Below are 44,644 nucleotides of genomic sequence, written 5' to 3' on the forward strand. Positions count from 1 at the left end.
CATGATGGAAACCGCAGTTTCTTCAGAGCTCATCGAAGAAGTCTGCCTGATTATCTGTTTTGATACCCTGAAAGATCATATCAATAGCACCTTCGATATATCGAACAAAAATATCGATGTGCTAATTTCGTTGCTTTTAAGCAATGGTGGAACGTTATCTAAAAGCAAACAGAGCTATGTACAGCAGTTTATTGAGCTTAAGCACTTACCTGGAATTGAGACTGCAGCAAAAGGTATCATTGAGAAAATTTTCTCCCAATTCTCTGTAAACATACCCGAGCTGATGAATCGAAAGTAAAATTCAGCGGTATGTGTTTTGCGGACTTTCTTTGTTGACATTATTCACCTCTTTAAGCGATTGTATTTACTTAGCAAGGTGTCCAAAAGTGCTGGTACGGATCAGTGCTCGTTGATTTTTTAATGACTATTTTTCAATTTCATAAAATAGCTAAACGACCCTTGATCACCCAGTTTTTGGGATAGTGACAAACCAAGGTCAATCAGACTGGCATCTTTCTGATAAGACAGACCTTTTTTTAGCGCTTCAATACTTTGCGGTATCTGGCCAGTATTGTCTAATGCCAAAGCGTAAATATACCAATTCTGCACATTAGATGGGTTTAGCTCGGTTGCTTTTTTGAAATGAAAAACTGCCTTGGTTTTATTGGATTTGCGAATGTTGAACATACCAATTGAATAATGGATCAGGTCGCTTTTTGGCATCGAGCTAAGTGCTTTTTCTAACACGGACTCCTCCTTGGCCATTAAATTCTGCGAGCGATAAAGTTCTGCAAGGTTGATGTAATTCGCTTCAAAGTAAGGATCTACTATAGTTCCTTGTTTAAGAAGTGTCTCAGCCTGTTCAATATTGCCCTGCTCATATTCAATTAAACTCTGATTAAGGTTACCTTCTCCGCGCCACTGACTAATTGCATTCGACGCAGTAAGTTCACTGAGTGCATTTTTATAAGATGAAGACGAAATGCCCAAACCAACAAGGTTGTTTGCGGCAGCAACACGGATTGCTTTGTATTCATCTTCTAATAAACGTGGATAGGTTTTTAACCTTTCTCGTGGAGGAAGTGCCCGTCCGGCCTGTGCTACAGCCAAGCGTAAAAGAGGCTCTTCGCTTAAGATAAACGGACGTAATTCGCTGTCTGTTAACGCTTCAATACGGCTTGGTAATATAGCTAATAAAGTGGCTCTTTTTATGATTGGCAATGATTTTGCCTGCAATAGTTTAAGGATAGCCGCCTTGGTGAACTTTTCACCATGAATGAAGGCGATGTATTGTTCTTCTTCAATAATTAAAGTTGAGTCTCGCCCGTACCATTTTGATAACTGCTCGGCAACCCACGCGTTGCTTTTCTCATGGCAATTGATACATGCATTAGGCGCATCGGTTTTTTCAGAAACACGTGGGGAAGGGATGCTAAAACTGTGGTCTCGCCTTGCATCTACGCCCATATAAGTGCGCGTTGGCATATGACAGTTCACACACTGACTAGCTTCGCTGTTGCTGGGGTGCTTAGTGTGTTTTATACCATCGTAGGTGTTCGCTGCATGACATTGCAAACATAAGCCATTCCCCTCAACCTTAACTTTCATGGTATGGGGGTTATGGCAGTCGATACAGTTAACTCCGGCTTCATACATACGACTTTGCAAGAAAGAACCATAAACAAATACCTCTTCGTGAATTTGTCCATCAGCAAAATAGAGTGGAGGCATTAAAAATGACGGTGTGAATTGATCTAAAAACGTCTGTTCAGGATTTATTCCATTGGTAAGTGGCGAGCGCAAAGAGTGACAACCAAAGCAGCTCTCCATAAAACTATTATCGCGTTTTGCTGGTTGGTACTTTCCGTCAATTTCCTCATGCCAGCTTGCTATTTTGTCACCTTTTTTGAATAGCCACTTGCCCACTGCTTTTATGTCGTTTGAAGATAAACCACTAAGCAAATTTGGCGTTTTTAATAAGATTTCAGGTCTTTGAGTTTTATTTGCTATGTAATGGTTGGTCATATCGCCATGGCAAGAGGCGCAAGACACATTGATATTGTCGAATTGGCTGTTGAAGCTAAGGCTTTCGTTATCGAAATTGCGTTTTAAACCGGTTGAGTGGCAGTCAGCACACATTCCATTCCAGTTTTGCATGGGCTGTTTCCAATGAAGCCTGTCATTGATGCCGATGTCTTCTGCTGGGTGATTTGGATACCAACGCTGCCCCCCCTCATTCTGTTCTCGACTATCCCAGGCAAAAGGAAAAACCTGATATTTGCCATTTGGTGCTGGCACCAAATACTGCTGTAGTGGATAATGCCCAAAGGTATATATGACTTCATAAGTGTTGGTGGTTCCTGCCTCTGTTAAATCAATCAGGAACTTGTCTTTACTTCTATAAAATTTAGCTTTTTGCGAATAATGAGTTATTTCAACATCGTTAAAGTTAGCCAGAACGTTATCAGGATCCGCAGTAGCCATTGATTTTGCATGGTCAGACTGCAGCCATTGTTTAACTTGTTCTGTATGACATGAAACACAGTTTTCTTGGTTAGCTTCGCAGTGAGAGCTGACCAGATACAAAATGAACGCGAGTGCGAAGAATATGGGCTTCAATTGCTTAACTTCTTTTGTTGTATGAACACGGGTCTCTCAAGTTTTTTAGCTATACTTAACGTCGATTGAAAATTTGAAGTATTAATTGTCATTAAATGCGCCTTAATTGCTAACAATACTTTCAGTGAGCGTGCGTTAGTTTTTTCCTTCGATAAAGCTCGCTTTAAAAGCCCCGCGACATGCCAAAATCGACAAGCAGTAATTTTCGTTTTAATGACAGTCATTTTAAGAAAATCTGTTAATCATAATGCATCATAGTAAATCAAAAGCAATCTCATTTACATAATGTTGAAGTAAGATGCTTTATGTTGATAGGCAGCTTTAATACAATCAATTAATTCAGAGATCTTTTTCGGAACTTTCTTTACATAGGGATGAATAGCATAAACGCCTATATTCCTGGTTATAGGAGCGCCAAACAGAGTGATTAAGCTGCCATTCTGAATATCATCATGTACTAAACATTTTGGGACATAAACAACTCCATGCCCACACAACGCCGCCTTTCTTAATGCAGCAGCATTGTCGGAAGAAAATGATCCTGACACTTTTACCGTAATTTGTTCTTTTTCATTTTTGAATTGCCAGTTGTTACCCATCGATGCTGGATGTGTGTAGGTTAAGCAATTATGTTGGTTTAAAGCTTGCGGTTGTGATGGTTTTCCAAATCTAAGTAAATAATTATGTGACGCGCAAACAACCCATTGTGAATCTATAATATGTCTGGCTTTTAGGCTAGAATCCTCTAGTTGGCCCGTTCTTATCACTAGATCTACGCCTTCTTCAACAGGGTTTACAAATCGATTCTCCATTGACATATCAATCGTTAACTTCGGATGTTGAGCACAAAAGCCGACGATAGTCTCTGCTAGCAACAGGTCACCAGATATAGTAGGGACCGACATTTTTATATGCCCTGTTAAACTTCCATTTTTATCAGAAACTTCGTTTAACGCCTCTTGAGTGGTATCCCTAATTATTATGGCCCGACCTAAAAGTGTTTTACCTGCTTCTGTTAGTGAGAGGGTGCGAGTGGTTCGATAAAGTAACTGTGTATTGAGTGATTCCTCTAGACGAGTAATACGTTTGCTCACCACTGAATTAGTTAAGTTATTCTGCTCTGCCGCTTTGCTGAAACTGCCTAATTCAACGACCTGAGCAAATAAAATCAGATCATTTGCTTGCATTCAGTTTATTCAAAAATGGAATTAAAGTTTTTCATTAATTACATAAATGAAATAAAAAGGAAAGTGTAAGATGGATGAACATTCATTTTAAATGGTTTTCAAATATGATCATTTCTTCACCTTCAGACTATCGACTAGCAGCGAAATCTAAATTACCGCCGTTCTTATTTCACTATATTGATGGTGGTTCTTACAGTGAGACAACATTAAGTAAAAATGTGTCTGATTTGCAGAATATCGCTTTAAAGCAAAGAGTACTGAAAAACATGTCGGAACTGGACTTGAGTACTGAAATATTTGGAGAATCTTTCTCTATGCCGATTGCCTTGTCACCAGTTGGATTAACGGGGATGTATGCCAAAAGGGGGGAGGTGCAGGCTGCGATGGCTGCTGAACAGAATGGTATTCCATTTACGATGTCTACGGTATCTGTGTGCCCAATAGAGGAAGTCGCACCGGCTATCTCCCGGCCTATGTGGTTCCAGCTCTATGTCCTTAAAGACAGAGGATTCATGAAAAATGTACTCGAAAGAGCTAAAGCAGCAGGTGTAACCACTTTAGTATTTACCGTTGATATGCCTGTGCCAGGAGCAAGATATAGAGATATGCATTCTGGAATGAGCGGTTCAATGGCATCTATACGCAGATTTTTGCAGGCCGTAACACATCCTAGTTGGGCATTAGATGTTGGATTGTTGGGTAAACCACACGATTTAGGCAATATTTCAACCTATCGAGGTAAGCCCACTGCATTGGGGGATTATATTGGCTGGCTGGGTGAGAACTTTGACCCTTCTATTTCTTGGCAAGATATTGAGTGGATTAGAGCATTTTGGGATGGCCCTATTGTGATCAAAGGTATATTAGATGTAGAGGATGCAAAAGATGCGGTTAGGTTTGGTGCTGATGGAATTGTTGTATCTAACCATGGTGGCAGACAATTAGACGGCGTCTTATCTTCAGTTAAAGCGCTGCCAGCAATCGCTGATGCAGTAAAAAGCGACATTAAAATATTTGTTGATTCAGGTATTCGCAGCGGTCTGGATGTTGTTCGTATGCTTGCATTAGGTGCGGATTGCGCAATGTTGGGAAGGTCGTATATTTATGCCTTAGCGGCTGAAGGCAAAGAAGGTGTTCATAACTTGCTGTCGCTCTATCAGAAAGAAATGCGAGTTGCTATGACATTATGCGGTGCAAAAAAGGTTTCTGATCTAAGCCGTGAATCCTTGATAAGTAGCGGCTTAGTCTAAAAGTGTGCGCTTTGTTTCAAGCTTTTAAGCTAGTTCCCGGATAAATAAACCACTATACGTGATTGAAAGTGATTAAATTTGCTTGACTGTGGAGTGTCAGCCTGTAGTATTACGATTAATTTTGATTTAATTCGCCTAATCCTTACATCTAGGAGTTTCATATCCAATGGCAAGCAAAAAAATACAATTTAATCACGTTAACTATCTATGGAATGACGAGGTTGCAAAATCTTTAAACCCCGTTGACGGCTTAGTATATCGCTCAAATATTTTGGGAGCGGATCAGCGTATTACAAACACTGGTGGTGGAAATACATCGGCAAAGATTTTAGAAGTAGATCCGCTTACCGGAAATCAAGTCGAAGTGCTTTGGGTGAAAGGTTCTGGTGGCGATCTACGTACTTCCAAATCAGATAACTTTTCATCCTTGTATATCGATAAACTTCAGGCATTAAAAGACATTTATTACAAATCTGATGAGGTAGGAGTAAAAACACAGATTGAAGACGATATGGTCGATATGTATAGACATGCAACCTTTAACTTGAATCCTCGAGCAACGTCAATTGATACTCCACTGCATGCATATATTCCTTTCAAACATGTTGATCACATGCATCCCAATTCAGTTATTGCTGTCGCTGCCAGTAAAAACTCCAAGAAATTAACGGAAGAAATTTGGGGGGGCGAGCTTATTTGGACTGAATGGCAAAGACCAGGATTCGATTTAGGCATGAAATTACAGCAAATCTGCAATGATAATCCAAATGCCAAAGGTGTTATTCTTGCCGGCCATGGCGTTATCAATTGGGCAAATGACAATAAAGAATGTTATGACCTTAGTCTTGATATTATTGAAAAAGCCGCTGAGTACATTGAAAAACACGACAAAGGTGAAATGACATTTGGCGGTCAAAAGTACATTACGTTGGAAGAAGATGCTCGCAAAAAAGTACTGGTAGAAATTGTTCCTTTCCTGAGAGGATTAGTGTCTTCTGAGAAAAAACTAATAGGTACTATTCAGCAAGATGACAATTTATTACGGTTTGTCAATTCTGTTGATGCCGCTAGATTAGCTGACTTGGGTACATCATGTCCTGACCATTTCCTACGTACAAAGATCAAACCTTTATATGTTGCTTGGAATCCACAAACCGACTCTGTAGAAAAATTGAAGACTTTATTGAAGGACGGGATAGAGGCCTATCAGCAACAATATACTGACTATTATGAAAACTGTAAGCACGATAACTCACCCGCACAGCGTGCTTCTTCTCCATCAATATGTCTAATTCCCGGCGTGGGCATGATTGCCTGGGGTAAGAACAAAAGTGAATCCAGAGTTACAGCAGAATTTTATAATTGTGCTATTGAAGTCATGCGCGGTGCGGAAGCAATCGATGAATATATTGCTTTGCCACAACAAGAAGCATTTGATATTGAGTATTGGCTGCTTGAAGAAGCGAAGCTGCAACGTATGCCGAAAGAGAAGTCCTTAGCTCGAGATGTGGTTGTTGTGATAGGTGCCGGCGACGGAATTGGTAAAGAAACGGCATTCAGAGTAGCACAAGAGGGGGCACATGTAGTTTGTGCTGATTTGAGATTAGATGCAGCTAAAATAACTGCTGATGAACTTGCTTTGAAGTATGGGCAAGGAATAGGTGTTGCTGGTTCGGGCATTTCAGGTTGTGGAACTGCTATTGCACAAAGTGTAGATATTACCAATCGTCAAAGCGTAAGAGAGATGTTTGAAAATGTTATTCTTGCTTACGGTGGCATTGATAAAGTGATTGTTACTGCAGGAGTTTTCCTCGCTCCAGGTCAAGCTGGAATGAGCAATGATGAGATGTTTGATATTAGTTTTGCTGTTAATGTCAAGGGTGGATATATCGTGGGTACGGAAGCCAACTCTATTTGGCAGGCGCAAGGTTTACCCGGTGCGTTGGTGCTCACGACAAGTGTTAACGGTGTGGTCTCGAAGAAAGGCTCACTTGCTTACGATACTAGTAAGTCTGCAGCTAACCATTTAGTTAGAGAGTTAGCGGTATCATTATCACCTCTAGTGAATGTAAATGGACTCGCCCCAGCAACAGTGGTTAAAGGCAGCACTATGTTTCCAAGAGACAGGGTAATCGCATCGCTTAAAAAGTATGATGTTGTTTACAGTGAGTCAGATTCTGACGATGAGTTGCGTGATAAATTAGCTATGTTTTACGCCCAGCGAACTTTAACTAAACAGCCTATTACACCTGCTGATCAGGCAGAGGCAGCATATCTTCTGATCTCTGGTCAGTTAAGTAAAACCACAGGACAGATTATCAGTGTGGATGGCGGGTTAAGTGAAGCGTTTTTACGCTAAAAACAACGGTTTAGGAAAAAATCATGACTCAAAGAATTAATAAAGAGCTGATTGCTCAGGAAAACGTTAAATTAGAAAGCTTTTTGAAAGAAGATTACGAAGCGCTGGGAAACAAACTTGCACGAACAGGTATTAACATTGAAGATATTACTGCAAAAGCAGCCGCGTTTCAAATAGCTGTACCTTCTTGGGGTACGGGTACTGGTGGAACACGTTTCGCTAGATTTCCGGGTATTGGAGAACCGCGCAACATTTTCGAAAAGTTAGAAGACAGTGCTGTTATCAATGACTTGTCTCAATGTACAGAGAGAGTATCACCACATTTCCCTTGGGATAAAGTGGATGATTTTACCGAATTGAAAGGTGTATCAGACAGCTTAAATTTGAAATGGGATTCAATCAACTCTAATACTTTTCAGGACCAGCCTGGACAAGAGCATAGTTTCAAATATGGCAGTCTGGCAAACACTTCCGCTGCGAGCAGAGAATTGGCTATTCAGCATAATTTGGATTGCATAAAGTGGGGCAAAATATTGGGATCCAAAACACTCACCGTTTGGGTCGGTGATGGATCTAATCATCCCGGGCAACAGCATTTTCAACATGCTTTTGAACGCTACCTTGAGAGTATGAAAACAATTTATGCTGGTTTGCCTAGCGATTGGGAGCTACATATTGAGCATAAAATGTTTGAGCCCGCATTTTACTCAACTGTAATTCAGGACTGGGGTAGCAGTATCTTAGCTGCGATGGAGTTAGGCCCGCAAGCGAAGTCTCTGGTCGATTTAGGACATCATGCACCCAATGTAAACATTGAGATGATTGTCTCTCGATTAATTCAATTCAAGAAGCTAGGTGGTTTCCATTTCAACGATAGTAAGTACGGCGATGATGATTTAGACAGTGGTAGTTTACACCCCTATCAGCAATTCCTGATCTTCAATGAATTGGTTGATGCGCAGTATCGTAATCAAGAAGGGTTTAGTCCTAACTACATGCTTGATCAATCGCATAATGTTACCGATCCGATTGAAAGTTTGATGAACTCGGCTGCAAGTGTACAGCGCTCATATGTTGCAGCATTGCTGGTTGATCGTCAGGCATTGAGTGAGTATCAAACTCATAACGATGCCATTATGGCGAGTAATACGCTTAAACAAGCCTTTAATACTGATGTTTCGCCTATTCTGGCAATGGCAAGGGCCAGAAAAGGTGGTGCAATTGATCCAATCGCAACTTACCGAGCATCTTGCTATCGCAAGGCGGTCGCACAAAAGCGCCCGTCTTCAGGGCGAAGTGGCTCCGGAATAGTGTAATCGCGCACTTAGGTAAAAAATCAAAACAATAACAAAAGAGGCTCTGAGACAGATTCTTCTCAGAGCTGTTTACCCGGAGAATAAGATGTCTACCGCAAGTGAATTTGAAACTCAACCTGTTAGTCCCGATAAACTTCAAGGTCCAAAAACTTTTGCAGCTAGTTACTCTGGAGAACATGTCGCCGGTACTGAGTTTGTAATCGGTGCTTTATTTGTTTCTTGGGGGGTGGGCGCCTCTGATATTTTAGTTGGATTACTATTGGGGAACTTATTGGCAGTGCTTACTTGGGGGCTTATTACTGCTCCTATTTCAACTGACACACGCCTGACCCTTTATGCTTATTTAGAAAAGATTGCCGGGCCAGGCACTATAAAGCTCTACAGTGTAATTAATGGCATACTTTTCTGTGTCCTAGCTGGTGCAATGATTACGGTTTCAGCATCTGCTGTTCAAGTGCTTTTTAACATTCCACCCCAGACTGACTGGTATCCAACCAATCCTGGCTTCGTTGCGGTAGTATTAGGTGTAGGTGCCATTGTTGTTTATATGGCGGTAAAAGGTTTTAAGAAACTATCTGCTTTTGCAGCAGTATGTGCTCCATGGATGATCCTGATGTTTCTGGTTGGTGCGCTTGTCCTTTTACCGGCAATTGTTTCTGCTACAGATGGTGTTTCAGGTATAAGTAGCTTTGAGGATTTTCTGACTATCGCGAATAACTCAATTTGGGTCCAAAAATCTGATGCAGGAGTTGGATTTTGGCATGTTGCGGCTTTTGCTTGGGTGGCTAATTTAGCTATGCACGGCAGTTTGGGTGATATGACCTTATTACGTTTTGCTAAGCACTCTCGATACGGCTATTTTTCTGCATTAGGAATGTTTATTGGTCATTATTTAGCATGGATATGCGCAGGTATAATGGGAGCGGGGGCAGCAATAATGCTGGGTACAGTTATAACGCAGTTAGATCCTGGATCTGTTGCCTATCAGGCGTTGGGAGCATCAGGGATTATTGCCGTTATCATTGCTGGATGGACTACATCTAATCCTACGATTTATCGTGCGGGTCTTGCTTTTAACTCGCTTAACCCATCTTGGGGGCGAACTAGAGTGACCATTGTCGTGGGGATTGTAACAACCATTGTGGCTTGTTTCCCGTTTGTGTTTTCTCAGTTGTTGGGTTTTGTTGGAATAATGGGATTAATGTTAGCGCCTGTGGGGGCAGTGATTGTTGCAGAACATTGGATATTTCCCAAAATTGGTTTTACTCGTTATTGGTCTAAATACAAAGGTAACATAACAAACATCCCAGCATTTGCGACTTGGATCATTTCATTGCTAGCGGCTTACTTTTTAGAATCAAGTGGCACTCTACACTTGTTTTTCATTCTTATCCCAATATGGATATTTGCCACAGTGCTTTACATTGGCTTAGCGGCTTTAATGGGTGCTAAATCACATTATCCAGCTGCAGAGGTGTCTGAGAAAATTGAACAAGAGCGTAAATTAGCTGAGAAGAGTTTTCTGGCTGAACAAGACAAAACATCATCTGATACATCTATCAAAATGCCTTTTTTGGCGGTTTCAGCGAATTATATAGCTTATATTGCATTACTAACCTGTGTTGGCTTGGGTATTGCTGCTTATTCAAACAACAACATTAATATTGTTCACAATTGGATAATTGTGCCCACATTGATTTATTTTGTTACTGCAACTTACGCACATTTCGTAAGAACTGGGCTTTTGGAAAAAGAGTAATTGGCGCAAGAGCAGATGATGGTTTACATATTAATTATCGATATTGGAAAAACGCATATAAAACTGCATGTTTTAGATTGTAATTTCCAATCAGTATATTCGAAACAAATGACTAACATTGTTGATCATAGTCAGATATATGATTGCACCGATGTGAACAAAATTTGGCAGTGGCTTGTAAGCAATATCAGAACATTTGCTCAGCAGTACCCAATTGGCAAAATTACCATAACTACTCATGGAGCAACTGCAGCATTAATCGATCGAGAGGCTGACTCTAACGATGGATTGGTTTTGCCTGTGCTTGACTATGAAAGTGCCGTTACATATGAACAAAGCTCCCAATATGACGCGCTACGGGATGATTTTACGAATACCTATTCGCCCAATTTACCGGCAGGCCTGAACTTAGGGCGGCAACTATATTGGTTAAAGCAAACTTTTCCTCAACAATTCAATCAGGTAACTGACATTTTAATGTACCCCCAATATTGGGTTTGGCGTTTTACAGGTCAGTGTTTTAGTGAAATTACCTCTTTGGGTTGCCATACTGATTTGTGGTCAATTAAAGATAACGATTATTCAAGTCTTGTAGACAAGTTGGATTGTCGAAATAAATTTCCACCAATCCAGCCAGCTTGGCATGATTGTGGTGCTATAACGTCAAAGGTTGCACACGAACTCGGCTTAACTGCTAAGTGCAAAATCTACAATGGTATTCATGACAGTAATGCCAGTTTTCTTCGGTATCGCCTTGCAAATCAAGAAAGTCCTTTTACCGTTATATCAACCGGTACTTGGACCATTCTAATGGCAACTCAAGTTCCATTAGAAAATCTGAACCCTCAGAAAGATATGCTCGCTAACATCGATGCTTTTGGTTCGCCTGTAGCCTGCGCTCGTTTTATGGGCGGTCGGGAATTTGAAGCCATTTGTGTACAGGCGGGTTCTTGGTTAGGTGAGCAGTTCAACGATAATGACTTACAAACAGTTATCGATAGATTTGTCTTTGCGATACCCGATTTTGGTGACGGAAGTGGTCCTTTTGGGAATAGGCAATCAGGGTTTGTTGGACCAGTTGATAAAGTAAGTGGTATTGCATTAGCAACATTGTATTGTGCGTTGATGATCGACTATCAACTTTCACAATTAGCGTCTAAAGGTAAAATTTATATTGAAGGTGCTTTTTTAAAGAACCCACTGTTATGTGCTGTTATTAATCAACTACGGAAAGATCAAAAGGTTTATATGTCGATGGACTCTACGGGTACAGTGTTGGGGGCGGCTTGCTTGACAAACTTGGGGCAGCACACTAATTCGATAGCATTAAAGGAAACGCCTAATATTAATCTAATAGGTTTAGAAACTTATAAGGAAAAGTGGTTGACGTTAGTTGATGAAGGCCACTAGCGCCTACAACTTTATTTGAGACTATCATAGACTTGAAGTAGTAATTACCTGTTTTGTTATTGTACTTTTTACATTGCATTACATTACATTCAAGTTAAATTCTTTTATGTTCAAACCTGTTACCTATCAATCTAGGATTCAACTGTTGTTTTTTTCATGCATATTTGGTCAGGTGAGTTTGTTCATTGTTGAATTTAAACACTCGCTCACTTAGTACTTTTTATTTTTCGCTGCACGGAGTACTGCTTCTTCCTGAGTTAGTCTAAAAGCTCGTCAACTGCATCGTGTAAAGATTAAAAAGTAAAACGGGATGAAAACGTAGCAATTGGTTTATAGGTTCTGGAAACGTTGCACAATATAGCTCCTAACTGAGTAAACCATTCTATGTCAGATCATTTATCTTTATTATGAAGAGTTACTTTATGGTTTAGAATAAGAATGCCCTAGTCCAAATCAAAACCGTTAACTTTCATTTTTTGAAACGATGCGTCAGAGCGAATCGAGAGTAATTCAATGGTTAATCATCAACTGCTTCAACAATAATTACTTCTACTCCAGTTGTTTTAAAATACTCAATTAATTCTGGGTCAGCTTTGGAATCGGTAATTACAATATCAACTTCGTTTAATGGGCATAGAATGAAGTTGCTGCGTTTACCTAACTTTGAGCTGTCAGCTAAAATTACTAGTTTTTCGGCTTGCTTCTTCAGTTTTTGTTCAGAACGGATTAGTAAAGGGTCCGACTCCATTACTCCAAATTTGCCTATACCAGGCGTTCCCATAAACATCATTGATGCATGATAATTTTCAGTACTATCATGTTCATAAGAACTAAGGATAATTCCTTGTTCTCTATATATTTCACCACCTGGTAGTGACACTTGGCTATCACTGTTTTCGGTTATGTAGTTTGCTAGCACAAATGAGTTGGTGAGTATGTTTAAATAAAGATTACTGAGAAATTCCCCCATCATGAATGTGGAACTGCCGCCGTTGATTATGATTGAGTCACCCTCTTCACAAAGCTGTACGGCGCGTTCAGCAATTCGTCGTTTTGTATTGACCCGTTTGGCTTTATCTACAATGAAAGCAGAGCTTGACAAGTGCTTTTTCTTTGGCTCGACGTTGATTGATTCAGCACCACCACGGATCTTGTTAATTTCACCGCGTTTTGACATCTTGGTGATATCGCGTCTGATGGTTGCTTCTGACGCGTTAAGCTTTTCAGTCAAGTCACGCACACTGGCAAATTGCTGTTGGTCCAAAATGTCCTTTATCAATTGTTGCCTATGTTTTTCTAGCATTGGTAAGCCCTTTGTGTATTCTTTGCTGATACTCATATCTTATTCCATATTCTATAGGCAAAAATTGTTATGTACAGATTTCTGTGAAACATTGACATTATTTGACTTTGCAACATTTTCTGTCTTGTCTGACCATCTGTGCTAATAGTTAAGCATGATAACATTTTCTGTTGGCAACTGACCGACCAATGTTTGAAAGAGGTTTTTTGTCGGCAAAAGTAAGACCTCATGGTTTGGCTCTATTTCGCCAATTATACAAAGTGTATAACTTAAATTATTCGTTTCTTAATACTTCAGATGGGAACATATTCTGAGGAAGCAGTCACCCACCTAAAATTTCTGGATACGCTATTCACGTAACTCAAAACAATTAAACCTTAACACCCTAACTGGTTAAAGAACAAATAGCGGCAATGATCATACGAAAGCGTAAAAGCGTTGGGTTAATTTTGTCTGTGTTTCGTCACGGGTGATTATAATTACATTCAGAATTATCTAACACACCTGCTTTTTGGTCAAAATAAATCTATAGCGCTCATTTACAGTCACGAATATTGAGTTTAGAATGCTTTTTTGTGAATTAATGTTGCGTTCAGCACAGATATTGAGCAGGTGAAAGTAGAATGTCGATTGCAATATTGGGAGAGTGCATGATTGAGTGTACCCAGCTAAACAACGGGCAATATAAAGCCGGATTTGGTGGCGACACTTTAAATACAGCAGTTTATTTATCACGATGTGGTGGACACGGAGACTATTTCACGGCTTTAGGTGATGACACTTTTAGTTTGAATATGATGGAAAGTTGGAAACAAGAGGGAGTCGGCATATCAAACGTAAAAATTATCCCAGGGCAATTACCAGGTATTTATCTGATTGAAAATGATTGTTTTGGTGAGAGACATTTTTATCACTGGCGGCAAAATGCACCTGCAAGACAATTGCTGTCAGCATTTCCTGAGATATTCGATGATTTACGTAAATACTCAATTATTTTCCTTACTGGAATATCTCTTTCTATTTATCCGCAACAAGATCGTATTCAGCTTTTTAGTTTTTTAAGTGAATTTCGCAGAAAAGGCGGCACCGTCGCTTTCGATAATAATTTTAGACCAAAGAATTGGCCAGATGTGGACACAGCAAAGGCTTGTTATGAAAAAATGATGTCACTTACTGATATTGCATTATTGAGTTTTGATGATGAGATTGAGATGCATGGTGAGCATACAATAGAGGAGTGCCTGGAGCGCTGGAGCAGTCGCTTTGTTAGTGAAATCATTATTAAACAAGGAAGCAAGGAAAGTTTGATTTACAAGGATGGCGAAGTTGTAACTGTGCCCGTTGATCATATTGTTGTTCCTGTAGATACGACAGCTGCTGGCGATTCCTTCAATGGCGCTTATTTTGCAGCGAGGCAAAGAGGGGAAAGTATCAAGCAGTGTGTAAAAGAGGCCCAGCTCTGTGCAAGTATTGTTATACAGCACAAAGGCGCAATTATTGACCACAGCATTAATCTAAGAGGTGCTAAATTATGATTCGCGTACCTCCGACCTTTTGGCTTGCAGTACTTTGTCTAATCTTCACTGTCTCTTGTGCTGAAAGAGATCCAAGTGTGAATTATATCAGGCTTGCTCACACTCTTGATACAGAACACCCAGTTCACAAAAGCCTAGAATACATGGGCCAAGAGTTGATTCGTTTGTCAGGCGGCAAGATGGAACTCGTTATCTACTCTTCAGGTCAGCTGGGTTCCGAAAGGGAGATTCTTGAGTTGTTGCAGATTGGTGCAATCGGTATGACAAAAGTTTCGGCTAGTTCGCTTGAGGCCTTTGTACCAGACATGAAAGTGTTTAGTTTACCTTACTTATTTAATGACAGAGACCACTATTGGAATGTTCTTGAAAGTGAAGTGGGAGAGCGATTACTCGATTCAGGGACCGAATTCAGAATTAAGGGCTTAGGTTACTTCGATGCCGGAAGCAGAAGTTTCTACACTTCTAAAAAAAGAGTCGAAAAGCCTGAAGATCTCAATGGCTTGAAAATTCGTGTCATGAGCAGCCAATCGGCTGTTGATATGGTCAATACGATTGGTGGTGCCGCCACACCTGTCAGCTTTGGTGAGCTTTATACAGGCCTGCAGCAGGGGGTTGTAGATGGTGCCGAAAACAATCCGCCTAGTTTTTATTTCTCTAAACACTTTGAAGTTAGTAAGTATTATTTACTAGATGAGCATACTTCTATTCCCGATATTATTGTAATTGGCACTCACGAATGGAATAGCTTAGCAGCAAAACAGCAAGGCTGGCTAAAAGAGGCTATGCATTTAGCCACCCAGTATCAAAAACAATTGTGGGCTGAATCTACGGCAGAATCTTTGGCAAAAGTGAAAGAGGCTGGAGTTGAAGTTGTTCAAGCTGACAAACTTCTGTTTCAGCAAAGTGTGCAGCCTTTATATAAGAGGCTAGAGGGCCAGCCACTCTATGATTTAGTTCTTGAAATTAAAGCAATGGGGGCTAACTAATGCCACGCTTCGTCACTTTAATAAATGGTATAGATGGCACACTTCGTGTGTTTCTAGTGGTTATGATGGCACTGCTGGTTATTGATGTTAGCTGGCAAATTCTTACGCGCTTTGTTTTGCCCAAACCTAGCTCATTTACTGAAGAGTTAGCACGGTTTTTACTTATATGGATTAGCTTGATAGGCGGAGCTTATACCTATCGATTACATAGTCATTTAGGTTTTGATTTGCTTGTTAGAAAAATGAGTAAAGTAAGAGCTGTTCTTGTATTTCGTTTGAGCTGCTTGTTGGTTGCTGTATTTGCTATTGCAGTTCTGTTGATTGGCGGGAGTAACCTTGTTTACCTCACTTGGTTATTAGGTCAATCTTCACCAGTTTTAGAGTTGCCAATGGCATTTATCTATTTAGCTATTCCGTTAAGCGGCATCTTATTCTTAATTTATAGCAGTTACTTTTTTGTTGATGCCAATAATCAAACCCTAGGAGAAACTAGCGAATGATTACAATTGTCTTGTTTGGGGTTTTCTCACTTCTACTTCTTATAAATCTTCCCATTGCGCTGGCTATTATATTTGCCACTTTAGTTACCATGCTAATGACAATAGATACTTTGCCAGCACTGACAGCTATTGCACAAAGATTAGCAGCTGGCATTGATAGCTTTGCTTTGTTGGCTATTCCATTTTTCATTTTGTCTGGTTATTTAATGGGACAAGGAGGCATTGCTCATCGATTAATCGCATTTGCAAAAGTTCTCGTGGGCAGATTGCCGGGAGGTTTGGCATTTGTGAATGTTATATCATGCGCATTATTTGGTGCTATATCGGGTTCTGCGGTCGCCTCTACTTCTGCAATTGGTGGATTTATGATCCCAGCCATGGAGAAGGAAGGTTATTCTCGTCCATTTAGTAGTGCTGTAACTGTCACTGCAGCGACTACAGGAATGCTAATACCTCCCAGTAATATCTTGATAATTTATTCGCTTGCTAGTGGTGGTGTTTCAATAGCGGCTTTGTTTATCGCAGGATATTTACCTGGTCTATTGCTCACACTTTTGCTAATCGTTGCTGCGAGTCTGTATGTCAAAAAGCATGGAATTGCTCCTGCTCAGGCCGCTTCCATCGAGCCGTTCTTTCCATCGCTAATAGGAGCGGTGCCAAGCTTATTGCTCATCGTGTTAATTATAGGTGGGATAATTGGTGGCTGGTTTACGCCAACAGAAGCAGGGGCAATTGCGGTACTCTATTCATTGGCACTTTCACTTTGTATATACAAAGAAATTAAGTTCAAAGATTTGTATCCCATACTGCTTAAATCAGTTAACACAACTGCAATAGTAATGTTGTTGATAGGTGCATCTTCTGCCATGTCGTGGTTAATGTCATACGAGGAAATACCTCAGACCATTAGTGCTAGTTTATTAGCATTGTCTGAAAACCCCTTATTGATTTTATTGATAATAAATTTAACTCTGTTACTGGTTGGTACTTTCATGGATATGACACCTGCCGTACTTATCTTTACCCCTATTTTCTTACCTGTCGCAGAGTCCTTGGGCATTTCTCCATTGCACTTCGGGATTATGATGATATTGAATCTGTCAATTGGCTTGTGTACCCCACCAGTTGGTAGCGTGCTGTTTGTTGGATGCTCGATTGGTAAGGTGTCTATAGGCCAAATTATCAAGCCAATATTACCACTTTACGCGGCAATGGTAGTGGCTTTAATTCTGGTTACAGCCTTTCCTGCAATTAGCGAATATTTGCCAACATTATTGGGCCTAATCTAACAAAAAATATGGAATTACTATGCAAGAATATTTACAGAAACAATTTGGATTAAAAGATAAAGTTGCCATTGTGACTGGTGCAAGCCGCGGTCTGGGACAGGCAATGGCTATTGCATTAGGCGAAGCTGGCGCAATTGTTGTCGCCGTTGGTTCTAAACCAGAGAATGTTGCAGGAACAATCGCCAAATTAGATGAAAAAAATATTCAAAGTTTGGCTTTGGGCTGCGATCAAAGTGACGGTAAACAGATTTCTTCAGTTATTGCCAAGACTATCGAAGTCTTTGGTCGTATCGATATCTTGGTAAATAACGCTGGTACTATCAAACGTGCCCCAGCACATGAGTTCTCCGACGAGGACTGGAATGAAGTTATTAACGTCAACTTAAATGGTGTATTTAAATTTTGCAGGGAGGCGGGCAAGCATATGCTCAAACAAGGCTCCGGTAAAATTATCAACATAGCTTCTCTTTTAAGTTTTTCTGGCGGTATTACCGTTCCCGCTTATGCAGCCAGTAAAGGTGGTGTTGCTCAAATTACTAAAGCTTTGGCAAACGAGTGGGCTGCTTCGGGCATACAGGTTAATGCAATCGCACCTGGTTATTTCGAAACCGATAATACTTATAACTTGCGCCAAGACGCGGATCGTTTTGCCAGCATTTCAGCACGCATACCAGCGGGTGAATGGGGTAAACCTGAGGACTTGGCTGGGGCAACTGTGTTTTTAGCTAGCAATGCATCTAATTACATGAATGGCCACATAATGTTAGTTGATGGCGGTTGGATGGCGCGTTAAGTCGCCTAAATATTATAAATTTAAATTGAGGGCTCGCTATGGAATTCATGTTTTCCGCTGACAAGAGAAGCTACAAAACCATGCGTAATGACGAATTGCGTGAAGCTTTTGTTACTAAACGTTTGTTCGAGGTAGGTAAAATAAACCTCACTTACACCGATGTTGATCGTTGTGTGATTGGTGGTATTACGCCATCTTCCACCTCAATTGACTTGCCTACACACAAAGAGCTTGCTGCAGATTATTTTTGCCAGCGGCGTGAAGTGGGGATAATAAATATAGGTGGTAGTGGCTGTATTATTGTGGATGGTGAAACCTATCCGATGGCTAACAAAGACAGTCTTTACATTGCTAGAGGCAGTGAAAGGGTGTCGTTTAGTTCTGATGATTCGTCTCAACCTGCCAAATTTTACCTAGCATCTTATCCTGCTCATAGAATTACAAAAACTGTGCATGTTCCTAAAGATAAGGCCCAGCGCATTGAGTTGGGTAGCCAACAAACATCTAACGAGAGGACCATTTTTCAATCTATTCGTCCAGGTATAGTTGATACTTGCCAGCTGGTAATGGGTATTACCGAGCTCAAACCTGGTAGTGTGTGGAATACCAAACCGCCTCATACCCATTTTAGGCGCACAGAAGTTTACATGTATTTCGATTTGCCTGAAGAAGAAAGGGTTTTCCATTTAATGGGCGAGCCTTCAGAAATTAAAACACTTTCTCTATCACCAGAAGTCGCAATAGCTTCACCAAGTTGGTCGATTCACAGCGGTGTTGGCACAACAAACTACACGTTTATTTGGGCTATGGGCGGTGAAAACCAAGAGTTCGATGATATGGACCATTTAACTGTTGCTGATTTGGGCTAGCACAACAAACGTAATTGTAGCCTTTTGTGCTAGTCGATAAACATGAGCAGAACACGTATGTGATTTAGTCGGCATTGGTGTGTTTTTTGTTTTAATTTTAGGATATTGAAATGGCTACAATCGCATTTCTAAAAGAGACATTGTCAGGCGAGAAACGTTGCGCGCTGTTGCCAGAAAATGTGCAGTCGTACACGCGCCTCGGGGTTCAAGTGGTTTTTGAAAAAGGTTTAGGTGCAGGGCTATATATTTCAGATGAGTGTTATGTAGAAGCTGGAGCAAAAGTCGCAGAGAACCGTGAATCGATTTCTAAAGTTGCGGATATAATTTTGTCGATTCATCCAGTTGAACTTATTGAGGTACCTCTGTTTACGGGAAAAGTACTTATTAGTTTTCTGGATCCCTTCAACAACAGTAACTATGTAAAAGCCTTACGGGAACACAGTGTCAGTAGCATAAGTATGGAAATGGTTCCCCGGACTACCCGTTGTCAGAAAATGGATGCGTTAAGTTCTCAAGCAAGTCTAGCGGGTTATGTCATGGTGTCTAAAGCTATGGCTTCACTAAATCGAATATTCCCAATGATGATGACTGCAGCAGGCACTATAAAACCTGCAAAAGTGTTTATTGTTGGTGCAGGAGTTGCTGGTTTGCAAGCTATTGCCACTGCTAAACGATTAGGAGCAAATGTCATAGCTTTTGACACTCGTGACGTTGTTGCCGAGCAAGTTGAGTCTTTAGGGGCAAAATTCTTAAAAATAGATTTGGGTGATACCGGGCAAACCGATCAGGGCTATGCTAGAGCGTTAACAGCAGAACAACTTGCTATCCAACAGCAAGCGCAAGAAAAATGCATCATTGATTCTGATATCGTTATTACCACAGCTCAACTTTTTGGCCGCAAGCCACCTAAATTGATTAGCGCTGAAACAGTAAAAAAAATGAAATCTGGTTCAGTCATAGTTGATATGGCTGCCGAAAATGGTGGCAATGTTGAAGGGAGCCAGGCAGGAAAGACTATTGAATTGCATGGTGTGACACTCATTGGTACAGGTAATTGGCCTAATGAAGTCCCGTATAATGCATCTCAAATGTATGCCAACAATCTATTCAATTTGGTCAGTGAGTTTTGGGATAAAAAGAGCAGTACTTTTATGATCGATCAGACAGATGAGATTCTTAGTATTGCGCTGATTACACATAATAAAAATTTTGTTAATCCTATTATAGCTGATTTATATAAAAGCCCCGTGCAGGAGGCATCACAATGACTACTGTTTATTTACTGTTTATCTTAATACTCGCTGTATTTGTTGGTTTTGAATTGATTCGTAAAGTTCCCGCGACGTTGCATACACCTTTGATGTCTGGAGCGAACGCAATTTCGGGTATCACTGTTATTGGTGCTGTTAGCTTAGCTGGTGGAGTACAGCATGAATGGGCCACCTGGTTAGGGGCAATCGCTTTAGTGCTCGCGACTATCAATGTAGTGGGTGGTTATTTAGTAACAGACCGTATGTTAGCCATGTTTAAAAAGCGGTAAGGGAAGCCAATGTTAGACGTTTCGTTATTTATCAACTTTATGTATGTATTATCAGCAACGCTTTTTATCTTTGGTTTGAAATTACTTGGTCATCCTTCTAGTGCAAGAAAAGGCAATTTATTGTCAGCTGTTGCTATGTTTATGGCTGTAATAGTGACCTTATTAAGCAAGGAGATTCTTTCATTCGAGCTCATTTTCGTCAGTATCTTATTAGGTTCAATAATTGGTTTTTTTGCCGCTAAGAAGGTTGCTATGACTGATATGCCTGAACTGGTTTCACTTTTCAATGGAACCGGTGGATTGGCCAGCTTAGCGGTGGCTTATGCGATGCTGGTGAGCGGTGCTGAGCTATCTGTCTTTATTCTTTTCGTCAGTTATTTAGCTTTATTTATCGGCGCCGTGACCTTTTCAGGCAGTTTAATAGCTTGGGCTAAGTTGAGTGAACGTATGGTTGGACGTCCAATCGTTTTTAAAGGCCAAGCTACGTTAAATATTGCTTTGATCATTGCTGCCATCACAATGGGTTTCCTTATTGTTAACCAACCACATGTTGCGACTTGGCATTATATCGCCATCGCTTTGGCACTAATCATTGGAGTAATGGCAGTAATTCCCATTGGAGGTGCAGATATGCCGGTGGTTATTTCTTTGCTGAACAGTTACTCAGGGCTTGCGGCTTGTGCTGCTGGATTTGTGCTTGAGAATAACCTACTAATAGTAGCGGGTTCACTGGTCGGTGCTAGTGGGATAATACTGACAAACATTATGTGTAAGGCCATGAATCGTTCATTGATTAACGTACTTACTTCTGGTTTTCAGGTTGTTGTCAGCAGTAATATGAAAATTGAAGGTGAGATTAAGGCCATGACAGCAGATGATGCATTTTATGTGCTGGAAGCGGCGCAGTCTGTCGTAGTTATTCCTGGTTACGGTATGGCGGTGGCTCAGGCACAGCATACTATGAAGGAACTTCAACATCTGCTTGAAAAAAACGGCGCTGAGGTTGTTTATGCCATTCATCCGGTTGCAGGTAGAATGCCGGGTCACATGAATGTGCTACTTGCAGAGGCTGATGTTTCTTATGAACAGTTGCAAGAAATGGACGAAATTAATGCGCGAATAGAACACTTCGACGTAGCGATTGTAATAGGCGCGAATGACGTAGTGAATCCAGCCGCGCGCGAGATGAAGGGGAGCCCCATATACGGTATGCCTGTGATTAATGCAGATTTAGCCAAAAACGTATTTGTGTTGAAAAGAGGTATGGCAACAGGTTTTGCTGGTATAGATAATCCGCTATTTTTCAAACTCAATACTCGAATGATTTTTGGAGATGCAAAAGAGACATTGGGAAATTTAGTAAGACAATTCTCAAGCTAAAAGTAATAAAGAGGGAACATATGAATCTATTAGATTTAGTGCCAGCTGGTGTAGTAAATGGGGTCGATGTGGAAACTCTTTATAAAGTAGCACGCGATAATCAGTTTGCTTATCCTGCTGTAAATGTAATTGGGACCCATTCGATTAATGCAGCTCTAGAGGCGGCAAAAATAGTACAGTCGCCAATCATTATTCAATTGTCTTTTGGCGGCGCTTCGTTTTTTATGGGTAAGGGAGTGGGTTTGTTGGCGCATGATTGCGCCATAACCGGTGCTATTGCTGCTGCTCATTATGTTCATTACGCAGCTAAGCTTTATGGTATACCAGTAATTTTGCATACTGATCATGCGTCTAAAAAACAGCTGCCTTGGATTGATGGGCTATTGAAGGCCGGTGAGCAGTATTTTGAGCAAACCGGTAACCCCTTGTTTAGTTCTCACATGCTGGATTTGTCAGGAGAAGCACTCGAAGAGAATATCGCTATTTGTGCAGATTATCTTCAACGTATGGCAAAAATAGATATGGCGATTGAAATTGAGTTGGGTGTAACAGGTGGAGAGGAAGACGGTGTTGATAATTCTCACATTGATAATTCTCTGCTCTATACACAGCCACAAGATGTTGCCTATGCCTATGAAAAACTGTCCCAAGTTAGCTCTCAATTCACTATAGCAGCATCATTCGGCAATGTTCACGGTGTGTATAAGCCGGGTAACGTTAAGCTCACCCCGGAAATTTTGAAAAACTCACAATCTTATGTTGCTGATAAGTTCGGTTTGGCAGCCAAGTCACTGAACTTCGTTTTTCACGGCGGTTCTGGTTCAAGTCCAGATGAGATAAAACAAGCCATCAGCTATGGTGTTGTTAAAATGAATATTGATACAGATACGCAGTGGGCTTGTTGGCAAGGAGTTCACAGTTACTATGAGGGCAACAAAGGATATTTACAAAGTCAAATCGGTAATCCTGATAATGCAGATGGACCAAATAAGAAGTTTTACGATCCTCGAGTTTGGCTTCGTCAAATGGAAGAGTCAATGTCCCAACGACTGGAGCTGGCATTTACCGAATTGAACTGTATCAAACGATATGCTAATTAAATAAATCACAGCTAACATTGCCGGTCAAAATAAGTCACAAAAAATCACAATAACTCTTTTGGCGTCGATTTAATTCATGTAAGATGCTTCGAAAACGATACAAAATTTCAATGACGCTAGCATTGAACCCTTGTTAATCTGCTTCGAGGTAAAATTAAATGATTAAACCTGTCCGCCACTTTCTAAATGTTTTCGCTGGGTTGCTGATGTGTGCTACTTACACATCAGCAACGTTTGCATCAGATAAGCCCAATATCATTTTTATATTGACTGACGATTTGGGATTCAACCAAGTTGGTGCCTATGGCGATACGTCAATTAAAACGCCAAATCTAGATCAAATGGCAAGCAACGGTATTCGTTTTGATCATGCCTATGCTGGCAACACGGTTTGCTCTCCTTCGCGTGTTTCTCTGTTTACTGGGCGCGATGGACGTTACATGGTTAACAACGCAAACACGGTGCAACTGCAAGATATTGATATCACCATGGCTCATGTGCTCAAACATGCCAATTACGATACGGCACTATTTGGAAAGTATTCTATCGGTTCCCAGATGGGAGTAACGGACCCATTGGCTATGGGATTTGATACTTGGTATGGTTTCTATTCGATTCTAGAAGGACATCGTCAATATCCCCATATCTTGTGGCGTGATGGTGAAAAAATTCGTATTAAAGAAAACGAGGGTGGTAAAAAAGGGGCTTACGCTCAAGAGTTATTTACTAATGAAGCCATAAAGTATATCAAGCAAGATCGAGAAAACCCTTTCTTTATTATGTTAGCTTATTCATCGCCACATGCTGAACTTGCCGTGCCTGAAAAATACAGTGATATGTATGGCTATGATGAGAAAGCCTACCTTGGTATGAAAGACGGTGTTCCGTCTGACAAATACGCAGCTTATTACCCAGAACCTGTTGATAACCCCAATGCAGTGTTAGCCGGAATGGTGTCTGCTCTTGACGAGTATGTTGGTCAAGTCATTAAAACTCTTGAAGAACAAGGTGAACTTGATAACACTTTAATTTTCTTTACTTCTGATAATGGACCACATGATGAGGGGGGCGCAAATCCTGCGTTCTTTAAAGCTGCGGGTCCCTACAAGGGTATAAAACGCGATCTTTATGATGGTGGTATTCACGTACCCATGTTGGTGCAGTGGCCTGCGAAGATTAAACAAAGCCGTGTTGATGATACCCCTTGGACATTTGCTGATGTATTACCAACCTTGGCAGAAATTGCAGATGTTAATTTGAATCTTGTACCCCGCGTTCGCACAAATGGTGTATCTATTAAAGGAATTTTGAATGACTCGCCTGTAGAAATGCCTGAAAGGGTTCTTTATTGGGAGTTTTCGAAACAAGTAGGCGATCCTAACTCTGGCATTATTGGTGACACTTATCAGGCAGCTCGCAAAGGTAATTGGAAAGCCGTCCGTTATGGTTTTAACGCTGAAGTTGAGCTCTACGATATTCTCAAAGATCCCGGTGAATCTAAAAATCTGGCGGCTAAAAATCCTGCTATTGCACAAGAATTCTTAACACTATTTGAACAATACAAATAACAGCATGTGCGCCACGTAATATAACGTCGGTGCATCTTAGACATTGATTAATTCAAGAGATATTTTCATGACTAGAATGATATATGTCAGCTTTACCATCTTGCTATCACTTTTATTGGGTGGATGCAGTGTAGAGGGCGGTGATAAAAGCCAACCTCAAATGGTTGACTACTTTGCAGATAATGGTACTGGTAATCCACTTGCTGTTGTGCAGCAACCAGCAGGTGAATACCACAATGGTATTACCTATGTGTCTTATCAAGGGCCTTTCGAAGATCCCTACATAGCCGCATACAATCATGAAGCTCAAAGTTGGCTAGGACCCTTTCGTGCAGGAACCAGTGATTTAGGTAGACGAGTGGGACGTACAAAATTCGACAACCATGGTAAACCTACATTACTTATTGATGATCTCGGTTACATCCATATTTTTTATGGCGGTCATGGTGGCGATAAGCATCATGGTGTGAACACCCTAGGTGATGTTCATCACGGAGCAAATAAACACTCAATCTCAAAACGCCCTCTTGATATCACTGAGTGGGAAGCGGTCGATAATATTTCGGTTTTTGGCACCTATAATCAAGCAATCAAAATGGATAATGGCGATATCTATCTGTTTTATCGTCATGGCGCACATAGAAGTGATTGGGTATACCAAAAATCTACCGATCATGGCCGCACCTTTCAGCCCCCGGTTTCTTTCTTGAAACATAAAAGACGCACTGACGTGAAGGCGGTGGATAGCTGGTATGCCTGGGTTACTAGAGGGGAAGGCAATGAGTTAATTATAAGTTTCGACTATCACTTATGTTTGGATCACGACGCTGGCATCGATAGCCGAGGCCATGTTCCGCGGCGTCATGATGTGCACTTTATGGTTTTTAATACAGAAACGGATGAATGGCGCACAGTTGATAATCAACCATTAAATATTCCACTTACCAGAGAAGAGGCAGAGCAGAAAACACTAGTTATGGATACTGGTGATATGTGGACATTTAACGGCTCGACACACTTGGATAACAAAGGAAATCCTCACGTTTCTATTAATATGGGTAAGGATATTGGTGAAAAAGCAGGTGGGCCTAAACTAACTTATCATCTTCGTTGGGATGGCAACGAATGGCTTGGTGGCAGCCCAGTGAATGGCCAAAAATCAGGTATCTCTCGTGGTGATTTTGAGGTAACCGATCCTAATACAATTCGATTCATTATTTCAGACTCGGATGGCAAAGACGGTGTTGTAGCTGAATGGCTTAGCCGTGATGGCGGCGACAGTTTTATTAAAACACGCGAGCTTCTGCGCCGTAAAAACTCGACTTTTGCAACTACCGCAATGATCAAAAATGCACACCCTGATGCGCAAGTGATTGTTGGGCAAATTGCCAGAGATACAGCAGATAGAAAAATCTTTTTACTTGGTCAAAAAGGACCTATTCAACGTCCATTAAAAGACGCGACCTTGCCAAAAGATACGTCAACGTTTGTAAGTAAATGAATTTATGTTGAGGACTTGCTATGCGAAATAAACTGTTAAAAATTGCCACTATTCCCTTTTTGGTTAGCGTTTTGTTATCTGGTTGCAGTGAACCAGCAAACAATAAAGGTATCACTGTTCAAGCCGGTGATAATACGCAAATAGAGACAACGCAGGCTTCTGCCGATATGGCTAAAGCATCAAAGAGTATTGTGGCGTCAGCTCATGACATTGCAACACGTGTAGCAAAGTGGCAAATTGCCCAATTTGGTAATTTAACGTACATTCCTGAATCACATAGAGAAAAATCAGAAAATCCAAAATTCTGGATCCAGGCAACTTTTTATATTGGTTTGACTAAATGGCTAGAAGTCGACAAGAACGTTGAATTCATGACCTACGTTAATAAAATGGCAAAAGAGCAAGAATACGGATTGCTTACCGAGCGCCCTTATCACGCTGATGACCATACTATTGGACAAACCTATCTTTGGTTGGCTGAGCAAACAGGTAATCAAGAGGCGATTAGGCCGACACAACAGCACTTCAACTGGATTTTAGCTAATAGACCTGATGTCGGTCTTGAAATGCTAGACATTACAGCCAGTGGTTCGGGAAAACAGCATCTCGAGGGTGACTGTCAATTGCGATGGTGCTGGGCAGATGCTTTATTTATGGCACCTAGAACTTGGTTAAAACTGAGTAATGTAACAGGTGATCCTAAATATTTTGAATACGCAGATGCCGAGTTCTGGGCCGCAGCAGACTATTTATTTTCTGACGATTATGGTTTGTTTTTCCGTGACAGCCGTTATTTTGAAATGAAAAGTGACAACGGTGAACCTGTTTTCTGGGGACGTGGTAACGGATGGGTTTTTGCTTCTTTACCGTTGATTATTGATGATCTACCCAATGGTCATCCTTCTCGTGAACGCTATCTTGAATTGTATAAAAAGAACGCTGCAGCGTTATTGAAGCTACAAACCCCTGAGGGGTATTGGCCTGCGTCTTTGTTAGACCCGAACAAAGTTAAAACCCCTGAGGTCAGTGGTAGTGCTTTTATTACTTATGGTTTGGCTTGGGGTGTAAACAACGGCATTCTTACTGATGACAAATCTAAAGAAGTAGTAGAGAAAGGCTGGGCGGCATTAGAAAAAGCCGTTGCTGATGATGGACGTGTAAATTGGGTTCAGCATGTTGGTAAGTCCCCAGATCCTGTGAAGAAAACGGATTCGCAGCTTTATGGTTCTGGCGCAGTGTTATTAGCTGCTTCAGAAATGGCAAAATGGCAAGGCTAAATAAGGCTATGTTGCAAATTAGCAGGATAAACTGGATCCTGCTAATTGTCATTGTGCTGTCCTGTTGCACGTACGTCAGTAAAGCGTTGCTAAAGCAATCTCAAGGGCAAGAACAGCACTCAATTATTATAGAAAAGTATAAAGTACCTACTCTGTTAGTTGTAGGTGAGGGGTTCACCAATCCTATAGGCTATTACGAGTCAGTTCCTCGCTTTTCCTGGCAGTTACCTGCAAGTGAAAATAGGATGCAACTGGCTTATCAAATTCAAGTTTCTTCTGGTTTCAATAAAGTACCCGCAGAACCCCTTCTTTGGGATAGTGGTAAAGTGAACTCTGCACAAAATGCATGGATTAAGTATCAGGGGCCAACGCTTCAGTCTCGACAACAGGTCATGTGGCGCGTACGTTATTGGGATCAGGATGGTATAGGTTCTGATTGGAGTGATCCACAGTCAATTGAACTTGGCTTGTTATCCAACAACGATTGGCAAGGCAATTGGATAGGACATCCGGATACCAACCCTGCGCGTATGCCAAGTAAGGCAACCTTAGCAACACCTCAATATTTGCGTAAACCTTTTCTATTAAAAGATGATGTTGCTCAAGCTCGCTTATATGTATCGGCAAAAGGTTTATTCAAAGCCTTTATAAATGGCAGCGTTGTTGCCCCAAATGATGTGATGACGCCTGGTTGGACACCTTATTCCAAAAGAATAGAAACACTGACCTATGATGTCACATCGTTGTTGAGTAAAGGACAAAATGTGCTTTCAAGTGTCATAGCAGGTGGCTGGTATGCCGGTCGAGCGTTTGATCAAGAAGAGCAAGAACATCGTTTACCAGCTCGTTTTCTTGCCCAATTAGAAATCACATTAAAGTCAGGTGAAATCCAGATAATTAAATCGGACGACAGCTGGTTTGTTTCTCAAGACGGCCCTATTCGTTTTGCTAGCATTTATGACGGTGAAAAATATGATCAAGCAAAGGTTTTATCGGGTTGGAACACCGTTAATTTCGACATCAATACAAGTTCAAAATGGGTTTCTGTGCTCTCCGAACCGGTCAATGACGTCTTAGCCCTAAGGCCAAAGCGTCACGCTCCCATTCGGCACAAACAAACAATTCCCGTGCAGGCAATAGTGTCTAAAGCAGACAGTCACCAAAAAGGCATTGCAGTGTTTGATTTTGGCCAGAATATGGTGGGGGTACCACGCATCAAAGTACCCGCTATTGCAGGGCAGGAAATAACAATACGCTTTGCAGAAGCCTTGCACAAAGGCGAGTTTTATACAGAAAACTATCGAAGCGCAAAATCCACCAATACTATATTGCCGAATCAAACCGGTGAAATTTGGTACCAGCCCACCTTCACATATCACGGTTATCGCTATATTGAAATATCTGGTTTTGATAGTTCTTTTTTACCTCAAAGTGACTGGGTTGAAGCGTTAGTTCAACATTCAGATGTTGCGCTTCATGCTGGTTTTACCAGTTCACATGATAAGCTTAACAAGCTATCAGAAAATATATTGTGGGGTTTGCGCAGTAATTTTTATGACATACCATTAGATTGTCCACAACGGGACGAACGCCTGGGATGGACAGGTGATGCACAAGTCTTCGCGACTCCTTCTATGTATTTAGCTGATGTTTATGGTTTTTGGGCTGCATGGTTGCAAAGTGTCAGAGAAGACCAATCTGTTGAAGGAAAAATTCCACTATATGTTCCTCATGTGGAATGGAAAATTGACTGGGCATCTTCTGGATGGGGTGATGCCATTACAATTATTCCTTGGGATTTGTATATTCTGACTGGCGACAAGCAAATAGTGCAAGATAATTACCCTGCGATGAAAAAGTGGGTTGAGTATCATGAGACTCATGCTAGCCATTATATTTCGACCATGAACACCTTTGGTGATTGGTTACAGCCATTTTCGCAAGGAGAGGGTGTTAAGGGTAATCGAGGCGATACTGATTTTAGCTACATATCCACAGCCTATTTTGCACGCTCAGTAGAGCTAACAATGAAAGCGGCATTAGTTCTAGGTAACACTCAAGAAGCAGAGTACTTTTCAGCTCTTCATAAGAAGATAACAACAGCATTTAGAAAGGAATTTTTGGACGAAAATCTGCTACCTAAATTAGGCAAACCGACACAAACTTTTTATTTACTAGGTCTGTCTTTTAACTTATTTCCTGAAGACAAAATAAAGCAGGCGCAAGCACTTCTCATTGAGCAAGTGGTGTTAGCCGACAATTATTTAAGAACAGGATTTTTAGGTACGCCGATGTTACTTACAGAATTGCAAAAAAGTGGCAGAACCGACCTTGCCTACCATATTCTATTTAATGAAACTTACCCTTCTTGGTTTTATTCAATCAACAATGGTGCTACTACCACTTGGGAGCGGTGGAACTCTTATTCACTTCAAGACGGGTTTAACCCACAAGGAATGAATTCCCTGAATCATTACGCCTACGGTAGTGTTTACCGATGGTTCTTCGAGGGTATTTTAGGCATTCAAGCAACGGAACCAGGATTTAAAACTATTCAGATTGCACCACAATTAGGCGAGCAACTAGATTACGCTAGCGGTGAATATCTTACCCCTCAGGGAACAGTGAGGGTGGCATGGCAAAAAAGCCAAGGTTTACTATCTATGCAAATTACTGTGCCATCTAATACCACAGCAAATATTGTGGTTCCTCAAGGTTATTTAGTGGGTGCTACGACTGATTTGTCAAAATTATCTCCTGGTAATTACTCCTTCACTTTTCAAAGTGTGGGTCACATGTGATGACTGCTGTATGCAGCCTTAGACGGTATTTCCATATTCTTACTGTTCACGCTTGAACAGAAAATCAAAACTTGTAACAAATGTTAGGCAAGAGCATTCATGGTGCCTGTATTCGTTTATATAGAGGTAGTGATAGTTATGAAATGTCATTCTTATATGATGTATAAGCTAATAAACTTGATTTTAATGCTGCTGCTTGTTGGTTGTACCGCAGAAATAGAATCGTCAGTTGTGGATAAAACAGATGTAAAACCCACGCTAATGATCCCAGCAAAAACCGGCAGTTTTGGAGACCAAGGAGACGGTACTTACATTAATCCCATATTGAATGCCGATTATCCGGATTCAGATATTGAACAAGTGGGTGATACTTATTACATGATCACCTCTAAGCAGCATATGTCACCAGGTATGCCGATTCTTGAATCGAAAGACATGGTGAATTGGCGTAACGTTGGTCACGCCTTTCCTAGCTTGTCATGGGCTCCTGAGTACAATTGGAACCGAATGAATGGCTATTCGTTCGGCGTATGGGCGGGTGATATTGCCTATCATGAAGGCCTTTGGTACGTGTATCAAATCGATTATCAGCACGGTTTGATGGTGACTACAGCAAAAGACATTCGTGGCCCATGGAGTGAGCCTCTTATGATGTTGTCGAAAAAAGATGTACTAGATGATCCCGCCGTATATTGGGATTACGAAACCCGTAAAGCTTATATATTAATCAATACTGGTCTTAAACAAAAGGGACCAGAAAACACCATTGAAGGAAATGAAAACCGCATTTATGAAATGAGTTGGGACGGTACCAAAATTCTTGATGAAGGTGAATTGGTGTATACCGGTTTGGGAGCAGAAGCTGCTAAAGTTTATAAGATTAACGGTTATTGGTACATTTTCATGGCTCAATGGACAATGGATGATAAATCGACCAAGCCAGGAGTTAAGAACCCCAAGAACGATAGAAAACAATTAGTGCTGCGTTCAAAAGAGAGTATTTACGGTCCTTATGAGGTACGCATCGTGCTGGAGAAAGGTTCTGTATTTAACGACCGAAGCGCAAGTCAAGGTAGTTTGATGCAAGCACCAGATGGCTCATGGTGGTATATGCATCAGCTTATTCAAAATGATGATATCCCTTTCCAAGGTCGCCCACAGGTTCTTGAACCCGTAACGTGGGTAGACGGCTGGCCTATTATTGGAATTGATGAAGATGGCGATGGTATTGGCGAGCCGGTGTGGCGTTATAAAAAGCCTATCGATGGTTATCCAATTACAGCACCAAATAGTGATGATAATTTCTCTTCTGAAATTTTAGGATTGCAATGGGAATGGAATCATAATCCACGAAATACTCATTGGTCGCTTACCGAAAGGTCAGGTTGGTTGCGACTTAAAGCCAGCAAGATTTTACCCGCCAACCCCAGACACGGACCTCAGAACAATGAATGGACTAACGACGACGGCTCAGACACGGCTTTCTGGCGAGCTAGCAATACACTGAGTCAACGTATCATGGGGATCACCACAGGCACAGCTGTTGCAAAATTTAACCTTTCAGGGATGCGACCAAATCAATTGGCTGGTTTTGTTCGCTATGGTGGTGTTTACAACTTGTTAGGAGTGCATATGACTGAAGATGGCAAAAAACATCTTTTTTATATGAATACATTTGCAGAAAAAGTCGTAGGGCCTGAGGTAATCGCTGATGAATTATTTATCAGGACTTCTAATGTGCGTGACAATGGTACCTATGAATACAGTTTTGATGGTAAAGCATTCAAAGCATTTGGTCCTAGCTTCAAAATTGAATTCGGCAAATGGACTGGGGACCGCTTAGGGTTCTTTACTTGGAATGAGAAAGAAGATGCGGGTTATATCGACGTAGATTGGTTTATTTATGATTACGACGGTCCAAAAGCTGCGCGAGAATTAAGTGTAAATTGACAAATCACTTGCGAGTTTAACAATGATCTTGTGAGGCTAAGTTACGATAAATTTGCTTCATCAACTAATATGGAACACCTCCAAATAAGGCGCTTTTTTTATTATTAATATGAAGAGCGCCTATTTTTTAAGTATATATACTTTAATCTTGATAAAATTCATAAGATTACATGGGCTTAATTTGGGGCAAAATTGTGTTATTCGGTAGGAGATTAAGAGTTAAAAGCAGATCAGTGTCTTTATTCGATAAACAGTAAATCTACAATTGTTGCACCGTTATTCTACAGGCATCTAGTGATGCTTGGTTGCACAACAACGTCTCTTGTTGCTTAAGATCAATACCTCGATTATTTCGTTGATAATGGCTAAAAATGTTCGGATAAAACCGAAAAGATTGATCGGATTCGACCGAAAGCAGTGTTCGGATTCATCCGCAACATGCATCGCGTAACACCGGTGGGTAGCCTAGAGGTGAAGATATAGCCATAAAACAAATAATGTTGTAAATATGGCACTAATATTTACTTAAGAAGTTTACAAAAAATTAGTTAAGTTGAGTTGCAAGGATTCTATGAAATAGTGCAATCATGGCGATACGTCTGAATAAGTAGCGTTTTTATCGATACTCATTTTAATTGAGTCTAAGTATAAAAAGTGATCGTTTTTCATCACGCTTAGGTCACCATTAAAGTACATGCCCCAAGACGGGTATATACCTTTTTCATCATTGTAACCAAATTGGATATTGTGTTTATCAAGCACTTTATTGCCATCTACCCAAAGCTCTAATCGGCCGGTTTTTGCATCTGAATAATCTACTTTTGCGTGAAGTACAAAATCGACCCACCTATCGAGGTAATCTTTCTTTTCACCTGGGATAGTAAAGCGCCCTGTTCCTTCACCTTTTGTTGTTGGGCTTAGCTTATTAGCATCCCATTTCCAAGCACCTTGCAGACCATCTGGTGTCAATGTAAGACTAAACGGTGGATTCCTAGAAGGCTCATTCAGATGCTTATCTGCGCTGCCGTGAATCTGAAAAAACAGCCAGGGATTATTTTCATCTTTAGTTCCTTTTTTTGGAAAGTACATGCTAAAGCCATACCATGCCTCAGTACCCATTACGTCAGGCGTTTTATGTCCATGGAACATGGCTTTACGGTCAACATTATCGACCACGTTTGCTTTACCGTTGAAAGCCGCTGGATGGGTATGGTGCCAAATAAGTTTGGCTGAGTATTGCCCATCACGCACTATTTTGTTTTCTAACTTAAATGCGTGTTCGCCTTGAAGTTGATTAAATAGAAAGTTTGCTTCTAGGTTTGGATTAATTCCTGGCATGAAGCCGCGAGGATGAGTAGCGTTCCAACCACCTTTTTCAAAGGATTCTGCAATAATTGGGATATCCCGCTTGTTTCCGCGAAACTTGCCTTCATGCCAAAGATACAACCTTTGTGCAGCACCTTTTTTTAGTGCCACAATAACTGCACGTGAATATCCAGAGCTGTCTTTAACTGCTTTGATTTGAATTCGTGTTTTGTTTAATACTAAATGCTGTTTTGTCACTTGCCAATCTTGACCGTTGTTACTGGTGGCCTCGGCAAGGATTATATTACCGTCATAGTTGCCATAAACAACGAGTGCAGCATGTTCTGCTTGCTCACTATGAAATGTTTCAAAAGCAGTTATCGTCTTGATTAGATTATTTTCTATATCCTTTACAGTGCGTTTAAGTGTTCCCGGCATGGGGAGGCTATGTGCCCATTTACCCTCTTTAAAAGCAGTCATCCGCCATTCGGAAAAGTCTTTGCTCCTTGCCTGATAAGCTAGCGCTGGAGAGTTATCCTCAAGTATTAGAGGCTTGGTACTAAATGGCGTTTCTTTTTTGTCTGTTGAATCAAATGCTAACATTTTTTCGTTTGCAATGCTTAGTGTAATGGGTAGTTTAATCTCTTCACCCTGTGCATTAAAAATCATGTCAGTCGTGGTGTCTAGGCGCATGTAATATGCGTTGATTCGACTGTAATGGGTTTTATCATGTATTTCTAGGAAATTACATTCATGCCATAAGTAGCTAATCGCTATTTCAGTGTCTGATATTTTGAGGGGGGTGATGTAAAACGTATCTACATTTATCGGATTATCCTGCTGGACAGTCGGTCTAGTGAGAATCACTGGTGGCTCAAAAGTTTGCTGACCATGTTTCATTTTGTAGTAAACCCAGGGTGATTTGTGCGTACCTGCCCTTGTAAACAAATAGATGTCACCATTCGCCATTTTGTAGCTTTTGGTATAAGACGCATAGGGCGAGATGTCAGCAACATAATCGAATTTACTTATATCATTTGGCTTTTCCGAAATAATATGTAGCATTCGACCGCCCGCATGGGGGGTATCGATTGAAAGAGGGTTGAGTCCATCTTCTCTTTCGCCACCATGTCCGCCGTAAACAATATGCAAATGGCCTTTGCTATCTTGTTCAATAATTGGGCGACCATGACTGTCTATTTTGCGGTCGCCTTTTGACAGTGTACTTTCACCAGCTTTGTATGGCCCTTGCCACACATGGCTTTTAAGATTGTAACTGGCAATGTAAGGGTCAGTCAGTTTTCCCTGATAGGTTATATAAAGTGTATCTCCTGAAATGTAAGACCAACCAGTATGTGGATTGCCGGGTAAATTTTCCGTAAAGTATCCTTCAGGTAATTCAGGAAGATTAGAGGGTTCAGATACCTTAGGGCCGAGATCCTCCTTGGACATATTATAAATTTGCTGGAACGTTTTATTGGCAGTAAACGCATCATAAAGTGGCTGGTATTCTGAATACTGACCGTATAAGTACTGATCTATACGCCAGCGCCAATATTCAACGCTTTCTGGATCGTTTGGGTCAGCTTGCATTGCAAGTATTTCAAAAACCCTATCTTGTTCTGAGTATTTTTGAATTAACTCTTCTCGCTGGGCAAAAAAAGCGTTTTCTACTTTATCACTCTTCGATTCTTTATTTGGGTTTTTACAGCCACTTAAAAATACCAAGCAGCAAACAACGATAATTGTTTTGAAAAAAACTGGCTTATTGATCATGTTTACTATCTTAATTTATACGGATATTGTATATTCTGGCAAATTACGTCATTAAAAATCAAGTTTAATCACATATTTTGATGTGAATCTACATGCTTTAGGAGTGATAATGAAAATCGCACTTATGATGGAAAATAGCCAAGCAGCTAAAAATGCAATGGTCTTAGCTGAATTAGAAGGGGTCGTAAAGCCTTTGGGGCATGAGGTCTATAACGTGGGTATGAATAACGAAAATGACCATCATCTCACCTATGTTCACTTAGGCATTCAAGCCAGTTTGTTATTAAATGCAAATGCAGTTGATTTTGTTGTTGCAGGCTGCGGCACTGGGCAGGGCGCTATGATGTCGTTAAATGCGCATCCCGGAGTATTATGCGGTTACTGCTTAGAGCCTACCGACGCTTTTTTATTTAATCAGGTGAACAACGGTAATGCTATTGCATTAGCTTTTGCCAAAGGTTTTGGTTGGGGCGCTGAGTTAAATTTACGTTATATGTTTGAAAAGGCTTTTACTTCGGGGGATCGCGGACAGGGTTACCCAACGGAGCGCGCTGAACCGCAGCAAAAGAATGCGGTTATTTTGAGTGAGGTTAAAGCCGCAATTGCGAAAGATACTTTGCTTGAATCATTTAAAAACCTTGAACAGGAATTAGTAAGACAAGCTGTAGGTAGCGAGCGTTTTCAATCTGCATTCTTCGCAAACTGTGAAAGTGACGAATTGGCAGAGTATGTTAAAGGCTTAATTTAGGCCTTAACTATTCGGTAATGCTGCGAAGATCAAGGTGTGTGCTGTGAGTTTTCAACTCGTTATCGTAACTATCCCGCCCCTGCCAAATGCTCAAAATGATTTGGCGCATTGATTGATGCTATCTAGCAAATATTACACCTTTACAGGCTTTGGTTGGTTTTTTGATATAACCAACCAAGAACGAAAGTTAAAATAGCCACAATACACATCACGTACTTGATTTAAGCTTTGTTGAAAAGGCCACCTTAGGGAAAATAATTTAACGCTCAAAAAAACTGCTGCAAATAACTATTAATCATAATAGCGCCTTTAACAATGATAGGGCACTGCAATTATTCTGCGCTGATGCCCGTGAAAACATCCAACCAAGATGCTAGGTAAAAAACCGTCAGGTGCTAAAAGTCACAACAGTGAGATCGATAAATGAGTTAATTAAAAAAATCTACAAACACGTCACTTAAAACGGTTATTTCATCAATTTTCCTTAAAAAACTTTTATAAACGATTGGTTATAAATTTCCCACTTACATAGTTGGCTGATCTGGATTTGAATGACTATTTTTGGTTTAAAGTGAGTGAAATTGATTGTGAATTGTAATAGAGTAGTTACCTTGGCTGACATGCTCGCAATTTGTGTTGTTTGCAGATTCAGCAATTAAATACATTAACGACGCATCTAAAATGAGAATGAAACTTATGTTAGGTATTAAATTTGATTGTTTCACCCGCATTGCATTAGCTAAAGCATCACTATTTTCGGCGTTATTGCTTTGTCATGCATCGGTAAGTGCAAAAGTAACCTTGGAAACGCAAGTAAAAATTACCGAAAGTGGCCTCCATTTTGACGGCCAAAAACTAGACTTTGACAATTTCGCGAGCCCTGATCAGGGCGAAAAGTATGACTATTTCTTTGGAGCTAATATCTCTGCACACGGTGACGCAGTTAAAACATACAAGCACTATGTTTTCATGACCTGGTACAAGGGGGGGAAAGCATTACGAAACGTCATGCTCACCCGTTACAACACCTTAACCGGCAAGTTGGTAACCATAGAATTCCCGCATCGTCATACAGGTTTCCGTGGTAATCCCCTAGTGGGCGAATCTCATAACACCATTGGCCTAGCGATCAGCCCGGTTAACGGTACAATTCACATGGTTTATGACATGCACGCCTATGATGACAACAACCATGACGGAAAATTTAAAGACGATTTCTTCCGATACTCTTACAGCATTTCCGGTGCTGCTGATTTGCCAGATGAAAAATTTACATTGGATAAGTTTGTCAAAGATACTAGTGGAATTAAGCAAGATGATAACGATTACAAACATATCACCATGACCGGCAATATTGACGATAAAAATAATTTTGCAGGGTTGACTTATCCTAAATTTTTTACTACTACTGACGGTACCTTATTGCTATATATGCGACTGGGAGGCAATAACAACGGTGCTTACGTTTTTAACCGTTATGATGCTAATACTGAAACTTGGTCTAATTTCACTAAATTTAATGAAAAAGATCAGAAAAGCAAAGGCAATGCCTACAATTGGGGCCTTTATGGCAACATGAAGTATGTAAACGGTAAGCTTCGTGTTGGATTCCAACAACGTAGCAGCGATAACAATGATAAGTACAAGTATCAGAATGGTGTCTACTATGCCTATTCTGATCATCCTCAAGGATTTGGGGACTGGAAGGATCACAAAGGGAAATCCATTACTTGGCCATTGATTGATTCTGATGAAATTAAAATATTCGAGCCGGGTGACTATATAAGTCATAAAGAGGCAAATTCTGTATATATAGTTCGAAATTTTGATTGGACAGTAACTGAAAACGGCGACATTCACATGATTAGTTCGGTGTGTTCTACTGACAGAAATCGGCCTGATTATGAAGAAGTACATTTGCATTCTTACAAGCCCGCCGGTGCTGAAGATTTTATAATCTCTTCGGATTTTGCAGGTGCCAGCCAAGTTTATACGGCCGGAGACAATGTTTATATTGTTGGCTTGAGTGGAGGTCGGCCTTATGTTGAGAGAGCAAAAGGTGGAACGAATGATTTTTTTCGTGTTTATCAAGCTACAGAAGGACCTGTCTTTGATCACGGTACTCTCTACATTAAAGATGGCAAGGTTTACTACTTTCTAATGGAAAGAAAAACAGGTAATGCTATGCCCCTTTATCTTCAAATTATTGATTTAGATCTAGAAGGCGATAATCAGGCTCCAGTTGCAAGTTCTAATTCGCCATCTTCCTTGAGCATAAAAAAAGGCCTCAGCGAACAGTGTTGAAAGTCCATTTAAAGAGGGAGCCATTTAATCAGTGGCTCCATAAATTAATAAAAAACTGTTGCATACATTTTTATAATTGCGAGTCTACCGAGCTGATCCACAAGCGGGTGGATAGCCTCTTTTAACTTCGTGTAACTTACAATTTGTATTGTTAAAATATTCACGACGTTTTACCTCTTCCGTTCTTTGGCTTTCAAAATATTGAATAGACTTAATTGTTTCCTCTCGAAGAGTTTGTAAAACTGAGCTAAATTTCTGGGATGTAGCAAGGTTTATTTTTTCCTCAGGGTCACTGTTCAGATCGTATAGCTGCTCATATCCATTTTTATAAAAATCAATGTATTTCCATCGTTCTGTTCTAATACCCACCATAGGTGGAATTGATGCGTGTTTAGGTTGATACATATGCTCAAAAAAGAAACTGTCACGCCATTTTGGAACAGATTCTCCGTAAATTAGAGGAAGTAGACTCTTTCCCTGATAGCTATCAGGGGCTTTAATACCAGCGAAATCGAGAATCGTTGGTGCAATATCAATATTAAGAGCAAACTGCTGTACCTTTACTTGTTTTGCATTTTGCTTGCGCGGGTCAAAAATGATTAGCGGCACACGTAAAGCTTCATCCCAACCAAACCATTTGCCAGCCAGCTGCCTCTCGTTCATAAAATATCCATTGTCTCCGGTATAAATAATTATGGTGTTTTTGTCTTCGCCAGTTTGCCTCAAAGTCTCAATAATCTTGCCAACGGCAGCATCAACACTGCTGATAGCTCGATAATGACGTTTTGTCATCTTTTGGTAAATTACATCAGTGCCAAAACGAAATTTCCAGCGTTGACGAGCAATAGATTTTTTTAGGAAACTTGGCAGTTGTTCAAAATTTTCATCTTCAGATAACTTCGCCGGAGGAATAACGTCTTCTGCATATAATGTTTCAAACTCTGCCGGATAATGAAATTGGTCTTCCAAATCACCATCATGGGCATGAGGATTCCAGAAGTTAACTGACATAGTCCAAGGTTTGGATGACTTACTTGCTGACTTTATAAAGTCACTAGCGAGCGCAGCAATGTAATAGGTCTGTGGAATTTCTTCTCCATCATAAACTTCTGTTTTCGATTGCAGTAGGGGTTTAAAAAAGTCAAATCTATCTTCTTGACGCCCGGATATCTTGATTTCGTATTTGCCCACAAACGCAGACTGATACCCTTTTGATTTCAGGATTTGAGGGTACATGTTTCTTGATTCAATTTCTCCTGTTGTGGGTTGGGAGAAAGTGAAATCATGAGTACGTTCAGTTAGACCAGTGAGGATACTGATCCTGCTTGAGGCACAAATGGGTGTTGTGACAAAAGTGTTTTCAAATGAAAACCCCTTGTTTGCAAGTTCATCTAGATTCGATGTTTTTATAATTGGATGCTTGTAGCCAAGTAGATCCCAACGATGGTCATCAGCCAATATAAATAGTATATTTGGCTGCTCCTCTAAGGCTTCTTCAGTTGAATGGCAGGCGTTTAGTGCAATAATCATCGAGAGAATCAAAAGGGTTTGTATTTTCATGGTTGTCCTTTATTAAATACAATCGTGCGATTTAACGCCGAGTAAATCAGCTCCACTATTCTCTAGGAGTTTTGCTCTGCCTAAGCTCTAGAGAGAATATTGAGTGTTTCACTAACTTGTGGCTAGTTTGACTTTACTTATTTTGAAGTAGACTTCGGCATAGTTTTTTACAAACACCTGTCTAGGAAATAACTAAACTTACTGTATTTTTTGTTTCACAATCATTTTCTCCAGTTTTTGTGACGTCGCTCATGTCCATCTTTGTAGATTAAATGTGTTCTAATTTATCTCATTCGATTAAGCCATTTGTAATGTGGTAATTAAAACGAAATCAACGAAATGAAATTATGTATTGTTTTTCTTAACAGGATCCGTAAGTTTATCTGTTGTAGCGAATTTGTTATGCATATAGGATTGATAGTCTAAATGATGGCTCTCCAGCAATTAAGTATTGCCTCTTTCAAACATGTTAGACCTATGTATCACTGCTTGAACCCACGGATAAGAGTTTGATGTAGCATTCTGATTGGGCTCAGCACGGCAGTTGGAATTTAAGGTTATTAATTTGATAGCGGGTGAGCTTGATTCTCAGTGTGCTTTATTAATAAAACTATACTTAAACGAGTTTAGGTGTTTAGAATCTAAAATTCATGATTACCATTATAGCATTAAATCACTTTCAGTCAAATTGGGTCAGCTCAGGCCCAAAAGTTATTGAGAAACAGGATTTATGCAGTGGTAAGAGCACCGAGGCTTGCTATTTTTAGGCTTTCAGCGCGACAGTCAATCATCCGTTTATGTCTAGTTATGCTTGGTTTCAATTCTTGGTTGGAATGACGATATGGAAAGCGAAGATAAAAGTGTAAAAGTAGCAATGTTACTGACAGGCACAAAGAAATAAGTTCACTAAATCATGCGATTGCTTTAATATTGGTTTTTCAGCTAAAAAGCTATTTTATTCAATATGTTGCTTGTCATTGGTCTTGATTTCCATAACCTAACGGTTAATCGGGAAAATCGGCAATTTGTTATCACTCGATAGTGAAACGATAGCACTTAACAAGCTTAAGTGAATTCGTCTATACGTTTAAAGCAACCAGTGTTTTCCAGCAAATTCTGTCTCAAAAACATAGATCTAACTTTTATGGTTAGAATAATGTCAAAATTCATCGAATTGTAATGATTGGAAAAGATTGAAAATGGCTGTTATTGGTGTTATTTTGGGCTTGCGGTTGGTGAAAATTTATTAAAATAAAGCATCTCTTTCTAATTTGATGATTGAGAACCTTATCGTGGGGACAGGATATGAAAACAAGAAATAACAGGTTTAAAACGGGTTCGGCAGCATTATTATTAGCAATCAGTACACCAAGTTTGATTGCACAAGAAGTTAGTAAAGCTCTTAACTCTGAACAAGAAAGCATAGAAGTAGAAGTTATAGAAGTGAAAGGCGTCAGATCGGCCTTAGAAGCTGCACTGAATATTAAAAAAGAATCAGCTTCTGTCGTTGATGCTATTTCAGCAACAGATATTGATGAGTTACCAGCTCTAGATTTGGGAGAGGCCTTACAAGCATTACCGGGCATCCAGTTAAATCGTGATAGTGAAAGCCGTGATTCAGAAATAAGTTTACGCGGGTTACCAGGTGATTTTGTTAAAACAACAGCGATTGGTCAATCCATCACCACACCAAGTCGTAGCGAAGGTGCAGCTGGCGAGTCTAACCCGTTTGGGGCATTTGAGGCAGGTATATTCGATGGCGTCACAGTTATTAAGAGTCCTACAGCAGATTTACAAGCGGGTGGTATAGCTGGAATTGTAGACCTTCAATTTCAAAGAGCATTAAGTAAAAGAGATGGTTTATTAAAAGTCGATTTAGGTACACGGTATGAGGATTTGTCTGAAGACTTCAATACCAACTACCGACTCCAAGGTGTTAAACATTTTATGGACGGTCGACTGGGTATTGCGTTTAAAGTTGCCGGCTCAGGGCAAAACTATCGCCGCGATACTGTTAATTTCACACAGTATACTGATTTAGTCACTTTTAATCAGGAAACTGGCTTACAAACAGGTGTTCGACCAGTTATCAGTGCAGAAGCAATCGACGCTTATCGAGCTCAACATGGATTGGAAGATAATTCGCAAATACGTGTTATTTCTCGTGCAGGTCAGGCTGCAGAAGTACAAAATGGTGATCGTCATTCTGGTGCTTTAAACTTTGAATTTAAGGTGACTGATGACCTTAAACTTGGCTTAGACTACATATATACTAAGCGTACACTTGATCAAAGTAATTTAGAAGATACACAGTTTCTTCTACGTAGCCAAGCAGATAACGCGCAGCAACAAATAACCTTGTTGGGCGCACCTTCCCGTTCTGGTTTTGCAGGGCCTGGTGATCCTCCAAGTTATACTGTGGGCCATGCACGTATTACTAACGTGAATTGGTTACCCGCTAACCGTTTACTTCAATTTACTGAAGACGCAAAAGGTCTTTATCTGTATGGTGATTATATAAAAGACGACTGGGTAGTTGACGGGACTTTTTCCAAATCAGAATCAGAAAATTTTTTCATTAACGAAGGCATTGATCTTCGTCACCAAGTCGACGGCAGTAGAGGAAGTTTCAATCCAACCGGTATTGACATAGAAATTAATACTGGGAATGGTGACTTGAGTCAGGCGTTTATTAACGTATTAAACCCATCTGCTCTTAATTCATATATATATGATGGTAATTGGAGTTCTCCATCCGTTACAGGTTTCAATAGTGGACTGCCTCGTTCCGTTAATGGAAATAGAAGAGTCGATTTTTATGTCAATGGTCGTGTCGATAATCCAATACGTGAAATGGATTCTGGTGAATTGAATGTTTTACGTTATACCAACTTTGGATTTAGAGATGTATTTCGGTTGGATTCCTTGAAAAGTGGATATCGTTATCAAAAAGAACAGCTTATCAATAATGACCTTCGTATAGGTGCTGGTGGTATTAATGTTGGCGCATTAACGACTGCGAATATATTTGGGAATGCGAAACTGTTTGTGGAAACTCAGGGGGGATTCTTTAATGGGGAATTCCCAGGTGCATTTGGTCCTGAGACTGGTTGGGTCACAATTGACTCAACAAATCTTCGCCCTCTTCTTCAAAGCGGTATTCTTGATAGGCTTCCAGCAGGTTCTCAATTAGCTTCTCCTACCGGTTGGGCTGTTCATCAAACTCAAGGAAGAAATACGTTTTTTGCCCGTAACTTTGACACGACTCAAGACATTTCTGCTGCGTATTTAATGGGCAACTTCAGCGGTCAACTGGGTTCAGTTTTATATTCAGGTAATTTAGGTTTTAGAAGAATTGAAACCGATAACGTTTTCACTGGTGCATTTATTGATTCTGATGGCGTGTTACAACAGCGCACTTTAGGAAATAGTTACAGTCATACCTTGCCATCATTGAACATTAAGCTCGAATTAACGGAGGACGTTATCTTGCGTTTAGCGAGCTATGAAGGAATTGTTAGACCCAATCTGCGAAGCCAAAATCCAACCACCATCATCACGGCAAATGAAGATGATGATGGTGATGTGACCAGTGTGCGTGTGGATTTACCATCTTCCGATGTGAAACCATACACTGCGGAGAACTTTGATATCTCTCTAGAATGGTATAACCGCGAAGGTAGTGCGATTTCTATCGGTTTCTTTGAAAAGGAAATCACTGGTTTATTTGGTACTGCGCCAATTTGTGGTGATGATATACCAAGTTATGTAAGTGATGGTTTGTTTGGTCCAACAGGTCTTGTTGAAGGCAGCGGTACAGGCGGTATAGAGTGTCGTGAATTAGAACCTTTCACTGATTCCCAAGGGAATGTTAGTGATTCCGCTCGTCGCATTACTGTTAACCAAGCAATTAATACAAATGGCTCAATTAAAGTAACTGGTTATGAATTAGCAATTCAACAAAAGCTCGATTTTTTATCATACCCTTGGAATGGTTTTGGTGGTGTATTCAATTATACTAAAATTAATACTGACGAGTCTGCTGATGGAACAACTCTATTAAGGGTATCGCCAGAGTCATATAACATAATTGGTTATTGGGAAAATGATGGATTTAGTATTCGTTTAACATACAACTGGCGAGATGCTCAGCAACTATCTCAAAACATCATTTTAGATGGAACGAATAGTGGCTTCTTAGGAACTGATGCACGTTTTGAAACGGCCCGTGGACGTCTTGACATGGCTGCTTCTTATACCTTCAACCGTAACTTCAGAGTTGACTTACGTGCGTTCAACTTAACTGCAGATCAAGGTTATGAGTACATCGGTGGTAACAAAGACGCAGTTAACCGCATCCGTTATGATGGTCGTACTTATAGTTTCGGTGTCAGTTATACCTTTTAATAGTATTTCTTGAACACTCATCTTTAGATTAGCAAAAAGCCCAATAACATATTTTGTTACTGGGTTTTTTTATTTGTCTGCTATGTTGGCTTTTGTGCATAATATTGTAAGTCTTTCTGCTGAATAATGGTAAGCGTCCGGCCATCACATCTTTTATTTGCTGACTGATCACGCATCATATCTTTCTGTGTTGCCAACAATGAGAGTTATGTATGCCTGCTTTAAAACAACCCGATATACGTCGGTTCTTTT

29 protein-coding genes are annotated in these 44,644 nt (G+C 40.4%); 24 read left to right on the plus strand and 5 right to left on the minus strand.

Annotated elements, in window-relative coordinates; genetic code table 11:
* Positions 1-298, plus strand: a 298-nt coding sequence (locus L1N97_RS16220; RefSeq protein ID WP_236130526.1) for a hypothetical protein, incomplete at its 5' end; no start/stop codon positions are given.
* A gap of 119 nt (positions 299-417) precedes the next feature.
* On the opposite strand, the gene L1N97_RS16225 is transcribed toward L1N97_RS16220, so the two are convergent.
* Both L1N97_RS16225 and L1N97_RS16230 read right to left on the minus strand, forming a co-directional pair.
* Entirely contained in the window at positions 418-2,619 is a 2,202-nt protein-coding gene (locus L1N97_RS16225) for an ammonia-forming cytochrome c nitrite reductase subunit c552 (protein ID WP_329605569.1), read from the minus strand.
* Between the two features lie 278 nt (positions 2,620-2,897).
* Positions 2,898-3,806: a LysR family transcriptional regulator gene (locus L1N97_RS16230; RefSeq protein WP_229588383.1), complete on the minus strand. Its 909-nt coding sequence runs from the start codon at positions 3,804-3,806 to the stop codon at positions 2,898-2,900.
* A 74-nt stretch (positions 3,807-3,880) separates the two neighbouring features.
* On the opposite strand from L1N97_RS16230, the gene lldD reads away from it, so the two are divergent.
* The 5 genes from lldD to L1N97_RS16255 all read left to right on the plus strand — a co-directional run bounded on the left by lldD (position 3,881) and on the right by L1N97_RS16255 (position 11,900).
* Positions 3,881-5,056: an FMN-dependent L-lactate dehydrogenase LldD gene (gene lldD / locus L1N97_RS16235; protein WP_420778862.1), complete on the plus strand. Its 1,176-nt coding sequence runs from the start codon at positions 3,881-3,883 to the stop codon at positions 5,054-5,056.
* Positions 5,057-5,222: 166 nt separating this feature from the next.
* A complete protein-coding gene (locus tag L1N97_RS16240) occupies positions 5,223-7,415 on the plus strand; it encodes a bifunctional rhamnulose-1-phosphate aldolase/short-chain dehydrogenase (protein WP_229588381.1) in 2,193 nt (730 codons plus the stop codon).
* Positions 7,416-7,438: 23 nt separating this feature from the next.
* Positions 7,439-8,731 (plus strand): L-rhamnose catabolism isomerase, encoded by a 1,293-nt coding sequence (gene rhaI, locus L1N97_RS16245; RefSeq protein ID WP_229588379.1) that lies wholly within the window; start codon positions 7,439-7,441, stop codon positions 8,729-8,731.
* Positions 8,732-8,816: 85 nt separating this feature from the next.
* Positions 8,817-10,490: a purine-cytosine permease family protein gene (locus tag L1N97_RS16250; RefSeq protein ID WP_229588377.1), complete on the plus strand. Its 1,674-nt coding sequence runs from the start codon at positions 8,817-8,819 to the stop codon at positions 10,488-10,490.
* Positions 10,491-11,900, plus strand: coding sequence for an FGGY-family carbohydrate kinase (locus L1N97_RS16255; protein ID WP_229588375.1), 1,410 nt, complete (start codon positions 10,491-10,493; stop codon positions 11,898-11,900).
* A gap of 517 nt (positions 11,901-12,417) precedes the next feature.
* On the opposite strand, the gene L1N97_RS16260 is transcribed toward L1N97_RS16255, so the two are convergent.
* Positions 12,418-13,239, minus strand: a complete 822-nt coding sequence (locus tag L1N97_RS16260; RefSeq protein ID WP_229588373.1) for a DeoR/GlpR family DNA-binding transcription regulator — start codon at positions 13,237-13,239, stop codon at positions 12,418-12,420.
* A 587-nt stretch (positions 13,240-13,826) separates the two neighbouring features.
* On the opposite strand from L1N97_RS16260, the gene L1N97_RS16265 reads away from it, so the two are divergent.
* The 15 genes from L1N97_RS16265 (at position 13,827) to L1N97_RS16335 (ending at position 32,292) form a co-directional block, all read left to right on the plus strand.
* Positions 13,827-14,738: a sugar kinase gene (locus L1N97_RS16265; RefSeq protein WP_229588372.1), complete on the plus strand. Its 912-nt coding sequence runs from the start codon at positions 13,827-13,829 to the stop codon at positions 14,736-14,738.
* The gene (locus L1N97_RS16270; protein ID WP_229588370.1) at positions 14,735-15,724 is read left to right on the plus strand and encodes a TRAP transporter substrate-binding protein; all 990 of its coding nucleotides are present in this window, start codon (positions 14,735-14,737) and stop codon (positions 15,722-15,724) included. Before L1N97_RS16265 ends, L1N97_RS16270 begins: the two co-directional genes overlap by 4 nt.
* Entirely contained in the window at positions 15,724-16,224 is a 501-nt protein-coding gene (locus tag L1N97_RS16275; protein ID WP_229588368.1) for a TRAP transporter small permease, read from the plus strand. Before L1N97_RS16270 ends, L1N97_RS16275 begins: the two co-directional genes overlap by 1 nt.
* Positions 16,221-17,513, plus strand: a complete 1,293-nt coding sequence (locus L1N97_RS16280; RefSeq protein WP_229588366.1) for a TRAP transporter large permease — start codon at positions 16,221-16,223, stop codon at positions 17,511-17,513. The genes L1N97_RS16275 and L1N97_RS16280 overlap by 4 nt, the downstream gene beginning before the upstream one ends.
* A gap of 19 nt (positions 17,514-17,532) precedes the next feature.
* The gene (locus tag L1N97_RS16285; protein ID WP_229588365.1) at positions 17,533-18,306 is read left to right on the plus strand and encodes a glucose 1-dehydrogenase; all 774 of its coding nucleotides are present in this window, start codon (positions 17,533-17,535) and stop codon (positions 18,304-18,306) included.
* 38 nt (positions 18,307-18,344) lie between these two features.
* A complete protein-coding gene (gene kduI, locus L1N97_RS16290; protein ID WP_229588363.1) occupies positions 18,345-19,175 on the plus strand; it encodes a 5-dehydro-4-deoxy-D-glucuronate isomerase in 831 nt (276 codons plus the stop codon).
* Between the two features lie 110 nt (positions 19,176-19,285).
* Positions 19,286-20,443, plus strand: a complete 1,158-nt coding sequence (locus L1N97_RS16295) for an NAD(P) transhydrogenase subunit alpha (RefSeq protein ID WP_229588362.1) — start codon at positions 19,286-19,288, stop codon at positions 20,441-20,443.
* Positions 20,440-20,715, plus strand: a complete 276-nt coding sequence (locus L1N97_RS16300; protein ID WP_229588360.1) for an NAD(P) transhydrogenase subunit alpha — start codon at positions 20,440-20,442, stop codon at positions 20,713-20,715. Before L1N97_RS16295 ends, L1N97_RS16300 begins: the two co-directional genes overlap by 4 nt.
* A gap of 9 nt (positions 20,716-20,724) precedes the next feature.
* Complete coding sequence (locus tag L1N97_RS16305; RefSeq protein ID WP_229588358.1) at positions 20,725-22,095, plus strand: NAD(P)(+) transhydrogenase (Re/Si-specific) subunit beta; 1,371 nt, start codon at positions 20,725-20,727, stop codon at positions 22,093-22,095.
* Positions 22,096-22,115: 20 nt separating this feature from the next.
* Complete coding sequence (gene fbaA, locus L1N97_RS16310; protein ID WP_229588356.1) at positions 22,116-23,195, plus strand: class II fructose-bisphosphate aldolase; 1,080 nt, start codon at positions 22,116-22,118, stop codon at positions 23,193-23,195.
* A 158-nt stretch (positions 23,196-23,353) separates the two neighbouring features.
* Positions 23,354-24,763: a sulfatase-like hydrolase/transferase gene (locus tag L1N97_RS16315; RefSeq protein ID WP_229588354.1), complete on the plus strand. Its 1,410-nt coding sequence runs from the start codon at positions 23,354-23,356 to the stop codon at positions 24,761-24,763.
* A gap of 67 nt (positions 24,764-24,830) precedes the next feature.
* A complete protein-coding gene (locus L1N97_RS16320) occupies positions 24,831-26,264 on the plus strand; it encodes a BNR-4 repeat-containing protein (protein WP_229588352.1) in 1,434 nt (477 codons plus the stop codon).
* A 20-nt stretch (positions 26,265-26,284) separates the two neighbouring features.
* Positions 26,285-27,541, plus strand: coding sequence for a glycoside hydrolase family 88/105 protein (locus tag L1N97_RS16325; RefSeq protein ID WP_229588351.1), 1,257 nt, complete (start codon positions 26,285-26,287; stop codon positions 27,539-27,541).
* A gap of 8 nt (positions 27,542-27,549) precedes the next feature.
* The gene (locus L1N97_RS16330; protein ID WP_229588349.1) at positions 27,550-30,342 is read left to right on the plus strand and encodes an alpha-L-rhamnosidase; all 2,793 of its coding nucleotides are present in this window, start codon (positions 27,550-27,552) and stop codon (positions 30,340-30,342) included.
* 138 nt (positions 30,343-30,480) lie between these two features.
* On the plus strand, positions 30,481-32,292 hold the full coding sequence (locus tag L1N97_RS16335) for a glycoside hydrolase family 43 protein (protein ID WP_229588347.1): 1,812 nt from the start codon (positions 30,481-30,483) through the stop codon (positions 32,290-32,292).
* 585 nt (positions 32,293-32,877) lie between these two features.
* On the opposite strand, the gene L1N97_RS16340 is transcribed toward L1N97_RS16335, so the two are convergent.
* Positions 32,878-35,373 carry a heparin lyase I family protein gene (locus L1N97_RS16340; protein WP_236130529.1) on the minus strand — a complete coding sequence of 832 codons (2,496 nt, stop codon included), beginning with the start codon at positions 35,371-35,373 and terminating at the stop codon, positions 32,878-32,880.
* A gap of 82 nt (positions 35,374-35,455) precedes the next feature.
* Here L1N97_RS16340 and L1N97_RS16345 point away from each other — a divergent pair, with 82 nt between their 5' ends.
* Together L1N97_RS16345 and L1N97_RS16350 are read left to right on the plus strand one after the other, a co-directional pair.
* Positions 35,456-36,121 (plus strand): RpiB/LacA/LacB family sugar-phosphate isomerase, encoded by a 666-nt coding sequence (locus tag L1N97_RS16345; protein WP_229588530.1) that lies wholly within the window; start codon positions 35,456-35,458, stop codon positions 36,119-36,121.
* 696 nt (positions 36,122-36,817) lie between these two features.
* Positions 36,818-38,425 carry a BNR-4 repeat-containing protein gene (locus L1N97_RS16350; RefSeq protein ID WP_229588531.1) on the plus strand — a complete coding sequence of 536 codons (1,608 nt, stop codon included), beginning with the start codon at positions 36,818-36,820 and terminating at the stop codon, positions 38,423-38,425.
* Between the two features lie 84 nt (positions 38,426-38,509).
* Here L1N97_RS16350 and L1N97_RS16355 read toward each other — a convergent pair whose 3' ends face one another.
* Positions 38,510-39,985 carry a sulfatase-like hydrolase/transferase gene (locus L1N97_RS16355; protein WP_229588532.1) on the minus strand — a complete coding sequence of 492 codons (1,476 nt, stop codon included), beginning with the start codon at positions 39,983-39,985 and terminating at the stop codon, positions 38,510-38,512.
* Between the two features lie 1,305 nt (positions 39,986-41,290).
* On the opposite strand from L1N97_RS16355, the gene L1N97_RS16360 reads away from it, so the two are divergent.
* The gene (locus L1N97_RS16360; protein ID WP_229588533.1) at positions 41,291-44,392 is read left to right on the plus strand and encodes a TonB-dependent receptor; all 3,102 of its coding nucleotides are present in this window, start codon (positions 41,291-41,293) and stop codon (positions 44,390-44,392) included.
* Positions 44,393-44,644 lie beyond the last annotated feature (252 nt).

The organism is Rheinheimera sp. UJ63, assembly GCF_021568285.1.
Classification (GTDB): Bacteria; Pseudomonadota; Gammaproteobacteria; order Enterobacterales; family Alteromonadaceae; genus Alishewanella; species Alishewanella maricola.

Coding starts and splice junctions, on each gene's coding strand:
- L1N97_RS16230 (WP_229588383.1), bottom strand. CDS start 3,806: ATGCAAGCAAATGATCTGATTTTATTTGCTCAGGTCGTTGAATTAGGC.
- lldD (WP_420778862.1), top strand. CDS start 3,881: ATGAACATTCATTTTAAATGGTTTTCAAATATGATCATTTCTTCACCT.
- L1N97_RS16240 (WP_229588381.1), top strand. CDS start 5,223: ATGGCAAGCAAAAAAATACAATTTAATCACGTTAACTATCTATGGAAT.
- rhaI (WP_229588379.1), top strand. CDS start 7,439: ATGACTCAAAGAATTAATAAAGAGCTGATTGCTCAGGAAAACGTTAAA.
- L1N97_RS16250 (WP_229588377.1), top strand. CDS start 8,817: ATGTCTACCGCAAGTGAATTTGAAACTCAACCTGTTAGTCCCGATAAA.
- L1N97_RS16260 (WP_229588373.1), bottom strand. CDS start 13,239: ATGAGTATCAGCAAAGAATACACAAAGGGCTTACCAATGCTAGAAAAA.
- L1N97_RS16265 (WP_229588372.1), top strand. CDS start 13,827: ATGTCGATTGCAATATTGGGAGAGTGCATGATTGAGTGTACCCAGCTA.
- L1N97_RS16270 (WP_229588370.1), top strand. CDS start 14,735: ATGATTCGCGTACCTCCGACCTTTTGGCTTGCAGTACTTTGTCTAATC.
- L1N97_RS16275 (WP_229588368.1), top strand. CDS start 15,724: ATGCCACGCTTCGTCACTTTAATAAATGGTATAGATGGCACACTTCGT.
- L1N97_RS16280 (WP_229588366.1), top strand. CDS start 16,221: ATGATTACAATTGTCTTGTTTGGGGTTTTCTCACTTCTACTTCTTATA.
- L1N97_RS16285 (WP_229588365.1), top strand. CDS start 17,533: ATGCAAGAATATTTACAGAAACAATTTGGATTAAAAGATAAAGTTGCC.
- kduI (WP_229588363.1), top strand. CDS start 18,345: ATGGAATTCATGTTTTCCGCTGACAAGAGAAGCTACAAAACCATGCGT.
- L1N97_RS16295 (WP_229588362.1), top strand. CDS start 19,286: ATGGCTACAATCGCATTTCTAAAAGAGACATTGTCAGGCGAGAAACGT.
- L1N97_RS16300 (WP_229588360.1), top strand. CDS start 20,440: ATGACTACTGTTTATTTACTGTTTATCTTAATACTCGCTGTATTTGTT.
- L1N97_RS16305 (WP_229588358.1), top strand. CDS start 20,725: ATGTTAGACGTTTCGTTATTTATCAACTTTATGTATGTATTATCAGCA.
- fbaA (WP_229588356.1), top strand. CDS start 22,116: ATGAATCTATTAGATTTAGTGCCAGCTGGTGTAGTAAATGGGGTCGAT.
- L1N97_RS16315 (WP_229588354.1), top strand. CDS start 23,354: ATGATTAAACCTGTCCGCCACTTTCTAAATGTTTTCGCTGGGTTGCTG.
- L1N97_RS16320 (WP_229588352.1), top strand. CDS start 24,831: ATGACTAGAATGATATATGTCAGCTTTACCATCTTGCTATCACTTTTA.
- L1N97_RS16325 (WP_229588351.1), top strand. CDS start 26,285: ATGCGAAATAAACTGTTAAAAATTGCCACTATTCCCTTTTTGGTTAGC.
- L1N97_RS16330 (WP_229588349.1), top strand. CDS start 27,550: ATGTTGCAAATTAGCAGGATAAACTGGATCCTGCTAATTGTCATTGTG.
- L1N97_RS16335 (WP_229588347.1), top strand. CDS start 30,481: ATGAAATGTCATTCTTATATGATGTATAAGCTAATAAACTTGATTTTA.
- L1N97_RS16340 (WP_236130529.1), bottom strand. CDS start 35,373: ATGATCAATAAGCCAGTTTTTTTCAAAACAATTATCGTTGTTTGCTGC.
- L1N97_RS16350 (WP_229588531.1), top strand. CDS start 36,818: ATGTTAGGTATTAAATTTGATTGTTTCACCCGCATTGCATTAGCTAAA.
- L1N97_RS16355 (WP_229588532.1), bottom strand. CDS start 39,985: ATGAAAATACAAACCCTTTTGATTCTCTCGATGATTATTGCACTAAAC.
- L1N97_RS16360 (WP_229588533.1), top strand. CDS start 41,291: ATGAAAACAAGAAATAACAGGTTTAAAACGGGTTCGGCAGCATTATTA.